This is a genomic window from Mucilaginibacter limnophilus, assembly GCF_004005815.1.
GTDB classification, from domain to species: Bacteria; Bacteroidota; Bacteroidia; order Sphingobacteriales; family Sphingobacteriaceae; genus Mucilaginibacter; species Mucilaginibacter limnophilus.
Genome location: NZ_SACK01000006.1, coordinates 57672 through 115342 on the forward strand (window position 1 = coordinate 57672; position 57671 = coordinate 115342).

General features: G+C 43.9%; 61 protein-coding genes (2 of these 61 cut by a window edge). 27 read left to right on the forward strand and 34 right to left on the reverse strand.

Annotated elements, in window-relative coordinates; translation table 11 throughout:
• The 10 genes from EOD41_RS13710 to EOD41_RS13755 form a co-directional block, all read right to left on the reverse strand.
• A protein-coding gene (locus EOD41_RS13710) for an aspartate aminotransferase family protein (protein ID WP_127705860.1) crosses the window boundary here: on the reverse strand, positions 1 to 96 show its start. Its footprint begins 1092 nt before the window's first position; only the first 96 of its 1188 coding nucleotides appear in the window; it begins with the start codon at positions 94 to 96; its stop codon lies beyond the left edge, outside the window.
• A 115-nt stretch (positions 97 to 211) separates the two neighbouring features.
• Positions 212 to 688: an aldolase/citrate lyase/malate synthase family protein gene (locus EOD41_RS13715; RefSeq protein ID WP_127705862.1), complete on the reverse strand. Its 477-nt coding sequence runs from the start codon at positions 686 to 688 to the stop codon at positions 212 to 214.
• Between the two features lie 2 nt (positions 689 to 690).
• Complete coding sequence (locus EOD41_RS13720; protein WP_127705864.1) at positions 691 to 1506, reverse strand: hypothetical protein; 816 nt, start codon at positions 1504 to 1506, stop codon at positions 691 to 693.
• 60 nt (positions 1507 to 1566) lie between these two features.
• The gene (locus tag EOD41_RS13725) at positions 1567 to 2121 is read right to left on the reverse strand and encodes an RNA polymerase sigma factor (RefSeq protein WP_127705866.1); all 555 of its coding nucleotides are present in this window, start codon (positions 2119 to 2121) and stop codon (positions 1567 to 1569) included.
• Between the two features lie 31 nt (positions 2122 to 2152).
• Positions 2153 to 3118: a transketolase family protein gene (locus EOD41_RS13730; protein ID WP_127705868.1), complete on the reverse strand. Its 966-nt coding sequence runs from the start codon at positions 3116 to 3118 to the stop codon at positions 2153 to 2155.
• A gap of 99 nt (positions 3119 to 3217) precedes the next feature.
• Positions 3218 to 4063: a transketolase gene (locus EOD41_RS13735; RefSeq protein ID WP_127705870.1), complete on the reverse strand. Its 846-nt coding sequence runs from the start codon at positions 4061 to 4063 to the stop codon at positions 3218 to 3220.
• A gap of 57 nt (positions 4064 to 4120) precedes the next feature.
• On the reverse strand, positions 4121 to 4582 hold the full coding sequence (gene bcp, locus EOD41_RS13740; RefSeq protein WP_127705872.1) for a thioredoxin-dependent thiol peroxidase: 462 nt from the start codon (positions 4580 to 4582) through the stop codon (positions 4121 to 4123).
• 10 nt (positions 4583 to 4592) lie between these two features.
• Positions 4593 to 6305, reverse strand: a complete 1713-nt coding sequence (locus EOD41_RS13745) for a M23 family metallopeptidase (RefSeq protein ID WP_127705874.1) — start codon at positions 6303 to 6305, stop codon at positions 4593 to 4595.
• A 3-nt stretch (positions 6306 to 6308) separates the two neighbouring features.
• Complete coding sequence (locus tag EOD41_RS13750) at positions 6309 to 6920, reverse strand: fumarylacetoacetate hydrolase family protein (RefSeq protein WP_127705876.1); 612 nt, start codon at positions 6918 to 6920, stop codon at positions 6309 to 6311.
• Between the two features lie 94 nt (positions 6921 to 7014).
• Positions 7015 to 7518 carry a T9SS type A sorting domain-containing protein gene (locus EOD41_RS13755; RefSeq protein WP_127705877.1) on the reverse strand — a complete coding sequence of 168 codons (504 nt, stop codon included), beginning with the start codon at positions 7516 to 7518 and terminating at the stop codon, positions 7015 to 7017.
• Between the two features lie 194 nt (positions 7519 to 7712).
• Here EOD41_RS13755 and EOD41_RS13760 point away from each other — a divergent pair, with 194 nt between their 5' ends.
• Entirely contained in the window at positions 7713 to 9683 is a 1971-nt protein-coding gene (locus EOD41_RS13760) for a KUP/HAK/KT family potassium transporter (RefSeq protein WP_127705878.1), read from the forward strand.
• Positions 9684 to 9765: 82 nt separating this feature from the next.
• Here the strand turns inward: EOD41_RS13760 and EOD41_RS13765 are convergent, their stop codons facing one another.
• Positions 9766 to 11157 carry a sugar porter family MFS transporter gene (locus EOD41_RS13765; RefSeq protein ID WP_127705880.1) on the reverse strand — a complete coding sequence of 464 codons (1392 nt, stop codon included), beginning with the start codon at positions 11155 to 11157 and terminating at the stop codon, positions 9766 to 9768.
• Positions 11158 to 11180: 23 nt separating this feature from the next.
• Positions 11181 to 12935 carry a class I mannose-6-phosphate isomerase gene (locus EOD41_RS13770; protein ID WP_127705882.1) on the reverse strand — a complete coding sequence of 585 codons (1755 nt, stop codon included), beginning with the start codon at positions 12933 to 12935 and terminating at the stop codon, positions 11181 to 11183.
• 311 nt (positions 12936 to 13246) lie between these two features.
• On the opposite strand from EOD41_RS13770, the gene EOD41_RS13775 reads away from it, so the two are divergent.
• The 3 genes from EOD41_RS13775 to EOD41_RS13785 all read left to right on the forward strand — a co-directional run bounded on the left by EOD41_RS13775 (position 13247) and on the right by EOD41_RS13785 (position 15434).
• Positions 13247 to 14053, forward strand: coding sequence for a 5'-nucleotidase, lipoprotein e(P4) family (locus EOD41_RS13775; RefSeq protein ID WP_127705884.1), 807 nt, complete (start codon positions 13247 to 13249; stop codon positions 14051 to 14053).
• Positions 14054 to 14134: 81 nt separating this feature from the next.
• Positions 14135 to 15001 (forward strand): aldose 1-epimerase family protein, encoded by an 867-nt coding sequence (locus EOD41_RS13780; RefSeq protein ID WP_127705886.1) that lies wholly within the window; start codon positions 14135 to 14137, stop codon positions 14999 to 15001.
• 88 nt (positions 15002 to 15089) lie between these two features.
• Complete coding sequence (locus EOD41_RS13785) at positions 15090 to 15434, forward strand: hypothetical protein (RefSeq protein WP_127705888.1); 345 nt, start codon at positions 15090 to 15092, stop codon at positions 15432 to 15434.
• A 47-nt stretch (positions 15435 to 15481) separates the two neighbouring features.
• On the opposite strand, the gene EOD41_RS13790 is transcribed toward EOD41_RS13785, so the two are convergent.
• The 4 genes from EOD41_RS13790 to EOD41_RS13805 all read right to left on the reverse strand — a co-directional run bounded on the left by EOD41_RS13790 (position 15482) and on the right by EOD41_RS13805 (position 21348).
• Positions 15482 to 18298 carry a DNA gyrase/topoisomerase IV subunit A gene (locus tag EOD41_RS13790; protein ID WP_127705890.1) on the reverse strand — a complete coding sequence of 939 codons (2817 nt, stop codon included), beginning with the start codon at positions 18296 to 18298 and terminating at the stop codon, positions 15482 to 15484.
• Between the two features lie 89 nt (positions 18299 to 18387).
• A complete protein-coding gene (locus tag EOD41_RS13795) occupies positions 18388 to 19389 on the reverse strand; it encodes an ABC transporter ATP-binding protein (protein ID WP_127705892.1) in 1002 nt (333 codons plus the stop codon).
• A gap of 72 nt (positions 19390 to 19461) precedes the next feature.
• Entirely contained in the window at positions 19462 to 20694 is a 1233-nt protein-coding gene (locus EOD41_RS13800) for a thioredoxin family protein (RefSeq protein WP_127705894.1), read from the reverse strand.
• Positions 20695 to 20760: 66 nt separating this feature from the next.
• Positions 20761 to 21348 carry a hypothetical protein gene (locus EOD41_RS13805; RefSeq protein ID WP_127705896.1) on the reverse strand — a complete coding sequence of 196 codons (588 nt, stop codon included), beginning with the start codon at positions 21346 to 21348 and terminating at the stop codon, positions 20761 to 20763.
• A gap of 233 nt (positions 21349 to 21581) precedes the next feature.
• On the opposite strand from EOD41_RS13805, the gene EOD41_RS13810 reads away from it, so the two are divergent.
• From EOD41_RS13810 to EOD41_RS13820, 3 genes are read left to right on the forward strand one after another with little or no spacing between them, the layout of a single operon-like run.
• On the forward strand, positions 21582 to 22358 hold the full coding sequence (locus EOD41_RS13810; RefSeq protein WP_127705898.1) for a HipA family kinase: 777 nt from the start codon (positions 21582 to 21584) through the stop codon (positions 22356 to 22358).
• Positions 22345 to 22731, forward strand: coding sequence for a DUF3037 domain-containing protein (locus EOD41_RS13815; protein WP_127705900.1), 387 nt, complete (start codon positions 22345 to 22347; stop codon positions 22729 to 22731). The genes EOD41_RS13810 and EOD41_RS13815 overlap by 14 nt, the downstream gene beginning before the upstream one ends.
• A gap of 18 nt (positions 22732 to 22749) precedes the next feature.
• Entirely contained in the window at positions 22750 to 23160 is a 411-nt protein-coding gene (locus EOD41_RS13820) for a DUF6157 family protein (protein ID WP_127705902.1), read from the forward strand.
• Position 23161: 1 nt separating this feature from the next.
• Here EOD41_RS13820 and EOD41_RS13825 read toward each other — a convergent pair whose 3' ends face one another.
• Entirely contained in the window at positions 23162 to 23644 is a 483-nt protein-coding gene (locus tag EOD41_RS13825; RefSeq protein WP_127705904.1) for a hypothetical protein, read from the reverse strand.
• Positions 23645 to 23783: 139 nt separating this feature from the next.
• Here EOD41_RS13825 and hemC point away from each other — a divergent pair, with 139 nt between their 5' ends.
• From hemC to EOD41_RS13870, 9 genes are all read left to right on the forward strand, one after another.
• Entirely contained in the window at positions 23784 to 25358 is a 1575-nt protein-coding gene (gene hemC / locus EOD41_RS13830; protein ID WP_127705906.1) for a hydroxymethylbilane synthase, read from the forward strand.
• 94 nt (positions 25359 to 25452) lie between these two features.
• Complete coding sequence (gene hemB / locus EOD41_RS13835; protein WP_127706264.1) at positions 25453 to 26424, forward strand: porphobilinogen synthase; 972 nt, start codon at positions 25453 to 25455, stop codon at positions 26422 to 26424.
• A 155-nt stretch (positions 26425 to 26579) separates the two neighbouring features.
• A complete protein-coding gene (gene hemL, locus EOD41_RS13840) occupies positions 26580 to 27944 on the forward strand; it encodes a glutamate-1-semialdehyde 2,1-aminomutase (RefSeq protein WP_205780564.1) in 1365 nt (454 codons plus the stop codon).
• A 5-nt stretch (positions 27945 to 27949) separates the two neighbouring features.
• Entirely contained in the window at positions 27950 to 28819 is an 870-nt protein-coding gene (locus tag EOD41_RS13845) for a sensor histidine kinase (protein WP_127705908.1), read from the forward strand.
• 14 nt (positions 28820 to 28833) lie between these two features.
• The gene (locus EOD41_RS13850; RefSeq protein ID WP_127705910.1) at positions 28834 to 29538 is read left to right on the forward strand and encodes a response regulator transcription factor; all 705 of its coding nucleotides are present in this window, start codon (positions 28834 to 28836) and stop codon (positions 29536 to 29538) included.
• A 2-nt stretch (positions 29539 to 29540) separates the two neighbouring features.
• Positions 29541 to 30062 (forward strand): tetratricopeptide repeat protein, encoded by a 522-nt coding sequence (locus tag EOD41_RS13855; RefSeq protein WP_127705912.1) that lies wholly within the window; start codon positions 29541 to 29543, stop codon positions 30060 to 30062.
• A 127-nt stretch (positions 30063 to 30189) separates the two neighbouring features.
• Positions 30190 to 31215, forward strand: a complete 1026-nt coding sequence (gene hemE, locus EOD41_RS13860; RefSeq protein WP_127705914.1) for a uroporphyrinogen decarboxylase — start codon at positions 30190 to 30192, stop codon at positions 31213 to 31215.
• A gap of 79 nt (positions 31216 to 31294) precedes the next feature.
• Positions 31295 to 31846, forward strand: coding sequence for a protoporphyrinogen oxidase HemJ (gene hemJ, locus EOD41_RS13865; RefSeq protein ID WP_127705916.1), 552 nt, complete (start codon positions 31295 to 31297; stop codon positions 31844 to 31846).
• Positions 31839 to 32162 (forward strand): hypothetical protein, encoded by a 324-nt coding sequence (locus EOD41_RS13870; protein ID WP_127705918.1) that lies wholly within the window; start codon positions 31839 to 31841, stop codon positions 32160 to 32162. The genes hemJ and EOD41_RS13870 overlap by 8 nt, the downstream gene beginning before the upstream one ends.
• A gap of 21 nt (positions 32163 to 32183) precedes the next feature.
• Here EOD41_RS13870 and EOD41_RS13875 read toward each other — a convergent pair whose 3' ends face one another.
• Complete coding sequence (locus EOD41_RS13875; protein WP_127705920.1) at positions 32184 to 32321, reverse strand: type II toxin-antitoxin system VapB family antitoxin; 138 nt, start codon at positions 32319 to 32321, stop codon at positions 32184 to 32186.
• Positions 32322 to 32392: 71 nt separating this feature from the next.
• On the opposite strand from EOD41_RS13875, the gene EOD41_RS13880 reads away from it, so the two are divergent.
• From EOD41_RS13880 to EOD41_RS13915, 8 genes are all read left to right on the forward strand, one after another.
• Positions 32393 to 32962 carry an RNA polymerase sigma factor gene (locus EOD41_RS13880; protein WP_127706268.1) on the forward strand — a complete coding sequence of 190 codons (570 nt, stop codon included), beginning with the start codon at positions 32393 to 32395 and terminating at the stop codon, positions 32960 to 32962.
• A complete protein-coding gene (locus EOD41_RS13885; RefSeq protein ID WP_127705922.1) occupies positions 32931 to 33722 on the forward strand; it encodes a hypothetical protein in 792 nt (263 codons plus the stop codon). Before EOD41_RS13880 ends, EOD41_RS13885 begins: the two co-directional genes overlap by 32 nt.
• 29 nt (positions 33723 to 33751) lie before the next feature.
• Positions 33752 to 34588, forward strand: a complete 837-nt coding sequence (locus tag EOD41_RS13890; RefSeq protein ID WP_127705924.1) for an outer membrane beta-barrel protein — start codon at positions 33752 to 33754, stop codon at positions 34586 to 34588.
• A 422-nt stretch (positions 34589 to 35010) separates the two neighbouring features.
• Complete coding sequence (gene hemA, locus EOD41_RS13895; RefSeq protein WP_127705926.1) at positions 35011 to 36234, forward strand: glutamyl-tRNA reductase; 1224 nt, start codon at positions 35011 to 35013, stop codon at positions 36232 to 36234.
• A 156-nt stretch (positions 36235 to 36390) separates the two neighbouring features.
• On the forward strand, positions 36391 to 36843 hold the full coding sequence (locus EOD41_RS13900; protein ID WP_127705928.1) for an RDD family protein: 453 nt from the start codon (positions 36391 to 36393) through the stop codon (positions 36841 to 36843).
• A 50-nt stretch (positions 36844 to 36893) separates the two neighbouring features.
• On the forward strand, positions 36894 to 37724 hold the full coding sequence (locus tag EOD41_RS13905) for an alpha/beta hydrolase family protein (protein WP_127705930.1): 831 nt from the start codon (positions 36894 to 36896) through the stop codon (positions 37722 to 37724).
• A 34-nt stretch (positions 37725 to 37758) separates the two neighbouring features.
• A complete protein-coding gene (locus EOD41_RS13910; RefSeq protein ID WP_127705932.1) occupies positions 37759 to 38754 on the forward strand; it encodes an MBL fold metallo-hydrolase in 996 nt (331 codons plus the stop codon).
• Between the two features lie 82 nt (positions 38755 to 38836).
• Entirely contained in the window at positions 38837 to 39514 is a 678-nt protein-coding gene (locus EOD41_RS13915) for a hypothetical protein (RefSeq protein WP_127705934.1), read from the forward strand.
• On the opposite strand, the gene EOD41_RS13920 is transcribed toward EOD41_RS13915, so the two are convergent.
• Positions 39515 to 41251 (reverse strand): thiamine pyrophosphate-dependent enzyme, encoded by a 1737-nt coding sequence (locus tag EOD41_RS13920; protein WP_127705936.1) that lies wholly within the window; start codon positions 41249 to 41251, stop codon positions 39515 to 39517.
• A 148-nt stretch (positions 41252 to 41399) separates the two neighbouring features.
• On the opposite strand from EOD41_RS13920, the gene EOD41_RS13925 reads away from it, so the two are divergent.
• Together EOD41_RS13925 and EOD41_RS13930 are read left to right on the forward strand one after the other, a co-directional pair.
• Positions 41400 to 41888 carry a cytidine deaminase gene (locus EOD41_RS13925; protein ID WP_127705938.1) on the forward strand — a complete coding sequence of 163 codons (489 nt, stop codon included), beginning with the start codon at positions 41400 to 41402 and terminating at the stop codon, positions 41886 to 41888.
• A gap of 2 nt (positions 41889 to 41890) precedes the next feature.
• Complete coding sequence (locus tag EOD41_RS13930; protein ID WP_127705940.1) at positions 41891 to 42550, forward strand: GDSL-type esterase/lipase family protein; 660 nt, start codon at positions 41891 to 41893, stop codon at positions 42548 to 42550.
• A 60-nt stretch (positions 42551 to 42610) separates the two neighbouring features.
• Here EOD41_RS13930 and EOD41_RS13935 read toward each other — a convergent pair whose 3' ends face one another.
• Entirely contained in the window at positions 42611 to 43027 is a 417-nt protein-coding gene (locus EOD41_RS13935; RefSeq protein ID WP_127705942.1) for a nuclear transport factor 2 family protein, read from the reverse strand.
• Between the two features lie 174 nt (positions 43028 to 43201).
• Between EOD41_RS13935 and EOD41_RS13940 the strand changes: the two genes are divergently transcribed.
• Positions 43202 to 43711 carry a YdeI/OmpD-associated family protein gene (locus EOD41_RS13940; protein ID WP_127705944.1) on the forward strand — a complete coding sequence of 170 codons (510 nt, stop codon included), beginning with the start codon at positions 43202 to 43204 and terminating at the stop codon, positions 43709 to 43711.
• A 60-nt stretch (positions 43712 to 43771) separates the two neighbouring features.
• Here EOD41_RS13940 and EOD41_RS13945 read toward each other — a convergent pair whose 3' ends face one another.
• The 14 genes from EOD41_RS13945 to atpD form a co-directional block, all read right to left on the reverse strand.
• Complete coding sequence (locus tag EOD41_RS13945; RefSeq protein ID WP_127705946.1) at positions 43772 to 44200, reverse strand: nuclear transport factor 2 family protein; 429 nt, start codon at positions 44198 to 44200, stop codon at positions 43772 to 43774.
• Between the two features lie 223 nt (positions 44201 to 44423).
• Complete coding sequence (gene ilvA / locus EOD41_RS13950) at positions 44424 to 45674, reverse strand: threonine ammonia-lyase IlvA (protein WP_127705948.1); 1251 nt, start codon at positions 45672 to 45674, stop codon at positions 44424 to 44426.
• A gap of 3 nt (positions 45675 to 45677) precedes the next feature.
• Complete coding sequence (locus EOD41_RS13955; protein ID WP_127705950.1) at positions 45678 to 46844, reverse strand: 2-isopropylmalate synthase; 1167 nt, start codon at positions 46842 to 46844, stop codon at positions 45678 to 45680.
• 126 nt (positions 46845 to 46970) lie between these two features.
• Entirely contained in the window at positions 46971 to 47729 is a 759-nt protein-coding gene (locus tag EOD41_RS13960; protein WP_127705952.1) for a methyltransferase domain-containing protein, read from the reverse strand.
• A 118-nt stretch (positions 47730 to 47847) separates the two neighbouring features.
• A complete protein-coding gene (leuB, locus tag EOD41_RS13965; protein ID WP_127705955.1) occupies positions 47848 to 48918 on the reverse strand; it encodes a 3-isopropylmalate dehydrogenase in 1071 nt (356 codons plus the stop codon).
• 43 nt (positions 48919 to 48961) lie between these two features.
• Complete coding sequence (gene leuD / locus EOD41_RS13970; protein WP_127705957.1) at positions 48962 to 49591, reverse strand: 3-isopropylmalate dehydratase small subunit; 630 nt, start codon at positions 49589 to 49591, stop codon at positions 48962 to 48964.
• Positions 49592 to 49612: 21 nt separating this feature from the next.
• Positions 49613 to 49909, reverse strand: a complete 297-nt coding sequence (locus EOD41_RS13975; protein WP_127705959.1) for an antibiotic biosynthesis monooxygenase family protein — start codon at positions 49907 to 49909, stop codon at positions 49613 to 49615.
• On the reverse strand, positions 49906 to 51324 hold the full coding sequence (gene leuC, locus EOD41_RS13980; RefSeq protein ID WP_127705961.1) for a 3-isopropylmalate dehydratase large subunit: 1419 nt from the start codon (positions 51322 to 51324) through the stop codon (positions 49906 to 49908). The genes EOD41_RS13975 and leuC overlap by 4 nt, the downstream gene beginning before the upstream one ends.
• 83 nt (positions 51325 to 51407) lie before the next feature.
• On the reverse strand, positions 51408 to 52466 hold the full coding sequence (ilvC, locus tag EOD41_RS13985) for a ketol-acid reductoisomerase (protein ID WP_127705963.1): 1059 nt from the start codon (positions 52464 to 52466) through the stop codon (positions 51408 to 51410).
• A 173-nt stretch (positions 52467 to 52639) separates the two neighbouring features.
• Positions 52640 to 53245 (reverse strand): acetolactate synthase small subunit, encoded by a 606-nt coding sequence (gene ilvN, locus EOD41_RS13990; protein WP_127705965.1) that lies wholly within the window; start codon positions 53243 to 53245, stop codon positions 52640 to 52642.
• A gap of 22 nt (positions 53246 to 53267) precedes the next feature.
• Positions 53268 to 55007, reverse strand: coding sequence for a biosynthetic-type acetolactate synthase large subunit (ilvB, locus tag EOD41_RS13995; RefSeq protein ID WP_127705967.1), 1740 nt, complete (start codon positions 55005 to 55007; stop codon positions 53268 to 53270).
• 111 nt (positions 55008 to 55118) lie between these two features.
• Complete coding sequence (gene ilvD / locus EOD41_RS14000; protein WP_127705969.1) at positions 55119 to 56828, reverse strand: dihydroxy-acid dehydratase; 1710 nt, start codon at positions 56826 to 56828, stop codon at positions 55119 to 55121.
• Between the two features lie 343 nt (positions 56829 to 57171).
• Positions 57172 to 57420 (reverse strand): ATP synthase F1 subunit epsilon, encoded by a 249-nt coding sequence (atpC, locus tag EOD41_RS14005; RefSeq protein ID WP_127705971.1) that lies wholly within the window; start codon positions 57418 to 57420, stop codon positions 57172 to 57174.
• A gap of 82 nt (positions 57421 to 57502) precedes the next feature.
• Positions 57503 to 57671, reverse strand: partial view of a F0F1 ATP synthase subunit beta gene (gene atpD, locus EOD41_RS14010; protein ID WP_127705973.1) — the final stretch only. The gene runs 1337 nt beyond the window's last position; the window shows 169 of its 1506 coding nt (coding positions 1338-1506); its start codon lies off the right edge, out of view; its stop codon occupies positions 57503 to 57505.

Genomic DNA, 57671 nt, shown 5'->3' on the forward strand with positions numbered 1-57671 from the left:
CATGTAAATCCCTTCGGCACGCTCAAACTCCAGCAGCAACGGAAAGTTAGTGGTTTGCGCGTTGTTGGCTAAAAAAAGCTGGCGAAGAGTGGGCATGAGTACATTTTATTAGATGTGCAAATGTACGATTTTACGATGTGCAGACGTGAGGATATGCAAATGCGCATATTCAATTCTGTTAATCCTTTAATTTAGAAAATTCCGGTTAAGACTAATTACCTGCCCTCTCGCTACGCTCGCTAAGTTGTTTGATCACCTCGTCGTTGAATTCACGTTCGCTTTTATAGAGTTCGCTTACCTTTTCAGGCGGAAGGATCTTCAGAAATTCTTCGTTATACCGTTTACGGATGTTTACCATTTCGGTATCGTAGTAAAGATCGTTCTTGATTTTTTTGTTTGCATCCGCCTCTCCGTCGCTATTACGTCTTTTTAAGCGGCGAATGGTAACCATTTGCTGCTGATATTGCCTGTACAGCGGCCAGAATTTTTTTGACTGATCAGAAGTAAGATTAAGCTGTTTGCTCAGGTATTCTTTTTTAACGTTAGCCAGTTTTGCATAGGGCGAGTTTTGTTTCTCGCCGTTCGGATTACGAAAACCTTGCGCACCGGCAGGCACCTGCGCGAAAGCCTGATAACTAACACCCAGCGCAAATACTATAAAGTATATAAATTTGGCCAGCTTACCCATTATTAAAGTTCAGTATCTATATAGTCCAAAATTTCTTCGTCACTCACGTTCGGGTCGGTAAGCATAACCTGGGTTTCACCCGCGTCAAGGTTTTGCTCAACATAGTTTTTGATTTCACTTACCGGGATATCCGAAAGCTGAGTATGCAAATAGGTTGCTGTATGCTGCGGCGGATTGTTGTTTGATCCTATCAAAAACGATACGCCAATTACAACCGTTATGCAAGCGGCAACCGCGTATTTGTATATCCGTGAATTAAACAACCTGCGCACTATTGTCTGGCGTTTTACCTTTTCAACAGCGGCAGCATTTTTATCAGCATTAACAGTTTTGTCAAGTATCGCGGCATTCAGTTTATCAAAATACCCTGCAGGTACAGCAAATGTTTCTTGAGGCTCAACATTTAACGCTTTTTCAACAGCAATACGTGCAGTTATTTGCTGTTGCAGATCTTCAAAATATCCCTGCGGAACTTCAAAGCCGGCGGTTTCCTGTTGCACGGCCTCTTCAATAGTAATGCGGCTTTGTACATTACCCGTTAATTCGTTAAAATAACCTTCGGGAACGGTAAAACCTGTGTTTTCTACATTTATTGCTTCGCCTATATTAATGCGGCTCATAATGTTGCCGCTTAATTCGTCGAAGTAATTTTCAGGCACGTTAAAACCGCCGTTGTTTACGGTTAAAGCGTTTAATTTATTAAGGGAAAGGATACGTTCGCTAAGGTTATGGAAATAGCCGTCGGGCACTGTAAAAGGGTTATTTGCATTAACCTTTTTAAGTTCCGGAAATTCATTCAGCCAATCTTTGTTCTCCATATCGCTCATCATACCCTCATTAGATTACAATGTTCTGTAAAGGTTTAAAGAGTTTTCAAATTAATTTGACGACAGTAAAAATGCCTCTATTTTTTTCACTGCAAGGTGAAACGACGCCTTAAGCGCACCCACACTGGTACCCAGCACTTCAGATATCTCCTCATACTTCATGTCTTCAAAGTATTTCATGTTAAATACCAGCCGCTGCTTATCGGGCAACGTTAGTATTGCCTGCTGTAATTTTAGTTGCGCCTTATCACCGTTAAAGTATGAGGAATCGGCAAGCGTATCCGCAAGTTCGTATGATACATCATCAAGCGGTACGTTGTTTTTCATCTTTTTCCGGTTCAAAAAGGTGATGCATTCGTTGGTGGCAATGCGGTACATCCAGGTGTACAGCTGCGCATCGTTACGGAAACCTGGAAGGTTTTTCCACACTTTCACAAACACATCCTGCACCAGGTCGTCGGCATCGTCATGGTCAATAACCATACGGCGGACATGCCAATAGATTTTCTGCTGATACTTCTTAAGTAACAGGTTAAAGGCTTCATTCCTGGTTTTTTCGTCGCGGAACTTGCTTAGTATTTCCTCATCTTCAGCCTGTGCGGCCATGTATTAAACTTTTATACCTTAAAATAAAGAACTATGCGTTTTGTTTTTTTCTGGCGATGACTTTTTTAACAGCCTTAACAATGTTTACAGCATCAAGGCCATATTTGGTCATCAATTGGGCAGGTGTGCCGCTTTCGCCAAAGCTGTCGTTAACAGCTACAAACTCTTGCGGAGTAGGGTTATTAACAGCCAATAATTGCGCTATGCTGTCGCCCAAACCACCAAGACGGTTATGTTCTTCAGCAGTAACCACGCAACCTGTTTTAGCCACTGATTTTAAGACAGCCTCTGCGTCCAATGGTTTAATGGTGTGGATGTTGATGATCTCGGCATCAATGCCTTCTTCAGCCAATATTTCGCCTGCCTGTATGGCTTCCCATACCAGGTGGCCGGTAGCGAAGATCGATACATCAGCGCCTTCGTTAACCATCCATGCTTTGCCGATCTCAAACTTTTGATCAGGATCAGTAAATATTGGTACAACCGGGCGACCAAAACGCAGATAAACCGGACCATGATGCTCGGCAATAGCGATAGTAGCGGCTTTGGTCTGGTTATAGTCGCAAGGGTTGATCACCGTCATACCCGGCAGCATTTTCATCATGCCGATGTCTTCCAGTATCTGGTGTGTCGCGCCGTCTTCACCCAAAGTTAAACCCGCGTGTGAAGCGCATATTTTTACATTCTTGTCAGAGTAAGCTACCGACTGGCGTATCTGATCGTACACGCGTCCGGTAGAGAAGTTGGCAAAAGTGCCTGTAAAAGGTATTTTACCCGAAGTAGCCAAACCGGCAGCAATACCAATCATGTTAGCCTCGGCAATCCCCACCTGGAAAAATCTCTCAGGGAAAGCCTTGATAAAGTCGTTCATTTTTAGTGAACCGATAAGGTCGGCGCACAAAGCGACCACTTCAGGATTGCGTTTGCCTGCTTCCAGCAGCCCGTCGCCAAAGCCTGAACGTGTATCTTTTTTATCAGTGTAAGTGTATTTCTTCATTGTTTTCTGCATGGTGCAAGGCGCATGGTGTTTATGTGCCTGTACTATAATTGTTTTAAGGTTATGCAGCCAACGGCAATCGCCGTGTGCCCGCCCGGCTTAATAGTCTCCTAAAGTTTCTTCCAGCTGTGCTAAAGCAACGTTCAGTTGCTCGTCATTAGGGGCAACGCCGTGCCATTTGTGGCTGCCCATCATAAAGTCGACGCCGTAGCCCATGCCTGTTTTCAGCAGGATAACTACCGGTTTGCCTTTACCTGTATGGCTGATTGCTTTCTGCAGCACAGCTACAACTTTTTCCATGTCGTTACCGTCACCTTCCAGCACGTCCCAGCCGAAAGCTTCAAATTTGCCTTTCAGGTCGCCAAGCGACAGTACCATTTCGGTAGGACCGTCAATCTGCTGGCCGTTGTAGTCAACAGTACAAATCAGGTTATCCACTTTATTATGCGGCGCAAACATTGCTGCTTCCCATATCTGGCCTTCCTGTAACTCGCCATCGCCATGCAGCGAGAACACCAAACGGTCGTCACCATTCAGCTTTTTAGCTAAAGCGGCGCCAATGGCAACCGACATGCCCTGACCCAATGAGCCCGATGCTATGCGTACGCCCGGCAAACCTTCGTGGGTAGTAGGGTGGCCTTGTAAACGTGAGTTGATTTTACGGAAAGTAGCCAGCTCAGCTTTATCAAAATAACCGGCATGTGCCAGTACGCTGTAAAAAACAGGAGAAATATGTCCGTTTGAAAGGAAGAACAGGTCTTCGCCTTTGCCCTCCATATTGAATTTAGGGTCATGCTTCATGATGGCGAAGTACAGTGCCACCAGGAAATCGGTACAGCCCAGTGAGCCGCCGGGGTGTCCCGACTGGCAGGCATGCACCATCCTTACAATATCGCGCCTAACCTGCGACGCTATTTTCTTCAGTTCTGATATGTCTTGTGTCATTAACCAGGGTTTATATTTTCGCCGCTAAATTAAGGTATAAATAATATACACAGGCATTTATTTTAAAATGTCGAGTACCTGTTGCGACGAATTTGCCGTATCAACCTTGTCAATTATTTTAATAATTGTGCCGTCGCCGTCAATAATAAAGGTTTTACGTGCGGTGCCCATATACTTTTTGCCGTACATGTTTTTTTCAACCCAAACGCCGTATGCTTCATTAATTTCTTTGCTTTCGTCGGCAATCAGCGTAAAGGGCAGGCTATATTTATTCTCAAATTTTTTGTGTGATTTTTCACTGTCAACGCTAACACCAATTACTTCATAGCCTTGGCCAATTAACGACTGGTAATTATCCCTGAAACTGCATGCCTCAGCGGTACAGCCCGGGGTATCATCCTTAGGATAAAAATATAGAATTACGGTTTTGCCTTTAAAATCTGATAACGATACGGAGTTGCCGTTCTGATCGTTAGCGGTAAAGCCTGGTGCTTTATCGCCTGCCTGTAATGTTGCCATAATAGTAAGTTTATCTGTAAAATGTTGCCGAGTACTTCGACACATTGTCGACATTATCGGTAACTATCAGTTCAAAAGTATGCTTTCCCGGCTTAAATCCTGCATCAAAATAATATCTTAACAGCTTGGTTTTATAGTCATGTTCAATAAGCACCCATTTGCCATCTATAGTACCGGTATAACTTTTTACCCCAGAAAGGTTATCGCTCATACGCATGGTGATGCTTGGTAAAGCTTTCATGCTCTTGCCTTCGGCGATATTTACCGGCGTAATTACAGGCGGCACGGTATCTACTTTAATGTAATAATCACCAAAAAAGCGGCATTCGGCTTTTACATAACCGTCTTCATATACCCCGGCGTATGCATTGCCTGCTGTGCTTACCAATACTGCTTTACTGGCAAGTTTACCAATGCTGTTATCAGGCTTTATCCAAAGATCGAAACCATCATGCAAAGGTGTAAACTTATTATGTATGCGGTACGTAGCTGAATAAGTGCCCGGCTTGGCGGGGAGTTTTGCGTAATTGAAGTCGAGGTTATCATATAAATTACCAGGCTCAATAACCACTTTCACATTATCAGCGCTGAACTCATTCTGTTGGTCATATTTAAACAAGGTGCCTGCAGGCTGAAACGGCTTTATATCAGTTTTTGACGATTGCACTTTGATGGCAAGCGTAGAGGTATTACCTGCTACATCTTTTATCACAAACTCCACATCGTGCATGGCATCATCTGTAAAGTTGATTAGTCCGCGGTTAACGGCTTGAGGGTATAACTTGCTGTTGTTGCCCGGAAGGATGAAGCATTTCTGCATCCAGCGTTTTGAGGTAAGAAAGGCGGGGTAGTCGATATGCGAGTTTATGGCGCGGGTTTGATCGAACGCGAATCGTTCGTTAACGTAGGTGTAAACGGTATTGCCGTCAAGTTTTAGTTCGATAGAATAAACGCCGTTGCGGTTTGGTGAAACGCTGTTCATATCGTGAACCGTTATGCCGAAACCAACTTCGCCGCTTAAATGTACAGGCTGGTTGTTTTTTAGCCGGTAACTATTGCCGGCGCCCGTGACCGGCAGAAACATGTGCGGTGTTTTCTCGCTGAACGGCGCGCCGTTTAGATGATACGTAGCAATTGAGAGTATTGTTGGCGGAACCTTATCAGGTATGGTAAGACCAAAAAGCTGCGGGTTGACAGTTTCTTCGGTTTTTGAATCGCGCATTTCAAAATGCAGGTGCGGCCCTGCGGAAGCTCCCGCGTTGCCCGACCAGGCAAAAACCTGACCTTTAAATATCCGCATCTGCAATGGGTCGAGCGGAAAGTCAACCACATAGCTTTGGTGCTCCAGCTGGTAAGCACGTATAACCTTTTCAATTTCAGGGCTAAACCTGTCGAGGTGCCCGTAAACACTGGTATAGCCGTTGGGGTGGGTAATGTACACCGCCCTGCCGAAGCCGCCAAACTGTATGCGCAGGCGCGAGATATAACCATCCATTACGGCATATATCGGGTAGCCTATGCGTTGGTTGGTTTTAAAATCGAGTCCCGAATGAAAGTGGTTAGCCCTGAGCTCGCCGAACGAGCCGGCAGTACTGGGCGGAAGATCAAGCGGGTAACGAAAAATGTCGGTAGGGTAATACTTGCTTTGTATTATATCTTGTGAAAAAACCGAACTGCAAATAATAAAACTGCTTACGAGGGTGGTAAGGGTTTTTTGTATCATGCCTTACTTAACGTAAAAATCAAGCAATTGTTGACCCTCAATGTAACCTTCCAGGTGGTCGCCAATTTTTACTCTGCCAACGCCTTCGGGCGTGCCGGTAAATATCAGATCGCCTTTTTTAAGCGTAATGTACTGTGATACAAAAGCAATGATACGCTCAAATGAGAATAGCAAATTTTGTGTATTGCCGTTTTGGCGGGTTTCGCCGTTAATATCCAACCGGAAGTTTATATTGTAAAGATCAGAAAATTGTGCTTTCGGCAGAAAGGTACTTATAGGCGCCGAGCCGTCGAACGCTTTGGCCAGTTCCCATGGCAATCCCTTTTCTTTATGGCGCTGCTGAATATCACGCGCGGTGAAATCTACGCCAAGCCCAATTTCATCAAAATAATTGCCTGCAAACTTCTCGCTGATATGTTTCCCTTCTTTAGATATTTTAAGCACCAATTCAATTTCGTGATGAATATCTTCTGAAAAATCGGGGTGGTAAAAAGGCTTATTTTCTTTCAGCAGGGCGGTATCCGGTTTCATAAATATTACCGGAACAGTTGGTACAGGGTTATTCAGTTCCTTAGCGTGTTCGGCGTAGTTGCGGCCAATGGCAATTATCTTCATACAAGCCAAAACTAAAAAATAATCAAATCAGTTTTGCGTTGAAGCAGAAAGGTTACAAAGTGGTTGTGTGAATGACTGTTGACCAGTGATTGATTTACAGTATCGACAACTTTTTGATAGTAGATTCGGTACCGGCCATAATACGTACGAAGTAAAAACCGCGGCTCAGCTTGTTGTTAAGATTATAACTGAATTTTTGATCGCCTGACTCAACTCTTTGCGAAAAAATGGTTGCGATATCGTTACCAAGCAAATCGACGATTTTGATAGTAATGTTGGTATTACGCGATACCTCGTAACTTACGTTCAACTGCTGGTTAGTTACGGGGTTAGGATATACCTGAACGTTGCTCAACAATTTTTCATCCTGACCCTGACGGTTCACATTAACTTTTGTTGTAGAAACTATACCGGGTTTTAGTGGTGGTAACGCAAACGGAAGGCCGTTTTTTAGATATGAATTTTTGGCGTTTTTCGCTTTACGAATGGCTATTGTTGTGTCTTGTTGTACTGTATTTGCAGCGAAAGCAAAATTTATGGTAATCGCCAGTGCGATAACATGTAACCATAAATTTAAGTAAGTAAATTTTCGCTTCATACTCAGCCTATTCCTGCAAATGTATAAATTACACCATCGCTATTCAAAAAGTTCTGTTTTTTATTTCAATTTTAACAAATTTTAACAAAAACACATTTTTATTGTTGCTGTAACATAATGACTTATACGATTCCTAATGGTTTAAGTTTGCAAACGGAAAAAAATTATACTTTTGCCATCATTATATATAGATAGTGTCAACTCATAAAGACCTTCGAAAACTTACGGTTCCCGGACTGCTTATAAGTTTGGGAATAATATACGGCGATATAGGTACATCCCCCCTATATGTGTTTAAAGCGATAGTAGGCGATAACCCTATAACCGAGTCGTTAGCACTTGGCGGTGTTTCGCTCATCTTCTGGACCCTTACCCTGCAAACCACGGTAAAGTATGTACTGATAACCCTTCTTGCCGATAACAAGGGTGAGGGTGGTATTTTTTCACTTTTCTCGCTGGTTCGGCGTAAGGCTAAGTGGCTGATAGTGCCCGCGGTTTTAGGGGGCTGCGCGTTGCTTGCCGATGGTATTATTACACCGCCTATCACCATATCATCAGCAATAGAGGGTTTGCACACCCGCTACCCATACCTGCCAACCATGCAGATAGTGATATGCATTATCGCGCTGTTGTTTTTTATTCAACAGTTTGGTACTTCGCTGGTAGGTAAGGCGTTTGGTCCTATCATGTTCCTTTGGTTTACCATGATGGGTGTACTGGGTATCGCATTTATTATTCAAATGCCCTCGATAATTAAGGCATTAAATCCTTATTATGCATATAATCTGCTGGTTAACGGCTCAGGGCATAGCAGCGCGTTTATCATATTGGGCGCTGTGTTTCTGTGTACTACAGGAGCCGAGGCATTGTATTCAGACCTTGGGCATTGTGGCCGTTCAAACATCCGCGTGAGCTGGATCTATGTAAAAAGCTGCCTTGTGCTTAACTATTTGGGCCAGGCAGTATGGCTGATGCAGCGTGAAGGTCAAACAATTGACCTTGATCTGCATAACCCGTTTTACCAAATCATGCCATCATGGTTCCTGATATTTGGTATCGGTTTGGCAACGGTAGCCGCTATTATTGCCAGCCAGGCGCTTATATCAGGCTCGTTTACGCTGATAGCCGAGGCCGTGCGTTTAAACCTATGGCCAAAGGTGCGTATCAACTATCCAAGCGATCAAAAAGGTCAGCTGTATGTACCAAGCATAAACTGGATACTTTGTGTAGGCTGTATTATAGTGGTACTTATTTTCCAGCATTCGCAGGATATGGAAGCCGCTTACGGCTTAAGTATTACCGTGGCCATGCTGATGACAACCATACTGGTGTCAAAGTTCCTGCAGCGGCGCAAGGTGCCTGCATATCTGATAGGCATTTTTCTGGTGGTGTATCTGCTTATTGAGGGCACTTTCCTGTTGGGTAACCTGGTTAAATTTATACATGGTGGCTGGTTCACCTTGTCGATAGGATTGCTGTTGTTTATGGTAATGTGGTCGTGGCATACGGCGCGGCGCATTAAAAACAGGTATGTTAAGTTTATTGAGATTGAAGATTATTTCCAGATACTGAAAGAACTTAGCGATGATGAAACTGTGCCGAAGTACTCGTCACAACTGGTGTACCTTACAAGCGCTAATTTTAATTCTGAGATAGAATCAAAGATCATTTATTCCATACTTCAAAAACAACCCAAGCGGGCTGATGTGTACTGGCTGGTACACGTTGACGTAGTTGACGAACCTTATACCCGTGAGTATGAAGTAGACTTTCTGGTACCTAATAAACTTATCCGTATTGATTTCAAGCTTGGTTTCAGGGTTGAACAACGCATTAATGTGTTGTTCCGCAAGGTAGTTGAAGAGCTTGTGAAGAATGGCGAGGTAAACATTACCAGCAAGTATAAATCATTAGGAAAGCATAATATAGTTGGCGATTTCCGCTTTGTGGTGATTGAAAAAACGCTGTCCCGCTCACATAATCTTTCGTTTTACGAGCAGCTGATTATGGATATTTATGTGCAACTTAAAAAGATGAGCTTGTCTGAAGAAAGAGGTTTTGGTCTTGACCTGAGTTTTGTTACCATCGAAAAAGTTCCGTTGGTTTTAACACAACAGGACAACATTGAACTAAAAAGGGTGCCGGTTAGTACAGGAGTTAATTAATTAAAAACTTCGTTGAGACAAAATAGAAAAAGGAAGCCTTTTAGAGCTTCCTTTTTTGTTTAGTTTAAATATATCAGGTTTGTTATTTTGTCCAGCTGGCCTCAATTTCTTCAAGGGTTCTTTGCTTGGTTTCCGGTATTCTTGCTTTGGTGAACAGCCATAGAATAACCGCATTTACTCCAAACAGGATAAAAGTAAACGCTGCTGCTTTGGCATCTGTGCCGCCCCATGTAGTATTATCAAGCAAAATTGGCGTGAACTGTGTGATTAATACCACACCAAGCCATAGTACCGTAGTTGCGAACGACATGGCTATACCCCGGGTTTTTGTTGGAAATATCTCTGACATGATAACCCACGGAATAGGACCTAATGATGCAGCGAATGATGCTATATAGATAAATATAAACGCCATAAGGTAAATTGCACCGGCTCCGGTAAGGAAGCAATAAGCAGTACCTATAAGGCTAAACAGCATGCCGGCAACCCCCCAAAGTAATAATGTTTTACGTCCAAGCTTGTCTATAAAGCTAATAGCTACAAACGTAAATACAGTATTGATGAAGCCGATAATTACGGTAAGCATTAATGCCGCGTCGGTAGTTGAGCCGGCGCTTTCAAATATTTTAGGGGCGTAATAAATAATAGCGTTGATGCCGGTTATCTGGGAGAATAACGCCAGTACAACACCAACTATCATGGCTTTGCGTAAACCGGGTTTAAATAGTTCTCCTACGGTGCCTTCTTCGTGGCCAAGACTTGCTTTTACCTCTTTTACTACTTCCTGCGCTTCTTCTTTACCGTTTAGCCTTTCAAGCGTATCCATGGCTTCGCTGCTGCGATTCTTTTTTATCAGCCATCTTGGGCTTTCAGGTACAAAAAATAGCAATACCAAAAATAACATTGATGGTAGCAAGCCTGAACCTATCATCCACCGCCAGCCTGTGTCAACACGCCATTGCTCTTCACCAAACGAGGCGATCTTCATGTTAACGAAATAAATCAGGTTGATGCCGATTACAATAGCCAGCTGATAAACGCTCACCAGTTTACCACGGATATTTGCCGGGGCGATTTCTGAGATATACAGCGGTGATAACATTGAGGCCGCGCCTATACCAATACCGCCAATAATGCGGAAAATAACAAACATGGTTAAGTTTGTTGGCAATGCCGCGCCTATTGATGAAATTGCAAACAGTACTGCTGTAAATATCAGTACGGTTTTACGGCCCATCTTGTCGCTTAAGTAACCGGCGGTGCTGCTGCCTAAAATACAGCCCCAGATAGCGCTGCTAGCTGCCCAGCCTTCCATTGCCGACGATAACTGGAACTTGGTTTTAATAAGGCCGATAACACCGGCAATAACAGCGGTATCATAACCAAACAGTAAACCGCCCAAAGCAGCCACTATTGTTAATTTTATTACAAATCCGGAAGATACCGGCTTTTGTAACGTTGCTTCTCTACTCATAATTTTAGGTTATAATTTGATAGTTAAATTCGAACGTAAGCTTTCAGCGTACCACACTCTCTCCCTTCCGATTCACCATACGGACGGATGGTATATTCACCAACAGCGGCCGGTATTATAAAGGTTTCGGCGTAATGTACTACAAATGGTTCGAAAGCATTGGTCGGGCTTTCAACAATGGCTTCACGGCCTTCAACCAGATTGATCACGTTAACACCACCGTTGGTGTTATGGCTTACTTTGCCGGTAAACCAATGCCTGCGGGTTTCAATAAACTCCAGTTCGTTAAGGCCGGTACGCTCTTCGCGCCAGCCTTCACCTTCGGCCAGTGGTTCAACAAGGTTAAGCGCATTTTTTTCAACCCAGGCAGCATCCCGATCCCACTGTATTACATTTTTACCGTGCTCAATGTTGATAGGACGCGGTTTGCCGTCGAGGCCTAAACGGCCCCAGTCCCAAAGTTTAAAAGTAAAGATGTAAGGCGTAGCGCTTATCTCAAGCACCATGCCGCCCGTACCCGAGCAATGCACCGTACCGGCAGGAATCGACACGTGATCGTGTTTCTTTATCGGCCATTTTTTTACGAACTTTTCATCATCAAACAGCTTTTCGCCACGCTCGGCCGCACGTAGGTCTTCAATCATTTCATCAGGGTTGATACCTTCCTGTAAGCCCAGGTAAACTACAGGTTCGGCAGCTTCATCAACATCAAGGAAGTAATAGCTTTCATCCTGTGTATAATGCATGCCAAACTTCTCCTGAATGTATTCGGTAAGTGGGTGCACCTGCAAGCTCAGGTTGCCGCCTTGTATGGTATCTAAAAAGTCGAAACGGATAGGGAACTCATCGCCAAAACGCGAATGTACCTTAGGACCAAGCAGTTCGTTGGTTTGGTAGAATACCACGTTTATAGACGGCACTTCTACATCAATGTCACCAAAGCGCAGTAACAGACTGTTCTCTTCCGGAACGCCGTCAAAACACCAGGCAAAGTTCATCACATCATGGTCAAGGTCACAAACATCCTTCATCCATTGTCCGCCCCACGGCCCAGGATCAAAAAATGGCACCACACGGAACGGTTGTTTAACGGTTTGTTTATAACCGGCAAGCACAGCTTCACCGGTAACCAGCTTAGGATTGCCTGCGGCATTGGTATCCAGTACAAAATCAATTTTATTAAACAGCTTTTTCTTTAAGCGGTCAAGTGCACGCCAGTCAACAAAAAATCCTCTTTTATACTGAATTGAAAATTCTTCCTGGTTATTACTGATGCCGATGTTGTTCACCAGTTTTTTACGCATACGCAGTTGTATTTCCCAACGTGCCATATCAGCATACACCAGCATGTCATATGCAGGAGCAACAAGGCTTGCGCCAATGCCATAAACTATAACAACGCCATTAGCCAAGTCAACTTTTTGCTGAACCGCTGTTAGTTTTTCTTTATCCTGATAATCGCTGATGTCAAGGCGGGTCATATAACCGAATATCCTGTCGTCGGTAACATCAGGATAAGTCATTTCAAGTATTTCCTCTTCGCTTTTCAGCGCGTTGGCAGCGTCAACCCATACATCATGCTTAACAAGCCCTTTCAGGTTGCTAACCAATTCGTCAGTCAGCACACCCTGATAAGTTTCAACAACAATTAGCTTTTTACCTGCCGCGATACTGGCATTAAGTTTTTCGGCAATTGCTTTCCAACCAGTAACGCATGACTTGTTTTCAGCCTCTACCACCACGTGAGGATATTTGTCGTAATTAGGAGGAGTTTTCAATTTTATATAGTTAGTAATTAAAATTTCAGGTATATATGTTAATACATATTGCTTTCCACTTTTTGAGCGACTAAATGTATATTTCTCAAAATAAAGCCATAGTATTGATTATCTGGGTGACGGTTCTAACGACAAAGTAATGAATAAAAAATGAATTTGTGATATTAAAAATCGATTTTCTAAATAGTTTAACAAAATATACATTCTTTACATAATGTATGTACAATATGTATAAAAAGATTCTATCTTCAATCTGGCTCACGTTTGTTATCCTGCCCAAACTAAATAAATTTGCAAACGGATTTTTTGGTATGACTAAAACGCTGAAGATATTCTTATTTACTATTTGCTGTGCAACCTATATCTCGTGCACAACAGTACAAAAAACTACTACGTTGTCAATAGCTAATAACGGCAAAGTGTGGGCATCGCTATGGCAACAGCGCGCCGCCGAATACAAGGCTTTGTGCCTTCAGGCGTATATTACAGCACACTTGCGTCTCGGCGAAGCATTGAAACAGCCTTCAGCATTGCCTATGGCTATAGTTACCGACATTGATGAAACTGTGCTTGATAACAGTCCGTACGACGCTTTGAGAGGTATTAACAATCAGGAATATGATATAGCCACCTGGAAAGCATGGACAGCCAAAGCCATCGCTGATACCGTACCGGGCGCACCGTCGTTTTTTAAATATGCCGCATCTAAAGGCGTTACAATATTTTATATAACCAACAGGGATGAAGATGAGCGAACTGCTACCCTTAAAAATTTGCAGTTATATAATATGCCTAATGTTGACGATGCGCATTTATTAATGAGGCAGTCGTCGTCAAGTAAAGAAAGCCGCAGGCAACAGGTTCTAAAAAACTATAACATTATTTTGTTATGCGGTGATAACCTTGCCGATTTTGACAGCCTTTATGATAATCATCCCACCACTGAAGCGAGGGATAATGCTACTGCGAAGCTTTCGCCGTTGTTTGGCAAGCGGTATATTGTGTTGCCTAATGTGTCGTACGGCGATTGGGAAAACGCTTTCTTTAAATACAATTACAAACTTAAGCCAGCGCAAAAAGATTCGGTGATACGTTCATTGGTTAAAACGCCCCGTTAAAAACCATTTCCGGCAGTTATTTGTTGAAAATATTTAAGGGCAAATAATACCTTTACCACGCCAATATTACAATTCTATCATATGACAGTAATTGAAAATGAATACCTGCGTGTAACCATTCGCCAACAGGGTGCCGAACTTACCTCGATACAAAATAAAACTACCGGTATTGAACATTTATGGCAGGCCGATGCTTCTGTTTGGGCCTGGCATGCGCCAACTCTTTTTCCGGTTGTAGGGGGGCTTGTTAACGACGAACTGTTGGTGCAGGGGCAGGCTTATAAATTGCCGAGGCATGGTTTTGCCCGCAACAGCACATTTATTTTGGATGAGAACAGCCGCCAGCAAGCTACTTTTTCGCTTCCTTACAGTAATAAAACGCTCGAGGTATATCCGTACAAGTTCGATTTTCAAATCATATACACTTTAATAGATAATGCCCTGCGGGTTACGTACAAGGTAATCAATCTTGATGATAAAACCATATACTTTTCAGTAGGAGGCCATCCGGCTTTCAATGTGCCGTTTCATGCGGGAGAGCAGTATGAGGACTATTACCTGGAATTTGAAACCGAAGAACCGCTGGTTACAAATCTGCTGTCATCTGCCGGGTACTTTACCGGCGAAACAGCGCCGGTTTCATTAGAAGGTAAAAAGCTCCGTCTGTCTGCAGATTTATTTAGCCGCGACGCGCTGGTTTTTAAAAATATCCGATCGAAGCTTGTAACCATTAAAAGTGATAAGCATGGTGAAAGCCTATCAGTTGAATATCCGCATTTTGAACACCTGGGTATATGGGCAAAGCAAGGTGCGCCATTTTTGTGTATCGAACCCTGGTTAGGTTATGCCGATGCTAAAGGTGGAAATGCAGACATTTCACAAAAGGAAGCAATACATTCGCTTAAACACGGACATACTTTTGAAGCCGCTTATTATATAAGTGTTTAAAAGTTGTTTATTCCGATAATTTAATATTTTCTTAAAACATTTTAAAGGTTTGTGAAATTATGTGTATAGAAATCACAACTTTAATGCTATGAAAAAGAAAATTTATTTAATCGCTACAACAGTGTTGTTAACGCTGGCTGTATTTAACAGCTATGCTGCTACCAATGATGATGACAAAAGCAAAGGTATCACCAAAGAGGCCATTGCTAATATGACCGAAGAGCAAAAGCAGGCTCGTGTAGAAGAAATTAAACAGCGCGTTGAGGAAATTAAAGCGATGGACAAATCGCAAATGACCAAAGAAGAGCGCAAAGAGCTTAAAACCGAACTTAAAAGCCTTAAGCAAGAAGCACAGGCAATGGGTGGCGGCGGCGTTTACCTTTCAGTAGGCGCTATCATCATTATCATTTTGGTGTTAATATTGATCCTGTAAGGATATACAACTAACAAGAAAGGCGCTCAATTTGAGCGCCTTTCTTGTTAAAATAAACTCGACTGCCCCTTATCATCTATTTTGATATCGTCAGGATTAGTAATTTCAAAATCAACCTTTTTAGCAGGCTTTTCTGCCGATGGCTCTTTGTTTGAGTCTTTGATACCGCCTTTTGCATCCTCTGACTGCTCTTTTACTTCTTCCTTGGCTTTTTGTACTGCAACTGCTCCTGCTACTTCTTCACCCGCAGGCGGCACATCTTTAGCAGTTTTATCTTCAGGCGTTATGGTAATTTCGGTATCCTCAACGCTATCGGGTGCCGGGTCGGGTACATCTTCGGCGTCATCGTGCTCGGCTATCAGCTCAACACTTTGCACCACATGTGCCGACAGGCGGTTACCCATAGCCTTCATACCTTTTACATCTATCAGGTCGGTAAGGTTTAGCTCGACAGTTTCAGGTACTGCAGCTTTGCCTTTCAACTGCTCAACCTTTACCACAGGCTGCGCCGAACCGGAGATAAGCACGAGTTTCGAACCGCTTTCCTCGCTGATTATGCTGGTTTGCTTGCCTATGGCAGTATTGTCAAACACAAAGCGTTTTATCATGTAGTTTTTCGACTTACCCTCGAAATGCACAACCGAATACACTTTTTCCGGATCATACTTTTCAATCAGGATCATCTTGTCGTCAAAGTGGTTGTTCAGGTCGAAGCTGGTAAGTTCATAAACACCGTTTGCCAATACAGTAAGTATGCGGTCGTCGCCGTCAAATTCACCAAGATATTTGCCGCGACTGTCGGCATTCAGGCGTTTAAGTATATCATCATACCAGATCTTTCTGCCTGCCAGTGTTGATACGCCTTTACTTTTCAGTATGATTTTCTTAACCGGGTATTTGGTTACGATGTTGCCCATTGATCCGCGGCCTTTGATGGCTATTTCAGCGAAATTCTCGTCGAACTGAAGTTTCTTCAGTTTTGAATGTGGCTTCAGTTGGATATTGATGATCTCAGCTTCACCATTAGGGTTAGCACTAAAGTACAGAACTTTAGACCCTTTGGTGCCTTTGGTGAGATCATACTCTTTATCACGGGTAATGCCGGTAACCGAGAAGCGTTTGATATAGCTTACGCCGCTTTGCCCGTCTTTATAGATCATGTTGTACACGGTGCGTTCATCATTTTTCTTGAAGACGGCCACATGAATGATCTCTTTACCAACAAAAACCTTATCCTGTACTTTAGTGACCACAAACTTTCCATCGGCACGGAAAACGATAATGTCATCAATATCTGAACATTCGCCAACCAATTCAACATTATCATCCTTTTTAAGTCCGGAACCGATGAAACCATCTTCGCGGTTAACGTATAGTTTAACGTTTGCAAGCGCTACCTGCGCAGCTTCAACCTTATCAAACGTGCGTAGTTCAGTTTTTCGGCCGCGGTCATTACCGTACTTGTCTTTCAGTTTTTCAAACCAGGCAATAGCAAACTCTGTGAGGTGTTTAAGGTGGTGCTTAACCTCTTTTATTTCATCCTGAAGATTTTTGATTTGCTCATCCGTTTTCTTTACGTCAAAACGGGTGATGCTGCTCATTGGTTTATCAATCAGCTTTTTATAATCTTCGGGCAGTATCTCACGGTAAAACTGTGGGAAGAAAGGCTCGAACAAACGGTTCAATACACTTACAACCTCTTCAAAGTTTGTTGAGCTTTCATAATCAGGATGTTTGTACATCCCTTCCTGGATAAATATCTTCAGCAACGAGCTGAAAAATATTTTCTCCATCAGCTCCTTCAGCTTTATTTCAAGCTCTTGTTTCAGCAGGTCTTTGGTGGTATGCGTGCTTTCGGTAAGCATATCGTTCACGCTCATAAACCGCGGCTTGTCGTCCTGAATTACGCAGGTGTTAGGCGATATAGATACCTCGCAATCGGTAAAAGCGTATAGTGCGTCAATAGTTACATCAGGCGAAATACCGGGCGCCAAGTGGATAATGATCTCCGGGTCCCAGGTAGTGTTGTCTTCGATCTTTTTGATCTTGATCTTACCCTTATCGTTAGCGGCGATAATACTGTCAATCAAACTACCCGACGTTGTGCTGAAAGGTATCTCGGTAATAACCAGCGTTTTTTTATCACGTTCAGATATCCTTGCCCGTACACGCACTTTGCCGCCGCGCTGACCTTCATTATAGGCTGAGCAATCGGCAAGGCCGCCGGTGTAAAAGTCGGGCATCAGGTTTGGCCTTACACCACGCAGTACTTCTATCGAAGCATCAAGCAGTTCAATAAAGTTGTGCGGTAATATCTTAGTAGCCAAGCCCACCGCGATACCTTCGGCACCCTGTGCAAGCAGCAGCGGGAACTTTACCGGCAGGGTAATGGGCTCTTTATTACGGCCATCGTAACTTGCCTGCCAGTCGGTAGTGTCAGGGTTAAATAACACCTCGTTTGCGAATTTCGACAAACGTGCCTCAATATAACGCGGCGCCGCTGCCGAGTCGCCGGTGATAGGGTGCCCCCAGTTACCTTGGGTATCAATCAACAGATTTTTCTGACCAATCTGCACCATGGCATCCCCAATAGAAGCATCGCCGTGGGGGTGATATTTCATAGTATGGCCTATTACGTTGGCAGCTTTGTTAAAGCGTCCGTCGTCCATTTCTTTCAGCGAGTGCAGTATGCGTCGCTGTACAGGCTTAAGGCCGTCGTTTATATGCGGTACCGCACGGTCGAGAATTACATATGAGGCATAATCAAGAAACCAGTTCTCGTACAAGCCATCTAAAGAGATAACATTTTGTAATTTTTCATCGCCGTTGGCAGATATTTCGTTTCCGTTTATCTCGTCACTCATCAGTAGCTATAAATAAATATGGATGGGTAAATATAGGCATGCTTGCTAAAAAAATAAGCAATGAATTATTCACATCGAGGCAGGATATGTTAATACTCCAGATAGCCCCACGCTTTCAGGGTTACCTTGTCGCCGGCTTTAAACTTGCCCTGCTCTTTGTTAAAGGCCCTGGCGGTGATACCATCATGATCCAGCACCAACTCTTCGTAAAAGCCTTTGAACAATATATTTTTCACAACCCAGCGGTTAAGCGCCCAGCCGCCGCTTACATCAATGTAATGCGGATAAATCACCACCGTTTCTTTTTTCGCATGTATGCCAAGCAGCTTAGCGTCTGCCTTGCTTAACACATTGCAATTGGTAAGCAGTTGCGCCGTATATAAGTTAGCCGGGTTTTGATACAGCTGTTTGGGACTACCTGTTTCGAGCACTTTGCCATCTTTCAGTACAATCAGTTCATCAGCCATTGAAAGCACCTCCGCCGGATCATGCGATACCATAATTACCGTCAGCCCTGTGTCGGCAACTATTTGCCTGATATCCTGCTGTAATCCTTCACGAAAAGAAGCGTCTACCTGGTTAAACGGCTCGTCAAGCAGTAACACTCTTGGCCGGGTGGCAATTGCACGGGCAATGGCAACACGTTGTTTTTCACCGCCGCTTAAATCAAACACCCTTTTATCGGCAAGGTGCAACATGTTAAGTTGGCGTAACACCTCTTCAGTACGTGCCTGTTTTGTCGCTATGTCAGTATTTGGCAACAGTACTGCGATGTTATCCCATACCTTGGCAAACAGGTTTAAATCGTCGGTATGCTGGGTAACCATTTTCATAGCGTCATGACCGGGTATCAGCTTTTCTTCGGGTCCCCAAATGCGTTCGCCTTCAAACAAAACTTTCCCTTTTTCGGGCGATAACAAACCGAACAACAGCTTCAGCAATGTAGTTTTACCGCTGCCGCTGGTGCCTATAATAGCGGTTATTTTACCGGGGATTATGTTTAAGGTGATATCTTTAACGCCACCCTCATGGTGTGTTCCTGTAAATACTCTGCTTATGCCTACGGCTTGTAGAAAGGGTTTTTCTGTCATACAATCGGCAAATATACATAAAACAAAAAGGCCGCTAAGCGCGGCCTTGGTATATTGGTTAGTAAATAAGTTTTAATCCCAGGTTGGCTTTCCTTGTTTCATTTTGTCGAGCGTGCCCTGTAACGATGGATCTTTAGCCACTGCTTCCTGCTCAACTTTTATGGCTTCATCTTTTTTGCCCAGCTTGTACAGCAGGTTGGCATAAGTATCCATAAAGCCGGGCTCATTTGCAGCTTCGCCGCTAAGACTTTGTTTCGACCATGCCAGCGCTTTGTTCATGCAGGCAACATCATCGCAATTTTCAAAAACCGCCCATGCATAGTTGTTCAATACACTTGGATTTGCTTTTGCGCCAAGGCCCGCTAAATAAGTTGATACAGTTTCGCTGAACTTAGGCCAGTTCTGGGTTTGCTTGTAATAATTTATTTGCGCCGGCAGTGCTATCTCATCGCCAAATGCAGGATATTGTTTACGAAGCGTTGCTTTTACGTTTTCCCAGTCGATATTGTCTTTGTAAGTATTGCCTTCTTTGTAAATCAATGATGGTAGCACCTCTTTGCCAATTATACTTTTCACAATGTTGGCGCTTGTGCCGGGGCGTAAAAAGGCGTCGGCCTTTTCAGGATTTTCAGTAAATACTTTAAAGCCCGGATCTGTGGTTTTGTTAGTAGCCGATGCAAGCATGCCAATGATATCGGCTCTATATAAATTAGATTGTGTTGCAATGTATTTATTAACTACTTCTGATGAAAAAGGCTCATCATAAGCTTGTTGTGATGCCAATGCCAATGCATGCAGAAAAGCGGTATCTTTTTTACCGGCTGCGTACTCTTTTTTCATAGAGTAATACTGCGTTTTCGGATTCAGCGCGTTTTTAGCCCACTTAATAAACTCCGGCGCGTTTGTTGAACCCAGCGCGCGGTGTACCAGTTCGCCATCAGGGTTAAAATACAGGTAGGTAGGGAAAGCCCGTATCTGGTAGTCAACCATCAGGTTGTGCGCGTCCTGGTACCATTTTTTAATTTCTTCGCTGTCGTTAGCGGTAGTATCAAGCTGTGCTTTTACATTTATGAAGTTGGCGTTGAAAAATGTTCCTGTTTCTTCCAGCGGAAAAATTTCTTTTGCCATGTACTTGCAGGGGCCGCACCAGGTGGTAAAGCCATCTACAAATATGTATTTCTTTTCGGCTTTGGCTTTAGCTTTTATTTGTGCCCAGGTAAGGTTATGTTCAAAGTGCATGCCTTTGTCCTGCGCCGAAGCCACCGTAAAAACAAACAGCAGCGCGATAGCTGATAATAATTTCATGATTGTTTGATAAGTATGTATCAAAGCTAATGCTTTATTACATAAATCCTTACAATTGAAAAGTAATTATTTTGTTGCGGTAACTACCTGGTAATTAAGTAATGACTTGGCTTGCTCGGCAGCGCTTTTAAAATCAATCAGGTCGTCGGTATCAAACAGGTATTCTGATTGCGGCAGACCCTCAACCAGCTTTACATTTACATGCCAGGCTTTTGTTTTGCTTAAAAGTTTCTTTTCATTATATGCTTTTACCCAAAAGCCGCTGTGCGATTGGTATTTGTATTCAACGTTGTTTTGCGGCGCCTCTACATCAATGGTATTAACCATCATTTTGTCGAGTGCCTGGATAAACTCATCCAGTTCAACGGCATCAATATAGGCCGACATGAGCGGCGCATAATTACGGCCGGTAGTGCCCGATATCCTAAGGCCGCTTTCAGTAATACCCGCGTTTGCATTGGTTACAGTAATTGCCTCGAACAGCAACGACCGGACTTTTTTGATCTTAACAATTTTTTTCTCGATAGTTTTTTCGGGGGCATCAAGCATTTTGCCCACTCTGCAGTTTTTTGAACTGTTAACGGCCTGATTTTGTGCATTAGCGGCAAAAACAAAGCATAATAGTGATAAGGTGAATAAGGTGGCGGTTTTCATTACGGCTCTAAATTAAAAGTTAATAATCATTTAACAAATCCCGGGTGCAGTACCCGGGATAAGATGCGTTTCAATAGGTGTTTGTGATGTGGTGCAAATTTAAATACCTCATATTTTGAAAGTTTGCACCGTTGCTTAACTGTTACTTTTTTGTTGAGTTCTTCACATTGTTGCTCAATAGCCTCACGGTTATGATATGCAAATGCCGATGCTTATTATTGCAGTATAATAAAATGAGCATTTTTAAGCCCGAATTACGAACCGTAAATGTTACGCGCTACGTTACTCCGCTGCGCGAAGGCGGCTCGCTGCCGGCTATAGCCGAGGCAGACGATGATTTTTTGTATGTGCTGAAATTTCGCGGCGCGGGGCAGGGGTTAAAAGCCCTGATAGCCGAGTTGATTGGCGGTGAGGTTGCACGCAAGTTGGGCTTTAAAGTGCCCGAACTGGTATTTGCCAACCTTGATACCGCCTTCGGCCGTACCGAACCCGATGAAGAAATACAGGACCTGCTGAAGGCCAGCGTTGGATTGAACCTGGCACTGCATTACCTTTCGGGCGCTATTACATTTGATCCGGTAGTTACACAGGTTGATGAAAAAACCGCATCACAAATAGTTTGGATGGATGCCTTGCTTACCAATGTCGACCGCACAGCCCGCAATACCAATATGCTGGTTTGGCATAAAGAGTTATGGTTGATAGATCATGGTGCGGCATTGTATTTTCACCATTCGTGGGATAATTGGGAAGAACAGGCCATGCGTCCGTTTGTGCAGATAAAAGACCACGTACTGCTATCGTGCGCAAGCGAAATAGAAACTGTTGACAAAGAGTTTAAAGCGATACTTACACCGGAAGTAATTAAAGCGATTGTTAACCTGATACCTTCCGACTGGCTAAGTGAGGATGATGCTGAAGAACGCCGTGAGGTGTATTACCAGTTTTTAACACGCCGCATAGCCGCGTCGGAAGTTTTTGTAAAGGAGGTGCAGCGTGCAAGGGCCTGACCTGTTTGAATATGCCGTGATACGCGTTGTACCCAGGGTAGAGCGCGAGGAGTTCATTAACGTGGGCGTAATACTTTTTTGCTCTAAAAAGAAATTTCTTCAATTCAAATACGAAGTGAACGAAAGCCGCCTGCTCGCGCTATCGCCCGAACTGGATATCAATGAGATAAAAGAGCACCTGCAAGCCTTTGAACAAATATGCCTTGGCAGCAAACAAGGCGGCGCAATTGCACAACTGGATATGGCATCACGTTTCAGATGGCTAACAGCTTCAAGGAGCACAGTTGTACAAGCATCAAAGGTACATCCGGGCCTTTGCGGCAGCGAAATGGAAGGGAAATTGCAGAAGTTGTTTGAACAGTTGGTGTTGTGATTTAAATTTTTGAGGAATATGCATACCACAAACTATTACGATACCTTTATTGAAGTGGCTGACGATTGCCGCGTAACCGCCGCCGAAATACCGCAGCAAAAAGGCGACAATAAAACCGTAGCCGCTTTACAGTTTGACATGCTGATCGAGCATCCGTATCATTATACTTCAGACGATGTGGTATTTGGTGTATATGCTGCTAAAAATCACATCACTAAAAAGGATGAAGCGGATGAAAGGGAAAAGTTTTTTTCAAAAGGACAGCCCTGTTTGCGCTCGTCGCCATTAGGAAAACGTTATGGCTGGGGCATACATAGCAACGCCGAAGGTAAAGTGGCCATATATCCGGTAGAGTCCGAAGAATACAAAATATTTGCTACAGACAAAAACCTGAAACATGTAAAGGCCATGCGTAGCAAAAGGGCCTAAACTATTTTATTACCTTCAATAACCTGCCTTCTTCGTCGAAACAAAAAATATAATTGTTTAGTGTGCTTTTGCCTGTTGTATCGGCAGCCATAAACTCGTGTTCAAGCTTATACCCCGAGAAGCGAGGCTTCACTTTGCGGGCTATGCTGTCTTGAAGATGTTTAAAATTATTCTGTTTTTTTGTGTACCAGCCGGTTGTTTCGCGCTGTTTGTATAGCTTGAAATCCTCACCCATATCCCTGAAACGAATTGCTTCCATCTCCATAACAGAATCATCCAGACGGATATACTCTTCGTTGTTTAAGTGCGACTCCATAATACTGTCGAGCTTGCTGAACGAAACAGGCTTGTAACTTGAAAAATCAGTAAGATAGTTTTGTAAGTATTTTTGGGCATTATGCTGCGCTGTTTTATTCAATTGCTTTGTCGGACCTGTACAGGCCACTGCCAAAAACAGTATAAAAAGGGGCAGGGGATACCTCATACCGCAATATAATAAAAATTCGGGAAAGCTTAATCATCCATAAATAAGTCAATACGTCAGCCTATTTTCATATCCTTAATAATTAGTTAAATCATCCCCGTAAAAAATTAACTTTGCGCTTCAAACAGATAAAATTCTTTTGGAAAGAACACTTACAATAGGTACTCGCGGAAGCGAACTAGCGCTATGGCAGGCAAACTTTGTTAAAAACAGTCTGGCCGCTATCAATATTAACGCCGAACTGAAGATCATTAAAACACAGGGCGACCGCATACTCAACCTGAGTTTTGACAAACTGGAAGGCAAAGGTTTTTTTACTAAAGAACTGGAAGAAGAACTGCTGGCCGGTACCATTGACCTGGCCGTGCATTCGCATAAAGACCTGCCTACCGAAAACCCGCCTGGGCTTATCATCGCCGCCGTGTCTGAAAGGGAAGATCCTTCTGAACTGCTTTTGATCTTGAAAGATTGTGTTGATGTGCGTCAAAAACTGTCGGTTAAATACGGCGGCATTGTGGGTACATCCTCAAACAGGCGCAAAGCGCAGCTATTGGCTCTGCGCCCTGACCTTGAGATTGAAGACCTGCGAGGTAACGTACCCACCCGTGTTGGCAAGCTTCGTGATGAAGATTACGACGCTATTATGCTGGCCAAGGCCGGTGTGCATCGCCTGGGACTTGATCTAAGCGAATTCCATGTAGAAGAACTTACGCCAACTGAATTTATACCGGCACCTGCACAAGGCGTTTTGGCGATACAAATACGCGAAAGCGATACCGAACTTTACCAGGCGTTACAGGCGCTGCACCATCAGGATGTGGCCGACGAACTGGCTGTTGAACGTAAAGTATTGAAACTTTTCGGCGGCGGTTGCCATTTGCCTTTAGGCTGCTATTGCCGTAAAGACGACGATAAATACCAGGTATTTACCTCCAAAGCAGACGATGGCGAAGGTTTCCCTGACAGACTTTTTATTGAGACTGACAACACAGAAGGACTTGCCGAGCGTGTAGTTGCTAAATTTGGTAAGGATAGAAAATTTCCTCAAAAGGTATTCATTTCACGTGAGGTATCGGAAAATAGCTATTTCCGTAAAGCGCTTGCAAAACATAATATTGAGATTGAGGCACGTTCGCTGATACGTACTGTGCCGGTGATTACCAAGCTTGATCCGTACATATTGCGCGATACCGACTGGATTTTCTTCACCAGCCGTAACGCGGTTGATTATTTCTTCGGTTTGAAGCCGCAATTACCTAAAAAAGTAAAATTTGGAGTAATGGGCTCAGGTTCTGAAGACGCGCTGCGCAGGCACGGTTATTTTGCAGAGTTTACAGGTGAAAGCAATGATACCACTGAGGTGGCAACCGATTTTGCTAAACTGGCTAATGGAACTAACGTAACATTCCCGGGTGCGGCAAGCCCAATGCGCAGCATACATCAGGGATTATCAGCTGATACCAAGATCATCGACCTGCCCGTTTATGAAACCGTATTGGAAGAAGATGTGGAAGCCACGGCTGCCGATGTGTTGGTGTTTACCAGCCCGTCAAACGTCGATGCTTACTTTGTTGATAACCTGCTCGAGCCAAACCAAAAGGTAGTGGCCATAGGTAAATCAACAGGAAAGAAATTTGAAGAAATGGGTGTTAGATATACGCTTCCTTTCTCGCCAGACGAAGTGGGGCTGGCCGAGGCGGTGTTTGGGATATAGATTAGTCCATGGTCAATAGTCGATAGACCATAGAACATTATTATAAAACAGGAATTACCATGGACCATCGACTATGGACTATGGATCAGAAGCTATGCTACAACGACCAAGAAGAAACAGGAAAAGCGAGGTGATTAGGCAGATGGTGCAGGAAACGCATGTTTCGGCGGCTAACCTGATCTTCCCCTTATTTATAATTGAGGGCGAGAACCAGAAAACCGAGGTATCATCAATGCCCGGTATTTTTAGGTATTCGATAGATAATTTGCTGCGTGAGGTAGAAAGCTGCATGAATTTGGGCTTAAAGTCATTTGACTTGTTCCCGAACATCAGCGAAGAACTTAAAGATAAATACGCAACTGAAAGTCACCGTGATGAAAGTCTTTACCTGCGTGCTATTCGCGCGGTTAAAACCAATTTCCCGGAAGCGTGCGTAGTAACTGATGTGGCGATGGATCCATACAGCAGTGACGGGCACGACGGTATCGTGGAGAACGGCGAAATACTGAACGACGAAACGCTTGAGGTACTGGGCAAAATGGCCCTGGCGCATGCGCAAAGCGGAGCTGATATCATTGCCCCGTCAGACATGATGGACGGCAGGGTAGGCTACATCAGGCAGGTGTTAGACGATAATGGCTTTAAGCATGTGTCTATCATGTCGTACACGGCTAAATACGCAAGTGCTTTTTATGGACCTTTTAGGGATGCGTTAAACTCGGCACCCAAGTTTGGTGATAAGAAAACCTACCAGATGAACCCTGCCAACCAGCGCGAAGCCTTAATTGAAGCCAACCTGGATGAAACGGAAGGTGCCGACTTCTTAATGGTAAAACCGGCCCTGGCTTATCTGGACGTGATTAAACTATTGAAAGATAATACTGAGCTGCCGATAGCTGCTTATAACGTAAGCGGCGAATATGCCATGCTAAAAGCCGCTGTGCAAAAAGGTTGGCTTAACGAGCAGCGTGCCGTAACCGAGGTGCTCACCAGCATCCGCCGTGCAGGGGCAACGGCGATATTAACGTACCATGCCAAAGAGGTGTTGGTTAATAAATGGTTGTAACAACATACGAATAATAATCGTCATTGCGAGGAACGAAGCAATCTCTACACATGCAAATCGGCATGAAAAGTTCAAAGATTCCTTCGTTCCTTGCAATCACGAAGGAATAAAACATTAGAATTTAGAAATTAGCATTTAGAATTTCAACAGCATATATGTTCGATTCAATAAAAAAGATATTTTCAGGAGACGAGAACGAGCCGGTGAACACAACGGGTAAACCTGATATCAGCAGGGAAAAGTCGGCTGAGCTATATGAAAAAGCCAAGACCTACTTTCCGGGCGGAGTAAACTCACCGGTAAGGGCGTTCAAGTCGGTTTACGGTACGCCGCTTTTTATTGAAAAAGGCGATGGCTGTCATGTTTGGGATGCTGATGGTAATCAGTTTATTGATTTCTGCTGCTCGTGGGGACCGCTTATTTTAGGGCATAATCACGCTAAGGTTCGTGAAAAAGTTGTTGAGGTGATACAGAACGGCATTTCGTTTGGAGCACCTACAGCGCTTGAAAATGAACTGGCCGAACTCATCCTGAAACATAATAAATTTATTGAAAAGATACGCTTTGTAAGCTCGGGTACCGAGGCGGTGATGTCGGCCATCAGGCTGGCGCGCGGTTATACTAAGCGTGATAAAATATTAAAGTTTGAAGGCTGCTATCATGGTCATTCAGATTCGCTGCTGGTAAAGGCAGGATCGGGGTTGGTTACTTTTGGTGAAACCTCATCGGCAGGTGTGCCTAAGGCTTTTGCCGATGAAACCATTGTGATCGCCCTGAATGATAAAGAAGCATTGCAAAAAGCTTTTGAAGAATTCAAAGATCAGATAGCCGCTGTGATTATCGAGCCTGTTCCGGCAAACAACGGATTATTGCTTCAGCATAAAGAATATCTGCAATACCTGCGTGAAATATCAGCTCAAAACGGTACGCTGCTGATATTTGATGAAGTGATATCAGGATTCCGTTTGGGCTTCGAGGGTGCTGCGGGATACTATGGCATTAAACCCGACATTATTACTTACGGCAAGATCATCGGCGGTGGTATGCCGGTAGGCGCGTATGGTGCTTCGACACAAATTATGGATACCATTTCACCTGTTGGTCCGGTTTATCAGGCAGGTACGCTTTCGGGTAACCCGGTTGCTATGGGTGCAGGCATTGCACAGTTAACAGAGCTTTTACGCAGTGGCTTTTACCGGGACCTTAATGCCAAGGCCGAAGAGTTTGCCGAAGCCATACAGCGTTTTGCAACAGCACGCAACTATAAATTTAAGGTGTTTACTATTGGATCAATGTTTTGGTTTGCGTTTACTGATAAAGATATTCGCAAGGCTGAGGATATTGATCCGGCGAGTATGGAAAAATTCAAGATCATGCATCGCGAATTGCTTAACCGCGGCATTTATCTTGGTCCGTCGGGTTATGAAGTTGGCTTTGTATCATCGGCCCATACAAAAGTTGATCTTGAAAAGGCAAAACGTGCTATATTTGATAGTTTAGATCTGGTTTTCAGAGGATAAGGAATATGAAAAGATCATTAGTAATATTTTACGCTATCATCATCTATGCGCTGGCACAGCTGTCGTGGTGGGGATATATGCTGTTTAAACTACAACCCGGACGCTTTGGAATGATCATGGGCGAAGGGTCGATATTCCTGCTGGTGTTCTTCCTTGGCGCGTATTATATGCACAAATCGTTAAACAAAGAGCTTAAGCTGCACGAGCAAAAAAAGAATTTCCTGCTTTCGGTAACACACGAACTGAAATCACCCCTGGCTTCTATAAAACTATTACTGCAAACCATACAAAAGCGTGATCTTACCAAAGCGCAGGTACTTGATTTTATCGACAAATCTCTAAACGACATTGAGCGCTTAGACGATATGGTAGAGAACATGCTGCTGGCATCAAAGATTGAAAATCATTCATATAGTTTCCCGAAAGCTACTTTTAACCTGTCAAACCTGGTTGACAATATTGTAAACAGGCTTCAGATAAGTAAATGCGACTGCAACCAGCAGATCATTAACGCTGAGATTGAACCCAAAATAGAGATCACGGGAGATAAATTCGCGCTCACATCTGTAGTTACCAATTTGATTGAGAATGCGGTAAAATACTCGAAACCTTGCCAGTCGTTAGACGTAAAGCTGTTTAAAAAGGAAGGCAAAATTTGCCTTGAAGTAGCCGATCATGGCATAGGTATAGCCGATGCCGAGAAAAGCCGTATTTTTGAACGGTTTTATCGTGTTGGCAGCGAAGATACGCGCAACACAAAAGGTACAGGCTTGGGGTTGTACATAGTAAAACAAGTACTTGATAAACACGAAGCAACCATAAAAGTAAGGGATAATAAACCGTCGGGCAGTGTGTTTGAGGTTGTGTTCGGGTAATTAATTATAAACACATGCAAAACAAAAAACGAATTCTGTTAGCCGAAGATGAAGAACATCTGTTAGAGGCTATAAAACTAAACCTTGAACTGGAAGGATACAAAGTATCAACCGCAAAAAATGGTAAAAAGGCGCTTCAGCTGTTTAAAGAAGAGCGCTTTAACCTGGTGATACTTGACGTAATGATGCCCGAAATTGACGGCTTTGTGGTTGCTGAAACCATCAGGCTGGAGAACAGCGAGGTGCCCATTATGTTCCTTACTGCAAAGAACACCAACGAGGATAAAATCACCGGTCTTAAAAAAGGGGCTGATGATTATCTGACCAAACCCTTCAACCTTGAAGAACTGATTTTAAGGGTGAATAACCTGGTTAAGCGCGGCCTTAAAGGTGAAGACCTGAAAGAGTTTAACAGCTACAAAATAGGCGAGAAAACCATCCACTTCAACTCGTTCGAACTGGTTAACGAAGATGAATCTATAACGCCGCTTACAAAAAAAGAGACCATGTTGCTGAAGCTATTGATTGAGCGCCGTAACGAGGCTGTATCGCGCGAGCAGATATTGGAAACCGTTTGGAATTATGACGTTTACCCGTCAACCCGTACTATTGATAACTTTATACTGACGTTTCGTAAATATTTTGAACCCGATCCGAAAAACCCGGTCTACTTCCATTCTATTCGTGGTGTGGGTTACAAGTTTACCGATAACCATTAGTAATGTTCACTAACCAGGCGCGTGTATTTGTTTCGCTGATGTTTTTGGCGCTGGCAGCTTTCTTTATATACCAGCATACTTACCAACTTGCGGCCGTAGCATTGCTGCTGACAGGTTTCCTGGTTTGGGGATATTTCAAGGAAGGTACCATTGTACTGGCCGCCCGCCATTTTCATCATAAAGAATATGACAAAGCTGAAAAGCTGCTGCGTCAGGTACGCAATCCTGAGTATTTAAGCAAGAAGCGCCGCGGCTTTTACGAGTTTATAATGGGAGGTATCAACCTGCAAAAACGTGAGTTTGATGCTGCTGAAAGGCACTATGAAATTGCCGCGCAATATCCGCTACGATCGGTTAACGACCATGTGGCCGCGTTGGTACATGTAGCTAACATCAGTATACGTAACGGCAATTATGAAAAGGCCGAGGCTTACCTTGGTTTGGCCGATAAACATAAAGACAGTATTACAGCAAAAATGCGCGAGGTATTAAGCACGCTGCATAAAGAATTAAAAAAACACTAAATATGGCATAATTAAATCAATGTCATTTCGAACGATAGTGAGAAATCTTCTCAAAGAACTTGTCGCAGAAGATTTCTCCTTGTTCCTCGTCGAAATGACAAAATTGATAAGTAATGCCGAGCATAATATGAGAGATTCGTTATTAATAAAAGCCGCTTTTTCAGAATCCACAGAACGCCCGCCGGTATGGATGATGCGCCAGGCAGGCCGCTTTATGCCACAGTACTGGGAGATAAAAAACAAGTACTCTTTTCTGGAAATGTGCAAAACGCCCGAAATCGCCGCAGATGTAACCATGCTGCCTGTTGACCTGCTGGGTATCGACGGCGCTATTTTTTTTTCAGACATTTTGGTTACCGGCGAGGCCATGGGTGGCGATTTGAGCTTTGAACAAGGTGTTGGTCCGCGGTTTGCCAATCCGGTACGCAACGCCGCCGATATTGATGCGCTGGAGACAGACGTGATGGACAGGCTGCAATACGTAGCCGATGCTATTAAAGTAATTCAGCAACGCCTTAACGGCAGTATCCCGCTGATAGGTTTTGCCGGCGCGCCATTTACCGTAATGAGTTATCTTGTTGAAGGCGGTTCGTCAAAAGATTTTAAACGCACCAAGCTTTTACTGCATAACGAACCTGAACTGGCGCACCGACTGCTTTCAAAAATAGCGACTGTTACTGCCGATTACCTGAACCTGCAAATAGCCGCCGGTGTAAACGCCGTGCAGATATTTGACAGTTGGGCACTGGCTTTAGCATGGGATGATTACAAAGAGTTTTCGCATAAATATATTACCGAAATTATCAGCAAACTGAACCGTAAGGATATCCCGGTGATATCCTTCTGTAAAGGCAGTTCAGTATTCGCGCCGCTAATGGCCGAGGCTAAGCCGGATGTTATTTCTATCGACTGGAATGTTGATCTGCTTGATATGAAAAAACGTCTGCCTCAAGGCATTGCCGTGCAGGGCAATCTTGACCCGCATATTTTGTATGCTGATAGAAAAGTAATTAAAGAGCGTATCCACCGCCTGTTCGACCGCATGCGCGGCGAAGACGGCTACATCTTCAATCTGGGCCACGGCATAATGCCTGATATCCCGTTTGATAATGTGAAGTACGCTATTGAAGTAGTGAAGGAATACAGATACTAAGCCCCCTAACCCCCTAAGGGGGACCGACGGGCGCTTTTAATATAATAACTTTTATTCCCCCTTCAGGGGGTTAGGGGGCATGGACTACTATTTATATATTAAATCCATACACATCATTTTTGTAGTCTGCTGGATGGCGGGGCTGTTTTATATTGTGCGCTTGTTTATTTACCATACCGAGGCACAGCAAAAGCCTGAGCCTGAAAAAAGTATCCTGTCCAGGCAGTTCGAGATAATGGAGCGGCGGTTGTGGTATGTTATTTCTGTACCTTCCATGATCATAACGATTGCAGCGGGTATAACTATGCTCATTTTAATGCCAGCCTGGTTACAGCAAGGTTGGATGCACATTAAACTTACTTTTGTTTTAGGATTAGTGGCCTATCATCACATCTGCCAAAGTAAAATGAAACAGATGCGTAACGGCGTGTTCAAGTGGACATCAACCCAGTTGCGCATCTGGAACGAGGTGGCTACTATTTTTCTATTCGCTATAGTTTTCCTTGTGGTGTTAAAAAGCTCTTTGAATTGGATATTCGGTTTAATAGGGCTGGTGCTATTCGCCCTTATCATTATGTCGGCAGTGAAGATTTATAAGTATTTCAGGGAGAAATCAAATAAGGATGGCTAATCTTAAACAAAAAGTACTTGCAATTGAAGTTCAAATTAAACAGCTTGTTAAGCAATATTGTACTGAAAATTATTGGATAACCCATTATGGTTCATTTGATATTCATCCTAAGCATTTAGTGTATTGGATATGTGTTAAGTCTGATAAAATGAAAGCTTCACTTGAACAAAATACTATTTTAAATGAGCAATTAAGATTTGTCTTGCGGGATAATGACTATCCCGAGGAAGGAATTAATCATGTTCATATCGGTTTTGAATCGCAGGAAACAGTAGATAGGGAATCAGATGGTAATTGGTGGTTCCATTGGAAATAGATATAATGCCAATAATATAAATTAACCCTCATTTCGTTTTTTTTCTTCATAGAATGCAATAAGTAGCCGTAAAGCTTTCTCAATCAATTCCTTTTTATCCTTAATTCCAGTTAGTTTAATTGCTTCTTCAAGTAGGGTGGTATCAACCGATATCTTCATAAAATAAATTTATAATTTTTTTCTCACCCCTTGCAACCATTCCGTCCAAACTTTCATCTTACCTTTAAATGATGTTTTTGGAACGAACCTTTACAATTGATGATCTGATAAAACGCTGCAAAGGGGGCGACCGTAAAGCATGCGAAATGCTGTACAAACAGTTCGCTTCAAAAATGCTGGCTGTTTGCCTCCGCTACGCTGTCGACCGTATGGAGGCCGAGGACATGCTGCAGAACGGGTTCATTAGGGTGTTCAATAAGTTGAACGACTACAGGGGAGAAGGTTCATTTGAGGGGTGGATTCGCCGCATTATGGTGCACTGCTCAATTGAATATTACCGCAAGCGTCACAAAATGATGCAGGTGGTTGATATTGATGAGTCGGGGTACGAGCCGTCGGTAAACGCGGCTGCAGCCGCCAATCTCGACGCTAAAGACCTGATGGCCATAATACAGCAGCTTGCGCCCGGTTACCGCATGGTGTTTAACCTGTATGCTATTGAAGGTTACTCACACAAAGAGATAGCGGAAATTTTAGGCATAACCGAGGGCGCCTCAAAATCGCAGTTGTCTAGGGCACGTACAATATTGAAAGACTTGATTGCTAATAGTGAAAAAAAAAGATATGAATATGCAGGATAAGGAATTGGATGCGCTTTTCAGGGATAACCTGGAAAATATGGAAGTGGAACCTTCTGCTAATTTATGGGCAGGCATTGCCGCCGGTCTTGATCAGCCTGAAACAAAGAAAAGGCCACTTGTGCAGTACTTGAGTATTGCCGCTACCATTGTTGTGCTTATAACCGCAGGTATATTATTTATACCTAAACATAAGCCTAAACAACAAGGTACTGCAATGGCAAAGGTAAAAACCCGGCCTGTTAAAAAAGCGGTTGAAATCGTACCTGCAGCGCCGCAGCCGGAAGCCGCTCCGCTTGTTAAAACTGAATCAAAAGCAGAGCAAATTGCTGTTATAAAACAAGCATCGCCGAAGGTGGAAAAAGTCGAAGCTGTAGTTAAACAGCCTGCTGAAGTAACAGTTACTGAACTTCCACATATAGTACAGCAACAACAAGCCATAGCCGCTGTAACGCCAAAAACTGATAACCCTAATCCGGTGGTGCCTGATAATGATGTGCCGCTTAGTCAAAAAAATATTCAGACTGAAACAGAACCTTTTAAAAACAAGCCTGTAGTAATGGCACAGGCAAATTTGTCGAAGGCAGAAACACAGCAAGTTCAACCCGAAAAAAAGAAACGCTCACGCGGACTTGGGGGATTATTAAGCTCGCTGGTAGCAAAAATTGATAAACGTGAAGATAAACTGGTGGAGTTTGACGAGAACCAGAAACTAACAGGCATAAACCTTGGAATACTTAAAATAACAACTGAACAAGAATAACAAACTACAATACACTTACACAATTATATATGAAACGCTTATTTTTTACTGTGATAGCCGGTTTATTTACTGCCGGTGCATTTGCCCAAACGGATACTACCATTACCACAACAACCACAACTGTTATTACAAAAACCGATACTGTTGTTACTACCGATACAGTTAAAACAACAAAGCGCAAATTTAAATTTAGCTGGGATGCCAATAATCGTGATACCATTCGCCATGAGGCCAAAAAATCACCTGGATGGTCGTTTGGTGTAACGCTTTCACGCATCGATATAGGCTTTGCTACGCTGAATGATAACGGCAGCTTTAAACTATCGCCGGAGAATGAATTCCTGCGCTACCGCTCATGGAAAAGCAGCAACTTCGCGTTCGACTTTGTGCAACTGGGTTACCGCTTTAACAGTGCATTTAAAATTTATGTATCAGGTGGTTTCGAGTGGACAAAATTCCGCCTGCGTGAAGATGTTACCCTGCAACGTTTTCAGCCGCAGCTAACATATGAAGAAAGTCCTGTTGACTTTGATAAAAACAATTTCTCATTTACCTACTTCCGTATACCGCTTAGTTTTTATTGGAGAAGCCATGATGATAAGGATGGCCACCGTTTCAGTGTAGTTGCCGGCCCAACTTTAGGCTTGCTGATTAACGGTTATACCAAGCAAAAAAGCGACGAAAACGGTACGCAAAAGTTCAGTGGCGGATATAACCTGGCCAAGGTACAATATGGAGCGCACCTGCGTGCAGGCTACGGCGGTATAGGCTTCTTTGCTAAGTATTACTTTAACGATATGTTTGACGATAGCCCGGCACAAAAAGGCCTGCGTTTATTTACTGTAGGCGCAACAGTTGGATTTTAATTAACAACATAAAAAACAAAAAAGCGAAACAGGCAACTGTTTCGCTTTTTTGTTTTAAGCCGTATATAAAAAAAGCAGGTAATTGGCCTTGCGCTTTATCCCTGCTCACTTAATCTTTAACTATTAACCGACAGTAAATTAAATCTGTTAGTTGATATAAAGATAGTAATTGTTTTTGTAGTTTAATAAATGTTGTGCTAATTAAGTTTGCGAATTTTTTTTTATTACTTACAGATGTAAGTACGGAGGCAACTATTTATCATTTTTGTGAGTAATTGATATTGTAAGCAGGGAAAATTTAATGGTCAAAAACAGGTTAAAACAATCTATTTATAATCGTTCTAAATACCTCTGTTTGACAAAGTATTGACATAGCTACTCTATTATAAAGTTATTTTTGTTGGGTTAAAATTTAAACTGAGTTGAAGTATTTAAAGGTTATAGCTTTTACGCACAAGCAGATCGAGCTGAAGGAGTTGGGAAAGTTGGTTATTTGCCAGGAAGATCTTACCGAGAAGCTTCAACAGGTGAAAGTGCAGTTTGGCATTTCTGAGCTGTTTTACCTTGCTACCTGTAACCGTGTTGAGTTTGTGATGGCTACATCACACCAGGTTGACAGGGCTTTTGCTGAAAAGTTTATCAGTTTTTTAAATATGGGTTTGTGCTCGCACTACATGGGCACTTTTCTAAACGCCGCTTCAATTTATGAAGGTCAGGAAGCGCTTAACCATCTGCTGCGTACTTCATGCTCGTTAGAAAGCCTGGTAGTTGGCGAAAAAGAAATACTTGCGCAGCTGCGCAAAGCCTACGAAAACGGCCGCGAAGCAGGCCTTACCGGCGATTACCTGCGATTGGTGATGAACTGTGTGGTAAAAACCGCTAAAGAGGTTTATACCCACACCAACATCTCAAAAAATCCTATCTCAGTTGTATCGCTTGCCTACCGTAAACTTAAAGACCTCAAACTTTGCTCAAATGCCCGCATCCTGATTATCGGTGCAGGTGAAACCAACCGTAACATCAGCAAGTATTTGCAAAAGCATAAGTTCAGCAACTTTGTGGTATTTAACCGCACGGTTGAAAAGGCGCAGCTACTGGCAGCCGATCTTAACGGTGAGTTTTACAGCTTAAAAGATCTTAAGAATTATAAAAGCGGCTTTGATGCCATTATTACCTGTACATCAGCAACGCAGCCTATCATTACGCCCGAGCTTTACACTTCGTTACTGAATGGCGAAACCGGACGTAAAACCATTGTCGATTTGGCAGTGCCTAATGATACCGCGCCCGAAGTGCTTGAGCAATTTCCGGTAAACTTTATTGAGGTGCACTCGCTTAACGAGGTAGCCAAAAAGAACCTTCAGGAACGTTACCAGGAACTGGTGCACGCCGAAGCCATCATCGAACAGAATATTGGCGAGTTTTTAATGCAATTAAAACAGCGTCGTATTGAAATTGCCATGCGCAAGGTGCCCGAAAAAATCAAAGAAATACGCAGCACCGCCCTGAACAGCGTGTTCGTCGATGAAGTTCAAGGCATGGATCAGCAATCACGCGAGGTACTTGAAAAGGTGATCGCCTACATGGAAAAGAAATATATCAGCGTGCCAATGGTAATGGCTAAGGATATATTGATCAACAACTAAATTCCTCTGTTTCCTTTTGAAAAGCAATGGCAGTGTCCTTTGTGTCTGCATCCCTGCTTTACGCTTATACTGCACAGGCCTTAGCCGCGTGGCCGGTATCCGCTGCAATTAGGTTTAAATTGCAATGATAGTGCTGTTTTTATATCTTTAAGGTTTATGATATTTAAACAGGTAAACCCTAAGCCGCACATCAAGTCACGTATTATTGCCACTTTAATAGACTACGCTATTTTTAGCGTCTTTAGTGTTATTTACATAATAGCATTTGACGATGACCCTGAACCCGGGCGTGCTACAGTAAATGGTTTGCCGGCCCTGGTGCCTGTATTGCTATGGTTTGTTTACTTCCCGCTTCTTGAAAGCATAAATAGTACTACGCCCGGCCATGATATTTGTAAATTAAAAGTTGTAGGACTGAAGGGCCAAAAAATATCTTTTGGGCAAGCTTTCAAAAGGCGCATTTGTGATTTTATTGATTTAGGCTTATACGGATTACCGGCGTTGATCTGCGTTGCAAAAACAGAGAAACATCAGCGTATTGGTGATTTGTGGGCAGGTACGCTCGTTGTGAAAAAAGAAGATGTCGAAGAAACCGAGGTTACGTTTTAAAACAAGTGCCTTATAAACAAAGCGCCTCATTTACCGTTACTTTACCAGTCATGATTGTAAAGGAAAATTTTGTTACCCCCGGTGCTAAAGGCCGCGCCATTTACCTGGATATTACATATAACGACACTGCCCGAAACGCTCCGCTGGTAATTTTCGCGCACGGATTTAAAGGCTTCAAAGATTGGGGCACGCACGATCTGGTAGCCCGTCAATTTGCCGAGAACGGCTTCAGGTTTCTAAAATTCAACTTCTCGCACAACGGCACAACGCCCGAAACGCTAACCGAATTTACTGACCTTACCGCTTTCAGCGAAAACACATTCTCAATCGAACTCGACGATCTGAAATATGTGATCGATTTTGCTTTCAGCGGCTCGGCGTTTACGCCGGTTCAGGGCGTGTACCTGGTAGGGCACAGCATGGGCGGCGGCCTCAGCGTAATACAGGCCGCTGAGGATTCACGTGTAAAAAAGTTGGTGACTATGGCCGCGGTTGCTACCTTCCGTAACCTATGGCCACGTCAGGTTGAAAAGCAATGGAAGTTACAGGGCGTAATGCATTTTCCAAACTATCGTACCGGTCAGCAAATGCCCGTAAAATCAACGCTGCTCGATGACTTAGATAAGAGCCCTGAGCGATTAAATATCATCATGCGAGCAACAGAAATTACCTGTCCGTGGCTTATTGCCCACGGTGACGCTGATACCACTGTTCCGCTGAGCCATGCGGAGGAACTGCATGCGGCAAACCCTGCGTCCGAGTTACTGGTTATCCGTAACGGCGACCATGTTTTCGGCGGGAAGCATCCGTATTTTGAAAAGAGCTTACCACCCGATCTGCTTGCTTTTTGTAACCGTGCGATAGGTTTTTTAAATAATTAAAATGTTTAGCCGTATCGGTCGTCTGTAATAATATATGAGCATACAAGGTTCCCGAAAAGAAGGAAAAGAATATATCAATATCATCCCAACAGACGCAGCAGGTTTTAACCGGCTGTTACCCATACTTAAAGAATATATTACCAATAAAGAAGAGAACGTGCCTAAAAAAACAATGGGGCCGTTCACTACCGATATATCTGTTTACAAAAACCAGCCATCAAGCGGCTTGCGCATAACCTGGATAGGCCACTCAAGCCTGCTGATAGAGGTTGACGGCAAACGCCTGCTTACTGATCCGGTATGGAGCGACAGGGTTTCGTTTTCACAAAGCATCGGCCCTAAGCGCTTCTTTAAGCCCTCACTTAAGCTCATCGACCTGCCGCCGTTGGATGCTATCATCCTTTCGCACGATCATTATGACCATCTCGATAAAAACACCATCAAGTTTTTCGCAGGTAAAAATATACCGGTGATATGTTCGCTTGGGGTAGGGCAATACCCAGTAAAATGGGGCATCGCTAAAAACCTGGTAACCGAGCTTGATTGGAGGCAAAGCACCATGGTTGGCGATCTGAAAATTACGGCTACTCCGGCGAGGCATTTCTCGGGGCGTGGTATGTTTAACCGTAACCAAACGCTCTGGTCGTCATGGGTAATAAAAGGCCCGCAACACAATATATTTTTCGGTGCCGATTCAGGTCCTTCGCCAAGCTTTAAGGATATTGGCGACACATACGGGCCGTTCGACCTGACCATGCTTGAAATAGGGGCATACGGCCGCTACTGGCCCGACATACACATGGGGCCGTACCATGCTGCTGATGCGCATCTCGCTCTAAAAGGAAAAATAATGATGCCGATACATTGGGGTACGTTTAACCTTGCGCCGCATGCCTGGTATGCGCCGCCGCAAAACCTTGTAGCTAATGCAGTCGAAAAAAGTATTCAGCTGTTTATGCCCGAGCCCGGCAAGCCTACTGAAGTAAATGGCGCTTACAACTCTAACTGGTGGGTTAAATATCTTTCTTAGTTCATGCTTAAGTCACAATATAAAATCGGCTTTATGGCAAGGTTAACTTATGGGTACCTTGCCACTTTAATCGTCAACCCCTATGACACATGACCTTTCAGGCCTCAAAAGCGGCCTTTTGCGTATTATTATATACGGCGTATTTATTTATGGGCTTGCTGAAGTTATCCGCTGGGACGCTGCCGCCAAAGTAACAATTAATGAAGCAAAAGTATCTGAGGCATCATTTACCGAGTTTTTGCAAAGCATCTTCCTGGCAATTTCTGCTGCACTATATTTAGGTGTGTTTTTTAAGTATGAGCAATTAAAGCCCCTTGCTTTTTTCTTATTCTCATTCGCGCTGGCATCCTTCATCCGTGAGCAAGATTCATGGCTTGACGAGCGCGTGTTCAATAATGCATGGCAAGTTGGCGTATTTTCTTTGTTAGCCGTATTGTTATATTACCTGTGGCGCAATGGAACCCGATTTTTGCAAACGGTCTCATTATATGTAAACTCACTCCCTTTCGGACTAATGCTGGCAGGCTTTCTCACTACCTATATTTTTTCACGGCTGTATGGCCGCACCAAATTTTGGGAAGAGGTAATGGAAGAAAGATATTTCCGCACGGTAAAAAACGTCTCTGAAGAAAGCATAGAACTACTTGGCTACTTCATATTGGTGATAGCCGCCATTGAGTTTTTCCTTTGCGCGAAACACTACGTGCGTAAAATAACCGAAACTATTAAGCAAGATAGGGCCAAAGCTGTACTGATCTAGTTACAGCAGATCTTTAATATGCTTATAGTTCGACTTAACAGTATCCAGCACTTCATCCATACGGCCGTTTAATACCAACTTGGCCATTGACAAAGCCATGCCTTTTACCTGCTCAAATTCTACTCTTGGTGGCATGGCAAGCGCGTTAGGGTCTGTCATGATATTGATAAGCGCCGGTCCTTCGTATGCAAAGGCCGATTGCAGCGCAGCCCGCACACCCGATGCATCGTTAACTGTATAGCCTTTCATGCCCATCGCCTGTGCTACCAGCGCGAAGTCGGGGTTGTGCATGTCGGTTTGCCAATCGGGGAGTCCGGCCACTTCCATTTCAAGCTTAACCATACCCAACGAACGGTTATTAAATACAATCACCTTAACGGGGAGTTTGTATTGAACAATTGTTGCCAGATCGCCCAAAAGCATAGAAAGGCCGCCGTCGCCGCAAAGCGCTATTACCTGCCTGCCGGGGCAAGCCAGCGCAGCGCCAATAGCATGGGGCATAGCATTTGCCATTGAGCCATGATTGAATGATCCCAGCATACGACGCTGACCGGTTGCATTGATATAACGTGCGCCCCAAACACAGCTCATACCGGTATCAACTGTGAAAATGGCATCGTGGCTGGCCAGTTCGTCAATGCAGCGTGATACAAATTCAGGATGTATGTTGCCGGGTTCGCCGGTATCATTTACATACGTATCCAGTTTCTTTTTTACTTCGCTGTAAAACTCAAGTTGCTCATGTAAAAAGCTGCTATCGGTTTGCTGACTAACCAGTGGTAGTAATACATGTAGCGTATCTTTAACATTTCCGCACAGACCGATATCAACATTTGCGCGGCGGCCAATTCGCTCAGGTTTGTTGTCTATCTGAACGATGGTACACTTGTCCGGAATAAAATTAGCATACGGAAAATCGGTGCCTAATAATAAAATCAGGTCGGCTTCGTGCATGGCATGGTAAGCAGATGGTAGCCCCAGCAGGCCGGTCATGCCAACTTCATTTGGGTTATCATACTGGATGTCCATTTTTCCACGGAACGAATATGCTACAGGCGCATGCAGCTTTTGAGCTAACGCGACAACCTCATCGTGCGCGCCGGCGCAACCTATACCACAAAAAATAGTGATCTTTGTATGTTGGGAAAGTACCGATGCGAGGTTTTGCAATTCAATATCTGAGGGACGTATCACCGGCTCGGGGTGGAAGTTTTGCATAGCGGTCATGATTTCCTCGGCGTCCAGCCCGGCAAGGTCACCCGGAAGGCCAAGTACCGCTACGCCTTTTTTATTTAATGCCGCCTGTATAGCGCCCTGCAGCATGCGCGGCATTTGTTTGGCGGTTACAGCTAAGTTGTTATAGTGGCTGCAATCTGCAAACAGTTTTATGGTATTGGTTTCCTGGAAATATTCGGTGCCGTATTCGGTAGACGGAATGGTTGAAGCAATGGCCAGAACCGGTGCCCCGGCACGATGGGCATCATACAAACCGTTTATCAGGTGCACATGGCCCGGGCCGCTGCTGCCTGCGCAGCAGGCAAACCCGGTAAGCTCCGCTTCTGCGGCAGCCGCGTAGGCGCCGGCTTCTTCGTGCCTTACGTGTATCCACTGGATATTCCCATTGCGCCGCACAGCGTCGTTCACCTCATTTAAACTATCGCCTGTAACAGCGTATATGCGTTTTATGCCTGCATTTACAAGCATTTCTACCAATTGGTCGGCTACCGTTTTTGCCATGATACTATATTATGTTTAAATATCGTTTTAATCACAACCAATGGGCATTATATGAGTTTTGAAAAATGTAAATTGCCGTAAATTATGACAGAAGAAATATTTTAAACCTTATATTGTGTGCCCTTTTACCATAAAGGGCTGATTTTAAATGACAGATAAACAAATACAAATTGTATTTAAAGAATACCAAAATATTGATGAATTAACTACAGCCGACAAGCAGCTATGCCTTAAAGCGGTAAAATCTTTTGAAACATCACATTCCCCTTATTCACACTTTAGGGTAGGGGCGGCGCTGCAATTAGAAAGCGGTAATATACTCTACGCAAGTAATCAGGAGAACGTAGCTTACCCATCAGGCTTGTGCGCCGAGCGTGTTGCCTTATTTCACTGGAGCTCGAACCATGCCACAGACCCGATAATTACCATGGCCGTTACTGCGCACACTGATGAGTTTAAAGTTGTTAAGCCTGTAACATCATGTGGCGCATGCCTGCAAGTAATGGCTGAGTGCGAAAAGATGCAAGGTAAGCCAATCCGAGTATTGTTATACTGCATTGATGGCCCAGTTTGGGAAGTTACCGGCGTACAAAGTTTTTTGCCATTTTTGTTTTTTGAAGATCGACTAACACACTAACTATGAAACTGAAATTATTCCTGTTATTATTTCTTGTTGTATCAGCTACACAGCTTAAAGCCCAAACAGGCTTTCCGTTTGATAACGAGGTACGTGAATTTAAACATGCTGACAGCCTGAACATGCCTAAACCGGGCGGTATTTTGTTCATCGGTAGTTCGTCTATCCGTTTATGGAGCGATCTTGAGCAGCGTTTTGTCGGTAAACCAATAATAAAACGCGGACTTGGCGGGTCGCAGCTTTGGCAATGGGTGAAGTATTATACGCCTTATGTGGTATACCCTTATCAGCCTGAAAAAATATTTTTGTATGCCGGTGAAAACGACATTGCCGATGGACGCAGCGGAAAGCAGGTTGCTGAAGATTTTGAAAATTTCTGGAAATTGGTAAGCACAAAGCTGCCTCACACTGAGTTTTATTTTTTAGCCATTAAGCCAAGCCCCAGCCGTGCAAAGTTTTTCAGCGAAGTAAATACGGCTAATAGTCTAATTAAAGAATCTATCAAAGGTAAACGCCGTACACATTTTATCGACGTAGCTTCGGTTATTTTGGATGAGAAAACCGGTCAGCCTGATTCATCATTATTTAAGCAGGACATGTTGCATCTTAATACTAAAGGGTATGATAAATGGCAGCGGGTTATTGAAAAATATATAAAATAAAAAACGCCCCTTATGGGGCGTTTTCTTTTAAAAAGACAAGAGTAAATAAACTAAAACTAATTATTTAAAAGTAGAGTGTACGCTGGTGATCTTCCAGCCGTTACCGGTGTTTGTAATAGTTACCAAATTGCTACGTGTGAAGCCTTCATATTCTAAGTCAACCTTTACTATAGCAACTTCGCCATTATTTTCGACAGTTGTGGTGTTTACTTTGCAGTCCTGAACGCTTTTGGTAGCTTTTAAATATTCAAGCATTTCTCTTTTGTCGAAGCTTAATTGCTTGCTGCCACGCATCATAGTAAATTTAGCGTCGGTGTCAAGCACTTTGCTAAGGCCTTCCAGTTTGCCATGGGTTACGGCTTCAATGTAAGTGTCAATAGCGTGTTGCTGAGTTAATTCTTCTTTATCGTTCGCTTTTACTACGTTAGCGGTTATTATTAAAGCTAAGCCTAACAGGAGTGATTTAAGAGTTTTCATTGTTATTGATGTTTAAGTTTTTGTTATTGTGATTATTTAATTTATATCTATAAGACAGAGATAACATTCCATTCGTTACAGTACTTTTACTTTAAAAAGCATTTTTAACATTTATTTAACACTTTGCCCTTTTAACGAAGCTGATTGTAATAAACCTTGCCCTTTAAAGCATTTATGATTGAGTTTATCACAATAATTTTGCGATTTGCATCAAACGGTGAAAAAACCGGGTGGACATATATTGAAATTCCGGCCGATATAGCGCAGCAACTAAAGCCTGGTAACCGGCGGTCGTTCAGGGTGCGCGGGCTGCTTGATGCGCATCCAATTGCCGGCGTAGCCGTTATGCCATTGGGCGAAGGCAAGTTTATACTGGCGCTTAACGCGGATATGCGTAAAGGGATACATAAAGGCGAAGGCGCCATGCTGCAGTTACGCCTGGAAGAAGACACCGACTTTGTTGTATTGATGCCAGAAGATTTAGCCGAGTGCCTTGAATATGAACCTGAAGCCTATGAGTTTTTCAACAGTCTGGCAAAATCGCACCGTAACTATTTTATTAAATGGATTGACAGCGCCAAAACACAGGCCACCCGCGATAAACGCATAGCACAAACGGTTAATGCCATGGTAAAACGATGGGATTATGGTATGATGATACGTGCGTCGCGTAAAGATGTTTAAAAACAAACAGGCCGCGGTCTCGCACCACGGCCTGTTCCACAATTGTTAATACACCAATATTTACTTAAAAACCGAGCAAACATTAGTTATCTTCCAGCCGTCGGCGGTACGGGCAACGGTTACATAGTTGCTGCGTACAAAATTTTCATAAGCCATATCAACTTTTACTACAGCTACTTCGCTATTATCTTCAACCACAGTTGTGGTTACGCTGCAGCTTTGTTTTATATTTTTTAAGCTGGCTAAAAAGCTCATCATTTCAGTTTTGCTATAACTTAACATCACCTTTCCCTGCATAATGCAAAACTTGGTGTTGTTATCTATAACCTCTGCAAGGCCTTCAATCTTGCCATTGGCAATTGCATCAACATAGGTGCTGATAGCGTAATTTTTTGTTAGGCGGTCATCATTGTTTCTTGTTGCTGCGGAGGCGGTGGTAAGGCTCAGTATGAGCGCTATTACCGGTATAATTGTTCTAAGAGTTTTCATGGCGTTACTATTTAGTTATCTATTAAGATTTATATATAAGACAGCATAAAATTTTAAAGGGTTACACCCTTTTCGCAGATTTTTTAAATTATTCCATAATGTCAAAGAACGCAGAGATATTACTACGAATTTCTTCGTACAAATATCTACGATAGATTTCGTATATCAAAATAAAAAATTAAAAAAGCCTCGGTTTAAAGAGGCTTAAGATATTCCGGATGATTTATACCAGGTATTCAAATAAGGTTTGATCACGGTTGATCTCGATTACATCAAAGCGGTGTTCGGCCATGCGTTGCAGCAGGGCAGGGTAGTCGTCGGCTGATTTTAGTTCAATGCCCACCAGCGCGGGTCCGTTTTCTTTAGCGGTTTTTTTGATGAACTCAAAGCGGGTTATATCGTCACCGGGACCAAGGACGTTGTTAACGAATAATTTCAACGCGCCGGGGCGTTGCGGAAAGCGTACTATGAAGTAGTGTTTCAATCCTTCGTAAAGCAGTGATTTTTCTTTGATCTCGGCCATACGGTCGATATCATTGTTTCCACCACTTATAATACATACTACTTTTTTGCCTTTGATCTGTTCTTTACACAGGTCAAGCACCGCTACAGATAGGGCGCCGGCCGGCTCAACCACAATGGCATCTTCGTTATAAAGTTTAAGTATGGTAGTACATACTTTGCCCTCGGGTACCAGCAGCATATCGTCAAGCACCTCACGGCATATCTGGTAAGTAAGCTGGCCTACGCGTTTTACAGCGGCGCCATCTACAAAGCGGTCAATCTCATCAAGGGTAACAGGCTCATTATGGTTAAATGCGCCAACCATTGAAGGTGCACCCTCAGGTTCAACGCCAATCAGTAATATATCGGGGTTATTTTCTTTAAGATAAGTTCCTGTTCCGGATGCAAGTCCGCCGCCGCCAACAGGCATAATAACGGCTTCAACATCAGGTAACTCATTTAATATCTCCACGCCTACAGTACCTTGTCCTTCAATAACAGGGTAGGTATCAAACGGCGGAATAAAGGTCATTTTGTTGGCCTCGGTATACGCTAATGCTTCGCGCAGGCAATCGTCAAATGTATCGCCGGTAAGAACTATCTCTACATTACCGTTGCCAAACATTTGTGTTTGCTTGATCTTTTGCCTTGGTGTTATCTCCGGCATAAAAATCACGCCTTTAGTGCCCAGCTTTTTACACGAAAAGGCCACGCCCTGCGCATGGTTACCCGCGCTGGCGCATACTACGCCACGGCTCAGCTGCTCATCATTCAGTTGGCTTATCATATTATAAGCGCCCCGCAGTTTGTACGAGCGTACTACCTGCAAGTCTTCACGCTTCAGGTAAATCTCGCACTCATATTTTTCAGATAAGCCCGCGTTATATTGAAGTGGAGTATGGTTTACAACCCCGTCAAGGCGCTGGTAAGCTGCCGCGAAATCAAGCAGTTGTTTGGTTTCAGTACTCATTTATTATTGCTTTACCAGCTTGTTCGCCATCAGGCTTTGCAGGTCATCGTCATTTATATCCAGCTTTTTATCAGCCAGTGTCAAAAAGTTATGGTACACGTCAGCAAGTTCATCTTTGCTTAACTGGTATCCTAAACGCTCTAAGTGGAATTTCAAAGCATGGCGACCGCTACGTGCTGTCAACACGATACTGGCGCTTGGGAAACCTACGTCTTCAGGACGGATGATCTCGTAGTTCTCACGGTTTTTAAGGAAGCCATCCTGGTGTATGCCCGAGCTGTGTGCAAAAGCGTTGGCACCAACAATGGCTTTGTTAGGTTGCACCGGCATACGCATCTGGCTGCTTACCATGCGGCTTATCTCGTAAAATTTGGTAGCGTTGATGTTGGTGTGCAGGCCAAGGCTTTGGTGCGTTTTTAGAATCATCACCACCTCTTCTATCGAAGTGTTGCCAGCACGCTCGCCAATACCGTTTATTGTACCTTCAATTTGGCGCGCGCCATTTTGTACACCGGCAATTGAGTTGGCGGTAGCCAAACCAAGGTCGTTATGGCAATGTGCCGAAATAATGGCTTTATCGATATTTTTTACGTTCTCTTTCAGGAAACAGATCTTGCTGCCGTACTGGTCGGGCGTGCAATAGCCGTTGGTGTCGGGGATATTTACCACGGTTGCACCGGCGGCAATAACTGCTTCAACCATTTGTGCCAGGAACACAATATCAGCCCTGCCGGCATCCTCGGCGTAAAACTCCACGTCTTCAACAAACTTTTTGGCGTATTTAACCGCATCGACACCACGCTGTAGTATCTCTTCGCGCGTGCTGTTAAATTTTAGTTTGATGTGGGTGTCTGAAGCGCCTATGCCCGTATGGATACGCGGATGTTTGGCATATTTAAGCGATTCAGCAGCTGCGTCAATGTCGCCTTTGTTGGCGCGGGTAAGTGCGCAAATAGTGGGCTGTGTTACGGCTTTTGATATTTCAACAACGCTTTGAAAATCGCCGGGACTTGAAACAGGGAAGCCCGCTTCGATGATATCCACGCCCAGAGCCTCCAGTTCGCGTGCTATCTCAATTTTTTCGGGGGGGGTTAACTGGCAACCCGGTACCTGCTCGCCATCGCGCAGCGTGGTATCAAAAATGTAGACTCGGTTGGGATCGTGTAACATATTTTTAGATTTTAGATGTTAGATATGAGATTTGAGATTTTTCTCTCATCTAACCTAACATTGTTAATTAACTTTTTTCTTTTATTATGATGAGTGCAAGTTATCTCACATCTCATATCTCAATACTCAAATCTCTTTTACTGCCACAAAACGCAGCCTTTTGTAATCAGCATACCATTGGCCACCTTCGTTGTAATGCGGTTCAAGCAGGGCAGTAACTTCTGCCAGCATTTGTTTTTTCAACTCTTCTGGAACTCCTGCAAGGTAAAGCGGGGCAAACATCATTATCCATTTTGATACGCCCTGGTCGCCATCCTGCAAAGGTGTTTTACGATCGAAATGCGCCGCAAACGTTACCCTGAAACCATGTGCTTCCAGTTTGGTAGCATACTCGGCAACTGATGGAAAATACCATACCTGCGTTTCAGCCTGTTTGGCATAGCCATGGTTGCGTAGCACCTGTTTGGTAGCTTCAATCAGCTTTTGTACATTGCCTTTGCCGCCCATTTCGGCTACAAAGCGGCCGCGGGGTTTCAGGCTTTTATACACGCTATCCATCATGGCATCAGTATTCTTTATCCAATGTAATACCGCGTTGCTGAACACAGCGTCATATTGTTCTTTCGTTGTGAATGATGTAGCATCTTCAACCGCGAAATCAACATCAGGATAATTCACCCTGGCCTGCCGTATCATTTCGGGCGAACTGTCCGTGCCTTTTACCTTCGCGCCAAGTTCATGAATCTGCTGGGTTAAATAGCCGGTACCACAGCCCAGGTCAAGGATATGCTCACCCGGCTTGGCATCCAGCAACTCAAGCAGGTTTTCACCATACTTAAATACAAATGCATGTTTTTCGTCGTATAATTCAGCGTTCCATTTCATTTTATTCCGATTACACTGATTTTAGTTAATGATTTCACTGATTACTCTTCGATTTCACCAATGGCCTGAAACCAATTTTTCTTCATCTGTATATCCGCACATTTCCATATCTGCACATCTACAAATACTCCAGCACCTTTTGCCCCATAGCAGTAGTGCCTAAAATCTTGCTCTTATCGGTCGCCGCGTCGGCAATGTCGGCGGTACGGTAACCGTCTTTTAATACTTTGTCAATAGCCGATGTTATGCGGGCAGCTTCTTCTTTCAGTCCGAAGCTTATCTCGAACATCAATGCAACAGATAATATTGATGCCAGCGGATTGGCTTTATCCTGCCCGGCAATATCATGCGCTGAACCATGTATGGGCTCAAAAAAACCAGTACCGTCACCAACAGATGCCGATGCCAGCATACCCATTGAACCTGCTATTTGCGATGCTTCATCAGTCAGGATATCGCCAAAAAGATTGGCGGTTAATACCACGTCGAACTTTTTAGGGTTCTTTACCAGTTGCATAGCGGCATTGTCAATAAACATATGCTCGGTTTCAACGTCAGGATATTCTTTAGCAAGTTCCTGTACCACTTCGCGCCATAGGCGTGAAGCCTCAAGCACGTTTGCTTTATCAACTGAACAAAGGCGTTTTGTACGTGCCTGTGCTGCTTCAAAAGCCTTACGGGCAATACGCTCAACTTCATAACGGTGATATATCATCAGGTCGGAAGCGGTGTTGCGGTCGTCGCTGCGTTTTTTTTCGCCGAAGTAAACGTCGCCTGTCAATTCGCGGAAGAAAAGGATATCAGTACCCTTTAGTATTTCCGGTTTAAGGCTCGATGCACCTAATAGCTCGTCAAACAACATTATAGGACGAAGATTAGCATACAAACCAAGCTCCTTGCGTATTTTCAACAAACCTTGCTCAGGACGAACCTTAGCGGTTGGGTCGTTATCGTATTTTATATGGCCTATGGCGCCAAACAGTATAGCATCGCTGGCTTTAGCTTTTTCAAGCGTTTCGTCGGGCAGGGGAGTGCCGGTAGCTTCAATAGCCGCGTGTCCCATCAGCGCCTCGTCGAACGTAAACTCATGCCCGCCCTGCTGACCGATTTTCTCCAATACTGCCTTACCCCAGGTGGTAACTTCCTGGCCTATCCCGTCGCCGGGTATTACTAAAATGTGTTTCTTCATAAGCCCCCTAACCCCCTAAAGGGGGAATAAGTAAGTATATTTTTTATAAATGTTTATCTGAACCGCTCCGGTTCCCCCTTAGGGGGTTAGGGGCTTGTTCGTATTCTACTATTTTTTCAGTGTTGCTCAAAATATAATCGATATCGTCATACCCATTTATTAAACAGGCTTTTTTGTACGGATTTATTTCGAAGCTTTCCTGTTCGCCTGTCGAGGAGATTTTGATAAACTGATTTTCCAGGTCAATTTCTACTTCGGCAGTGTGATCGGCAAATACCGCGTCAAAAATCTTTTTCAAAAAATCATCGCTTACCTGTACCGGCAGCAAGCCATTATTGAGCGCATTGCCTTTAAAAATATCAGCAAAAAAACTGCTTACTACAGCATCAAAACCATAATCACTGATAGCCCAGGCAGCGTGTTCACGACTGCTTCCGCAGCCGAAGTTTTTACCTGCAACCAATATCTTACCGCTGTAGGTTGGGTTGTTAAGCACGAAATCCTGTTTAGGATTGTCGTTCTCATCAAAACGCCAATCGCGAAACAGGTTGTTGCCAAAACCCTCGCGGGTAGTGGCTTTTAAAAACCTCGCGGGTATTATCTGGTCGGTATCGATATTCTCGATAGGCAGGGGCACCACGCTAGTTTGTATATGTTTGAATATTTTAGTCATTGGTCATTGTGTCATTAGTCATTATTGAAAAACCACTTCTTCATAATGTTCAACTACAGGAAACGGGTTATAAAAGTGATGCAGCAGGCTTTTCCATTCCTGGTATTGTGCCGACTGCCTGAAACCTACAGTATGGTCTTCTAAAGTTTGCCATTCAACAAGTAAAATAAAGCGGCTTTCATTTTCAAGGCAGCGCTTTAGTTTATGGCTGATGTATCCCGGCATTGATGAAATAATGCTTTGCGCTTTGGCAAAGGCCAAAACAAAATCATCCTCACTACCCGGAATTAAATTTAATATGGCAACTTCAAGTATCAACCTACTAATTCTCCTTCATTTAAAAGTTCCCGTATATCAGTAACCCTACCCGTAACTGCTGCAGCTGCAGCGGTTAGCGGACTGGCCAGAAACGTACGTGAGTTTGGCCCTTGCCTGCCTTCAAAATTTCTGTTTGAGGTTGATACACAGTACTTACCTGCAGGTATCTTGTCCTCGTTCATGCCAAGGCAGGCGCTGCAGCCCGGTTCGCGCAGCGGAAAACCTGCTGCCTCGAATATTTTGTCAAGCCCTTCGGCTTTTGCTTGCGCTTCAACTTGTTTTGAACCCGGCACCACCCACACGGTTACGTTTTCGGCTTTTTGCTTGCCTTTTACAAAGGCCGCCACCTGACGCAAATCTTCAATGCGCGAGTTGGTGCAACTGCCAATAAATACATAATCGATAGGTTTACCCAGTAGCTGCTCGTCGTCATGTAAACCCATATAGTCGAGCGCTTTTTTGTATGAGCCCTGTTCTTTCTGTTCGAAATCTTCGGTAGCCGGTATGTGCTGTGTAACGCCAATGCCCATCCCCGGATTAGTTCCGTAGGTGATCATCGGCTCAATGTCTTCTGCTTTGAAGCTTAGCACTTCATCAAATTGTGCATCTTCGTCGCTATAAAGTGTTTTCCAATAGGCAACGGCTTTATCCCATTCCTCGCCTTTTGGGGCAAACTCACGCCCTTTAACATAGTTGATCGTCGTGTCGTCAGGAGCAATTAATCCGCAACGGGCACCCATTTCAATGCTCATGTTACAGATGGTCATGCGGCCTTCCATGCTTAACGAACGGATAGCATCACCGGCATATTCCACTGCAAAACCGGTACCGCCCGCGGCAGATATCTGCGAGATGATATAAAGGATAATATCCTTAGCACCCACGCCTTTTTGCAGCTGGCCGTTAACTTCAATCTTCATTCTTTTTGGGCGCGATTGCAGCAAACATTGCGTAGCCAAAACCTGCTCAACCTGCGATGTACCAATACCAAACGCAATAGCGCCAAAAGCGCCATGAGTTGAGGTATGGCTATCGCCGCACACATAAGTACAACCCGGGCGGGTAACACCTAACTCAGGGCCAATTACGTGAACAATGCCCTGATAAGGGTGACCTAAACCGTATAGCTCGATGCCGAATTCAGCGCAGTTCTTAGTCAGCATATCCACCTGATAGCGCGAAAGCTCTTCCTTTATGGGGAGATGCTGGTTCCAGGTAGGTACGTTATGGTCGGCAGTGGCAACGGTTTGTTTCGGCCTGAAAACCGGCAAACCACGCTGGCGCAACCCGTCAAATGCCTGCGGACTGGTAACCTCGTGTATAAAATGCGTGTCAATGTATAAGATGTCAGGGAATCCTTCCTTACTGCTCACCACGTGTGCATCCCAAATCTTATCAAATAATGTTTTTCCCATTGTTCTTTTAGTTAAAGTAGCAGCAGCAGTTGCGGTAGCAGTACTTTACTGCCACTTTAAACTGCTACTGCTACTAAAAAAATTTACGCTTCTACTGCCTGGTTTTCAGGGCGAAGGCTGCGTACAGTTTTACCTGCCTGCCATAATTCGCTTTCACGAAGTTCTTTCAGTTCTTCGTTCAGTTTTTCGCGATAGTCTGGCTGGCTGTTCGAGTCGATTGAACGTTGTGATTCTTTGCCGGTAGCTACGCTTTCATAAAGTTCTTCAAATACAGGTTTAGTAGCGTCGCGGAATTTTTTCCACCAGTCAAGCGCGCCGCGTTGTGCGGTGGTTGAGCAGTTTGCGTACATCCAGTCCATCCCGTTTTCAGCAACCAATGGCATTAACGATTGGGTTAACTCTTCAACAGTTTCGTTAAAAGCTTCAGAAGGCGTGTGGCCTTTGCTGCGTAATACTTCGTACTGTGCAGCGAAAATACCCTGGATACAACCCATCAGCGTACCACGCTCGCCGGTTAAATCGCTATATACTTCTTTTTTGAAATCAGTTTCGAACAGGTAACCGCTGCCTACAGCAATACCTAAAGCAACAACACGCTCTTGTGCTTTGCCTGTAGCATCCTGGAAGATAGCGTAGCTTGAGTTTAAGCCACGGCCTTGCAAGAACATACGACGTAATGAAGTACCAGAACCTTTAGGCGCAACCAGGAACACGTCAACATCAGCAGGCGGAACTATGCCGGTTTGCTCGTTGAAGGTGATACCGAAGCCGTGAGAGAAATATAATGCTTTACCCGGAGTAAGGTGTTTTTTAACAGTTGGCCAAAGTTCAATTTGAGCCGCGTCGCTAAGCAGGTAGCAAATGATGGTGCCTTTTTCAAGCGCTTCTTCAATTTCAAAAAGGGTTTCGCCCGGTACAAAGCCATCAGCAATAGCTTTATCCCAGGTTTTTGAATTTTTACGCTGACCAACAATTACGTTAATGCCATTGTCTTTTTGATTAAGCGCCTGGCCCGGACCTTGTACGCCGTAGCCAATTACTGCCACAACTTCGTTTTTTAAAACGTCCTGAGCTTTTGATAAAGGGAACTCCTCGCGGGTTACTACATTCTCTTCAGTGCCGCCGAAATTTAATTTTGCCATGATTTTTGTTTGTTTTTGTGATATGCCTACAGGGCAATCACTTTTGTTTTATTGTTTTTAGTTCTTAGTTACTTAATTAAGGATCTGGACTCGAATTTTAAGAATTTATGAATACTCAGAATTTGAATTATTCGATTAATTCTTTAATTCCAAAAATTCGAGTTCTGACAGTCTTACATCGTAAACACCTTTTGTCCCTGGTTCAGATATTCATTTTCAATCACATCCTCACCCGGTTCGCGTCTTTCAAATTCGCGAAGTTTCGAATTGAAACCCTCGCTGTCTTTAATAATAGCTACACGTGCGCTGCGCACAAACTCAATCAGTCCGAATGGCTGAAGAATTTTTATCAGCGCGTCGGTTTCCTCACGGTGACCGGTGGTTTCAAACACAGTATAATCTTTACGTATCACAACCGCGCGGGCGCCATTTTCGCGTAATAAACGCTCAACGCTCACCTGCTCGGCAATTACGTTAGTTGATACTTTGTACAGCGCCAGTTCCTGCCAAATTACATCAGCATTGGTATGGTAGTACACTTTTAGCACTTCAACCTGCTTTTCTATCTGGCGGCAAAGCTTGCGTACCACGTCTTCGGTTTCGTTTATCACGATGTTGAAACGGTGAATGCTTTCAATCTCCGACGGAGAGGTGTTCAGGCTATCGATATTAATCTTTCGCCTGGTAAATATAATAGCGATACGGCTTAGTAAACCAATTTGGTTTTCGGTATAAACCGTGATGTTAAATTCCTGTTTTTCTATATCCTGAGTACTCATGATGTCTGTTTTACCCGGTGAATTATTTTAACCTGATCTCGGCAACGCTGCAACCTTGTGGTACCATCGGGAAAACGTTGTTTTCTTTGGTTACCATTATTTCCAGCAGGAATGAACCTTTATGTTCAAGCATTTCCTGTAACGCGCCTTTAAGTTCGCTTCTGTCTGATATCGACTTGCCGCTGATGCCATAGCCGCTGGCCACACGCACAAAATCAGGGCTTTGAATATCCACGAATGAGTAGCGACGCTCGTTAAACAGTTCCTGCCACTGGCGCACCATGCCAAGGAAATTATTGTTCAGAATGATGATTTTAACATCTATACCGGTTTGCATGATAGTACCCAGTTCCTGCAAGGTCATCTGGAAACCACCGTCGCCGATTATAGCAACCACTGGGCGGTCCTGTGCGCCAAATTTAGCGCCAATAGCGGCCGGAAGCGCGAAGCCCATTGTACCCAGGCCACCGCTGGTAACGTTGCTTCGGGTTTTGTTCAGCTTGGCATAACGGCAAGCTACCATTTGGTGCTGACCAACGTCGGTAACAATAACAGCTTCGCCATCAGTAAGCTCGTTTAATACTCGTATAGCTTCACCCATGGTCATTTCAGGGGTGGTAGGATTAAGCTCGTTATGAATAACCTGCTCTACTTCCTGGCGGGTAAATTCTTTAAATTTGGCCAGCCATTCGGTGTGTTGTTTCTCTTCAACCAAAGCGGTAAGCAACGGTAACGTCTCTTTACAATCGCCCCAAACAGGTACGGTTGTTTTTACGTTTTTGTCTATCTCGGCAGGATCGATATCCAGGTGGATAACCTGAGCTTGTTTGGCATATTTATCTAAACGGCCGGTTACACGGTCATCAAAACGCATACCTATGGCAATCAATACATCGCATTCGTTGGTTAACACATTTGGACCGTAGTTGCCGTGCATACCCAGCATACCTACGTTCAATTCATGGTCGGTTGGTATAGCGCCCGCGCCAAGGATTGTCCAAGCTGAAGGAATGCCCGCTTTCTCAATAAATGCCTTGAACTCCTGCTCGGCACTACCTAATATTACTCCCTGCCCCCAAAGCACGAATGGTTTTTTAGCCTGATTTATCAGTTCGGCAGCCTGTTCAATGTATTGGTTACGAACAATAGGTTTTGGCCTGTAACTGCGTATATGGTTGCAGGGTACATAACCTTCGTAGTTGAATTTTTGTATCTGTGCGTTTTTGGTAATGTCAATAAGTACCGGGCCGGGCCTGCCGCTGCGGGCAATATAAAATGCCTTAGCCAATACCTCCGGAATTTCATTCGCGTCGGTAACCTGATAGTTCCATTTGGTAACCGGGGTGGTAATGTTTATCACGTCGGTCTCCTGGAAGGCATCGGTACCTAATAGGTGTGCGAACACCTGTCCGGTAACGCATACCAGCGGTGTGCTGTCAATTTGCGCGTCGGCCAAACCGGTTACCAGGTTAGTAGCACCCGGCCCGCTGGTAGCAAACACCACACCCACTTTGCCCGATGTACGTGCGTAACCCTGACCGGCATGAATACCGCCCTGCTCGTGGCGGACAAGTACGTGGTTCAGTTTGTCATTATAGTCATACAAGGCATCATAAATAGGCATAATGGCCCCGCCCGGATAACCGAAAATGGTATCAACACCCTCAGCTAAAAATGCATCCAGCACAGCTTCCGAGCCTGATATTTCTCTCGTAGCCTTCTTTGTTTCCGGAGCCTGTAATTCCTGTTGTGCAACTTCCATGTTATTATATTTTATTTCGAATGTCGAATGTTCGATTTCGAATTTATTAACGTTTATATTCCTTTATCTGCACATCTGCATATTCACGCATCTGTACATCCCCATCAGGGCTTACAACTCATCCGTAACACAACCATCGGCGGCTGTTGAAACGGTTTTGGCGTATTTGTATAGCAGGCCTTTATTAACTTTAAGGGCCGGTTTTTGCCAGGCAGCTTTGCGCGCCGCTAATTCCTCGTCAGAAATTTTGAGGGTCATTTTGCGGCTTATCGCGTCAATTTCAATTCTGTCTTCATCTTTAACAAAAGCGATATTGCCACCGTCATACGCCTCGGGGGTGATGTGGCCTACCACAAACCCGTGGGTACCGCCACTAAAACGCCCATCGGTAATCAATGCTACCGAACTGCCCAAGCCCGCGCCAAAAATGGCCGATGTTGGTTTAAGCATTTCGGGCATACCCGGCGCGCCTTTAGGGCCCACGTTGCGGATAACCACCACATCACCGGGTTTGACTCGGCCGCTTGTAATGCCGTGTATCAGTTCAAATTCACCGTCGAAAACGCGGGCAGGGCCTTCAAAGCGCTCACCCTCTTTACCTGTAATTTTGGCTACGCTGCCGCCTTCGGCAAGGTTGCCATACAATATTTGTAAGTGACCGGTTGGTTTAATAGCCTTTTCAACCGGAAGAAAAACGTTTTGCGTTTCGAAGTTAATTTCTTTGATATCTTCAAGATTTTCTGCCAAAGTTTTGCCGGTTACGGTTAAGCAATTGCCGTGCAGCCACCCTTTTTTAAGCAGATATTTCATTACTGCTGGTACACCGCCTACTTTGTGCAGGTCTTCCATCATGTACTTGCCGCTTGGCTTCATATCAGCCAGCAGAGGGATGCGGTTGCTTATCTCCTGAAAATCGTCCTGCGTTAGTTTTACGCCAACACTTTTCGCCATGGCAATAAGGTGCAGCACAGCGTTTGTTGAACCGCCCAATACCATAATGGTAACAATGGCATTGTCAAAAGCCTCACGCGTCATGATGTCGCTTGGCTTAATATCTTTCTCTAATAATATTTTGATGTACTTACCTGCCGCTAAACATTCCGCTTTCTTTTCCTCGCTCAAAGCAGGGTTTGATGATGAGTAAGGAAGGCTCATCCCCAGTGCCTCAATAGCCGAGGCCATGGTGTTTGCTGTATAAATACCACCACAAGCACCCGCGCTTGGGCAGGCATTTTTTACCACACCCATAAAGTCGACATCATCTATCTGGCCGGCTATCTTTTTACCCAAAGCCTCAAATGCCGATACTATGTTCAGGTCTTCACCTTTCCAGTGACCGGGTTTAATGGTACCGCCGTATACCATAATTGAGGGGCGGTTAAGCCTGCCCATGGCTATCAATGAGCCAGGCATGTTTTTATCGCATCCTGGCAAGGCAATCAAACCATCATAGTACTGTGCGCCGCAAACGGCCTCAATTGAATCGGCAATTACATCACGGCTAACCAGCGAGTAACGCATACCTTCGGTACCGTTGCTCATGCCGTCGCTTACACCAATGGTGTTAAAAATAAGGCCTACCAACTGTTCATCCCAAACGCCTTCCTTTACAAGTTTTGCCAGATCGTTAAGGTGCATGTTACAGGTGTTACCATCATAGCCCATACTGGCAATGCCCACCTGTGCTTTTTTCATATCCTCGTCGGTTAAGCCAATGCCGTAAAGCATGGCCTGTGCCGCAGGCTGGGTTGGGTCTTGCGTAAGGGTTTTGCTGTATTTGTTTAATTCAACAGCCTGAACAGTATCAGTAGTAGCGCTCATTATATGGTATTAAATTCCGGTAAAATTAGGTTAAAGCAGTTTCCGCAGAAACAATAATTCAAGGTAGAGAGATGCTTTTTTGAAAGCAATAGATGCAAAGAAAAAATAAAATAAATATTTTATTCTAATTTAATTAAATTAATAAAATAAAATATTGTATTATCTTAAAATCTCAAAATTAAATTTTATTGTATTTATACCAAAGTGTAAATTGGTATTCGGTATAGATTCTATGCATGCATAATAACACTTCGAAATTTCGTCGTAATCAGGCGAAACCGTCATTAAAGTGCAAAAAAAATCCCGGGTTGTTGGCCCGGGATTCGTATAGTTTTTACGCTGATTATGCTATACCTTCGGCCAGCACGGTTACTTTATTGTTAGCCGCTTCGACAACGCCGCCTTTAATAAAGAAATGTTCTTCTTTACCGGCACCGCCACCGCGAATGGTAAGCTTACCATCATTAAGCGTTGAAATGATAGGCGCGTGGTTGTTCAGTATCTCAAAAGCGCCCAGCGTACCCGGCAAGGTAACCGAAGTTGCTTCGCCTTCGTAAACTGTTTTATCAGGAGTAAGAATTTCTAAAGTCATTTTGAGTAGATTTTAGAATCAAGATTCAAGAGCCAAGACGTTTTTATCTTGATTCCTGAATCTTAATTCTTGATTCCGGAGTTTACGCGTTCGCTTCAGCTAATAGTTTTTTACCTTTTTCAATAGCGTCTTCAATGGTACCAACCAGGTTGAATGCTGCTTCGGGGTATTCGTCAACTTCACCATCCATAATCATGTTGAAGCCTTTGATGGTTTCTTTAATGTCAACCAGTACACCTTTTAAGCCGGTA

Coding starts and splice junctions, on each gene's coding strand:
- EOD41_RS13715 (WP_127705862.1), bottom strand. CDS start 688: ATGGGTAAGCTGGCCAAATTTATATACTTTATAGTATTTGCGCTGGGT.
- EOD41_RS13720 (WP_127705864.1), bottom strand. CDS start 1,506: ATGGAGAACAAAGATTGGCTGAATGAATTTCCGGAACTTAAAAAGGTT.
- EOD41_RS13725 (WP_127705866.1), bottom strand. CDS start 2,121: ATGGCCGCACAGGCTGAAGATGAGGAAATACTAAGCAAGTTCCGCGAC.
- EOD41_RS13730 (WP_127705868.1), bottom strand. CDS start 3,118: ATGAAGAAATACACTTACACTGATAAAAAAGATACACGTTCAGGCTTT.
- EOD41_RS13735 (WP_127705870.1), bottom strand. CDS start 4,063: ATGACACAAGACATATCAGAACTGAAGAAAATAGCGTCGCAGGTTAGG.
- bcp (WP_127705872.1), bottom strand. CDS start 4,582: ATGGCAACATTACAGGCAGGCGATAAAGCACCAGGCTTTACCGCTAAC.
- EOD41_RS13745 (WP_127705874.1), bottom strand. CDS start 6,305: ATGATACAAAAAACCCTTACCACCCTCGTAAGCAGTTTTATTATTTGC.
- EOD41_RS13750 (WP_127705876.1), bottom strand. CDS start 6,920: ATGAAGATAATTGCCATTGGCCGCAACTACGCCGAACACGCTAAGGAA.
- EOD41_RS13755 (WP_127705877.1), bottom strand. CDS start 7,518: ATGAAGCGAAAATTTACTTACTTAAATTTATGGTTACATGTTATCGCA.
- EOD41_RS13765 (WP_127705880.1), bottom strand. CDS start 11,157: ATGAGTAGAGAAGCAACGTTACAAAAGCCGGTATCTTCCGGATTTGTA.
- EOD41_RS13775 (WP_127705884.1), top strand. CDS start 13,247: ATGACTAAAACGCTGAAGATATTCTTATTTACTATTTGCTGTGCAACC.
- EOD41_RS13780 (WP_127705886.1), top strand. CDS start 14,135: ATGACAGTAATTGAAAATGAATACCTGCGTGTAACCATTCGCCAACAG.
- EOD41_RS13785 (WP_127705888.1), top strand. CDS start 15,090: ATGAAAAAGAAAATTTATTTAATCGCTACAACAGTGTTGTTAACGCTG.
- EOD41_RS13790 (WP_127705890.1), bottom strand. CDS start 18,298: ATGAGTGACGAGATAAACGGAAACGAAATATCTGCCAACGGCGATGAA.
- EOD41_RS13795 (WP_127705892.1), bottom strand. CDS start 19,389: ATGACAGAAAAACCCTTTCTACAAGCCGTAGGCATAAGCAGAGTATTT.
- EOD41_RS13800 (WP_127705894.1), bottom strand. CDS start 20,694: ATGAAATTATTATCAGCTATCGCGCTGCTGTTTGTTTTTACGGTGGCT.
- EOD41_RS13805 (WP_127705896.1), bottom strand. CDS start 21,348: ATGAAAACCGCCACCTTATTCACCTTATCACTATTATGCTTTGTTTTT.
- EOD41_RS13810 (WP_127705898.1), top strand. CDS start 21,582: ATGAGCATTTTTAAGCCCGAATTACGAACCGTAAATGTTACGCGCTAC.
- EOD41_RS13820 (WP_127705902.1), top strand. CDS start 22,750: ATGCATACCACAAACTATTACGATACCTTTATTGAAGTGGCTGACGAT.
- EOD41_RS13825 (WP_127705904.1), bottom strand. CDS start 23,644: ATGAGGTATCCCCTGCCCCTTTTTATACTGTTTTTGGCAGTGGCCTGT.
- hemB (WP_127706264.1), top strand. CDS start 25,453: ATGCTACAACGACCAAGAAGAAACAGGAAAAGCGAGGTGATTAGGCAG.
- hemL (WP_205780564.1), top strand. CDS start 26,580: ATGTTCGATTCAATAAAAAAGATATTTTCAGGAGACGAGAACGAGCCG.
- EOD41_RS13845 (WP_127705908.1), top strand. CDS start 27,950: ATGAAAAGATCATTAGTAATATTTTACGCTATCATCATCTATGCGCTG.
- EOD41_RS13850 (WP_127705910.1), top strand. CDS start 28,834: ATGCAAAACAAAAAACGAATTCTGTTAGCCGAAGATGAAGAACATCTG.
- EOD41_RS13855 (WP_127705912.1), top strand. CDS start 29,541: ATGTTCACTAACCAGGCGCGTGTATTTGTTTCGCTGATGTTTTTGGCG.
- hemE (WP_127705914.1), top strand. CDS start 30,190: ATGAGAGATTCGTTATTAATAAAAGCCGCTTTTTCAGAATCCACAGAA.
- hemJ (WP_127705916.1), top strand. CDS start 31,295: ATGGACTACTATTTATATATTAAATCCATACACATCATTTTTGTAGTC.
- EOD41_RS13870 (WP_127705918.1), top strand. CDS start 31,839: ATGGCTAATCTTAAACAAAAAGTACTTGCAATTGAAGTTCAAATTAAA.
- EOD41_RS13875 (WP_127705920.1), bottom strand. CDS start 32,321: ATGAAGATATCGGTTGATACCACCCTACTTGAAGAAGCAATTAAACTA.
- EOD41_RS13880 (WP_127706268.1), top strand. CDS start 32,393: ATGTTTTTGGAACGAACCTTTACAATTGATGATCTGATAAAACGCTGC.
- EOD41_RS13890 (WP_127705924.1), top strand. CDS start 33,752: ATGAAACGCTTATTTTTTACTGTGATAGCCGGTTTATTTACTGCCGGT.
- EOD41_RS13900 (WP_127705928.1), top strand. CDS start 36,391: ATGATATTTAAACAGGTAAACCCTAAGCCGCACATCAAGTCACGTATT.
- EOD41_RS13905 (WP_127705930.1), top strand. CDS start 36,894: ATGATTGTAAAGGAAAATTTTGTTACCCCCGGTGCTAAAGGCCGCGCC.
- EOD41_RS13910 (WP_127705932.1), top strand. CDS start 37,759: ATGAGCATACAAGGTTCCCGAAAAGAAGGAAAAGAATATATCAATATC.
- EOD41_RS13915 (WP_127705934.1), top strand. CDS start 38,837: ATGACACATGACCTTTCAGGCCTCAAAAGCGGCCTTTTGCGTATTATT.
- EOD41_RS13920 (WP_127705936.1), bottom strand. CDS start 41,251: ATGGCAAAAACGGTAGCCGACCAATTGGTAGAAATGCTTGTAAATGCA.
- EOD41_RS13925 (WP_127705938.1), top strand. CDS start 41,400: ATGACAGATAAACAAATACAAATTGTATTTAAAGAATACCAAAATATT.
- EOD41_RS13930 (WP_127705940.1), top strand. CDS start 41,891: ATGAAACTGAAATTATTCCTGTTATTATTTCTTGTTGTATCAGCTACA.
- EOD41_RS13935 (WP_127705942.1), bottom strand. CDS start 43,027: ATGAAAACTCTTAAATCACTCCTGTTAGGCTTAGCTTTAATAATAACC.
- EOD41_RS13940 (WP_127705944.1), top strand. CDS start 43,202: ATGATTGAGTTTATCACAATAATTTTGCGATTTGCATCAAACGGTGAA.
- EOD41_RS13945 (WP_127705946.1), bottom strand. CDS start 44,200: ATGAAAACTCTTAGAACAATTATACCGGTAATAGCGCTCATACTGAGC.
- ilvA (WP_127705948.1), bottom strand. CDS start 45,674: ATGAGTACTGAAACCAAACAACTGCTTGATTTCGCGGCAGCTTACCAG.
- EOD41_RS13955 (WP_127705950.1), bottom strand. CDS start 46,844: ATGTTACACGATCCCAACCGAGTCTACATTTTTGATACCACGCTGCGC.
- EOD41_RS13960 (WP_127705952.1), bottom strand. CDS start 47,729: ATGAAATGGAACGCTGAATTATACGACGAAAAACATGCATTTGTATTT.
- leuB (WP_127705955.1), bottom strand. CDS start 48,918: ATGAAGAAACACATTTTAGTAATACCCGGCGACGGGATAGGCCAGGAA.
- leuD (WP_127705957.1), bottom strand. CDS start 49,591: ATGACTAAAATATTCAAACATATACAAACTAGCGTGGTGCCCCTGCCT.
- leuC (WP_127705961.1), bottom strand. CDS start 51,324: ATGGGAAAAACATTATTTGATAAGATTTGGGATGCACACGTGGTGAGC.
- ilvC (WP_127705963.1), bottom strand. CDS start 52,466: ATGGCAAAATTAAATTTCGGCGGCACTGAAGAGAATGTAGTAACCCGC.
- ilvN (WP_127705965.1), bottom strand. CDS start 53,245: ATGAGTACTCAGGATATAGAAAAACAGGAATTTAACATCACGGTTTAT.
- ilvB (WP_127705967.1), bottom strand. CDS start 55,007: ATGGAAGTTGCACAACAGGAATTACAGGCTCCGGAAACAAAGAAGGCT.
- ilvD (WP_127705969.1), bottom strand. CDS start 56,828: ATGAGCGCTACTACTGATACTGTTCAGGCTGTTGAATTAAACAAATAC.
- atpC (WP_127705971.1), bottom strand. CDS start 57,420: ATGACTTTAGAAATTCTTACTCCTGATAAAACAGTTTACGAAGGCGAA.